This window comes from Sphingomonas sp., from assembly GCF_035317925.1.
Taxonomy (GTDB): Bacteria; Pseudomonadota; Alphaproteobacteria; order Sphingomonadales; family Sphingomonadaceae; genus Sphingomonas_I.
The window spans coordinates 1-44,490 of the sequence record NZ_DATHFV010000194.1 but is presented as its reverse complement, the minus strand read 5'-3'; the positions used below and the strand labels follow the sequence as shown (position 1 = coordinate 44,490).

The window sequence follows — 44,490 nt, the reverse complement described above, 5'->3', positions numbered from 1 at the left end:
CCGAGCGACGCGGCCGAGACCGGCTCGATCCCATAAGGCTCGAGCAGGGCGCGGATCTCGCGTAACTTGCCTTCATTGTGGCTGGCGATGACGAGCTTGCCCGGCTGCAGCTTGCGATGCGGTATCACCGGCGGTTCATCGTCGATCAGCATGATGGTCACCGTCCGGTCGCCTTCAATTGGGCCGCGAAAATGTCGGTGCAGCCGATGCGCGCAAGGCGCAGCAGGCGCAACAACGCCTCCTCGTCATAGGTCGCGCCTTCGGCGGTAGCCTGCGCCTCGGCGATATTGCCGTCGGAGAGGAGGACGAAATTGGCATCGGCATCGGCTGCACTGTCTTCGATATAATCGAGGTCGAGCACAGGCGTTCCCTCATAGATGCCGCACGAGACCGCTGCGACCTGCGACTTGATCGGATCGACCGTAAGCAGGCCCTGCTTCATCAGGCCATCGATCGCGATGCGGAGCGCAACCCACGCGCCGGAGATCGACGCGGTGCGGGTGCCGCCATCGGCCTGGATCACGTCGCAATCGAGCGTGATCTGGCGCTCGCCGAGCGCGGTCAGATCGCAGATCGCGCGCAAGGAACGGCCGATAAGGCGCTGGATTTCCTGGGTGCGGCCCGATTGCTTGCCCTTGGCCGCTTCGCGATTGCCGCGCGTATGCGTGGCGCGCGGCAGCATGCCATATTCGGCGGTGACCCAACCTTGGCCCTTGCCGCGCAGGAACGGCGGCACCTTTTCCTCAACCGACGCGGTGACGAGCACCTTGGTCTCGCCGAAGGCGATCAGGACCGAACCCTCCGCATGCTTGGTGTAACCGGGGGTGATGGTGATGGGGCGCATCTGATCAGGGGCGCGGCCGCTTGGGCGCATCGGGGGATTGTCCTTATGGTTGGGCGGCCGCATGTAACGGCAGTGGCGGCGCCTCGCCAGCCCGAAGGATGGACCATGAAAATAGCCGCACGGATCGTTGGCGTGATCGCGCTCCTGATGGGGCTGTTGTGGATCGGCCAGGGCACCGGCGTGGTCAAATGGCCCGCATCCAGCTTCATGATCGACGTGCGGCCGTGGGCGATACGGGGTGCGGTCCTGGCGGTGGTCGGTCTGGGCCTGCTTTTATGGTCGCGCCGAAAATGACCGTTCCCGTCACCGAAATGTCGGCGCGTGCCCGCGACGTGTTCCGGATGGTGGTCGATTCCTATCTGGAGAGCGGGCTGCCGGTGGGATCGCGCACGATCTCGCGCTTCGGCGGACTCAATTTGTCGCCAGCTTCGATCCGCAACGTGATGCAGGATCTGGAAGAGATGGGACTGCTCGCGGCACCCCATACCTCCGCCGGACGGATGCCGACCGAGGGTGGGCTGCGGCTGTTCGTCGATGCGATGATGCAGACTTCCGAGCCTTCCGATGTCGAGCGTGCGGCAATCGAAGCGCAGGCGCGCGGCCCGGTCGAGGAGGCGCTGGCCGCGACCAGCGCGGTCCTCTCGGGACTGTCGGCCTGCGCCGGGCTGGTGATGGTACCGCGCGGCGAGCCGGTGCTGCGCCAATTCTCCTTCCTGCCGCTTGGTCACGATCAGGCGGTGGCGGTGCTGGTCGGCGCCGACGGATCGGTCGAGAATCGGGTGGTCGATCTGCCGCAGGGCGTCGGCCCGTCCGCGCTGGCGGAAGCCGCCAATTATATCAGCGGGCGTCTATCCGGCTTGACGCTCGGCGAAGCGCAGGTGCGGCTGGCGGACGAGATCGCCAAGGGCCGGTCCGCGCTCGACACGACCGCGCAGAGCCTGGTCGCGCGCGGTCTGGCGATATGGTCCGAGGACGGGTCGCGCCGGCCGGTGATGATCGTGCGGGGTGCGGCCAATCTGATCGATCATGCGGCCGATGCCGATCTGGAGCGGGTGCGCCAATTGCTCGACGAGATCGAGGGCAAGGAGGAGATTGCCCGTCTGCTCGACAGCGCGCGAGGCGCGCGGGCGATGAAGATATTCATCGGATCGGAAAACAAGCTGTTCGCGTTATCCGGTTCGTCGGTTATCGCCGCACCCTATCATGGCGCCGACGGACGCGTGGTCGGCGTGGTGGGGGTTATCGGGCCGACGCGGTTGAACTATGCGCGGGTCGTTCCCATGGTGGATTTCACCGCACAAACACTGACGAGATTGATGGCATGAGTGACGATATGACCACCCCCGACGCCGACGACCTGCGCGAGGAAACCGCCGCGGAATCGCCCGAGGTGGCCGAACATGACGAAGCGGCCGGGCTGCAGGCGGAGATCGAGGATCTGAAGAAGCAGATCCTCTACGCGCAGGCCGAGACGCAGAATGTCCGCCGCCGCATGGAGAAGGACGCGCAGGACGCGCGTGCCTATGCCGCGACCAGCTTCGCGCGCGACATCCTGTCGGTATCCGACAATCTGGCGCGTGCGCTGGCGGCGATCCCGCCGGCGATGCGCGAAAACGAGGGTACCAAGGCGCTCGTGACGGGTCTTGAGATGACCGGCAAGGAGCTGGAGAATATCTTCCAGCGCAACGGCATTACCCGGATCGAGAGCATCGGCGCACAGCTCGACCCCAACCGGCACCAGGCGATGGTCGAACTGCCGAGCGAGCAAGCGCCCGGCACGATCGTGCAGGAAATGCAGGCCGGCTACATGATCAAGGATCGCCTGCTGCGGCCGGCTCTGGTCGGCGTCGCCAAGGCGGCGGAGCAGCATCCCAAGGTCGATCTGGAAGCCTGAAGGCGTTCGGCCCAGCCGACTAAGGGGGTGTCAGTGGGTCGTGAGGCGAAGATAAAGCGTGTCTTCTATGTGTCCGCGGGTGGCGCGGACATCATCCAGTCGCACACATTCTGGCGTCAGGGCGTCCACAATCCGAACGAGGTGTCGATCACCTTTTCGGGGCAGATCGAGGACTTCGTCCAGGAGATCGGGGCGGAGGCCTATATGGTCTCGGCGCGTGCCGAGGCCCAGATCGTGCAGGACGGAGCGTTCACGATCGAACACCGCGTCCGCACCCACGGCAAGGGCTTGGGCTACTACCTGGCCGAGCTCCGTTACTGCCTCGGGCTGGTGCGGACCGCCCGCGCGTTCGGCGCCGATCTCGCGCTGGTGGATTCGGGCGTCGTTCCCTTCTTCATGATGACCGCGTTCCGCATCGTCGGCATTCCGGTGGTGCCGATCCTGCATAATTGCCTCTGGCCGAACGGGTTCAGGCCGAAGGGCAAGCTGCAGAGCATCGTACAATGGCTGGATCGCGCTTTCTGGCGTCGGGTGCCGAAAGCAATCATCGCGGTGTCGCCCGAGGCGGAACGCCAGGTCGACGAGATTGCCGGCGCCGCGCATCCGCCGATCTGGCAGGTACGCGCGCAATTCCTGCCCGACTATTTCGCGCATATTCCGTCGCCGGATGCTGACGCGGTGCCGTTCCGGATCATGTTCATCGGCCGCGTCGTCGAACATAAGGGCGTGCTCGATATTCCGGACATGGCGCGGCGGGTCGAGGCGACGATGCCGGGGCAGGTGCGCTGGACGGTCTGCGGGCGCGGCGCCGCGCTGGAGCCGTTGCGCGACAAGATCGTCGCTCTGGGGCTGCAGGATGTCGTCACCGCGCGTGGCTGGACATCGCTGGAGGACCTCCAACAGGTCTATACGGAAAGCCATGCGTCGATCGTGCCGACGCGCAGCGGTTTTGCGGAAGGCCTCGCGATGACCGCCGCCGAGGCGATCCTCGCGGGCCGGCCGATCGTCAGCAACCCGATCGTGCCCGCGCTCGAACTGCTCGAACCGGCGGCGATGACTGCCCGGTCCAACGACGCGGATAGCCATGCCGATGCGGTCGCGGCGCTGGCCGGCGATCGGACGCTCTATCGCAAGCTGCAGGCGAATTGCGCGCCTCTCCGGGCCCAATTCTACGATCGCGATCAGGGGCTTACCGCCGTGCTGCGGCGGGCGCTTGCCGTCTAGGCGGCGGCGAAGCCCGCCTGCGTGACGATTTGTTCGAGCGGCTGATTGCGTATGCCGCTCAGCCGGCACACGAAAACATGCTCCACGATCATCGCCTGTTGCTCGATCCCATAACCGGCGAGCGGCCGCCCAGGCACGATCTCATAATCGTAGCGGCAAAAAGGATGACGGCGGAGCGGCAGGCACAATCCCCGCTGATGCTGCCAGACATGGGTGCCTTGTTTGCGTGAATGCAACGCAGCGAATTCCGCAGGTTTCAGCGGATCTGTGCGATTAGTGCTTCATGCTGCGCCCGATCGGCAGCCGTGAGCGCGAGATGACCTTCTCGCGCGAGATACGTGTTGGCTGCGATCTCAGCCTGCTGCTCCATCCCGTAAGAGGTAAACGGTTTGCCCAGCCGCAGCGTGTAGGAATAACGTGCGAAGGGAAGGCGTCGCAGCGGAAGGAAAATGCCCCGTTGGGTTTGCCAGACGTGACAAAGCTCATGGATCAAAAGACCACGCAGGGAGACGCTGGCTTCGCTGAAATCCTCGCGCCAGAGCGGACCATCGGGATGAAAATGTAGGTGACCCATCGGAGCCATGGCGACATTGCGGGACTGGAATGGCCACCACTTGTGACGACGTATCTCTACGGCGCTTAGATCAATGGCGTTCCGATAGATCGAGACCGCTAGGGCAATTTCACCGGGGGTCAGGTTCCGTTTCTGGCTCAAGCCTGCGTCCTACGCCTGAATGGCTGGTGTTGGTGGTTTGCGGACAGGCAGCTTGTAAGTTAGATGAGCGAATGTCTTCCGGCATCCTTCGCCTCGATGTGGCAATGCGGGTCTTTCTTGCTTGGGCGGTGGCGCTGGCTCTGCCTGGCCTCATATTCGGGCCACTTCTTGTCCTCCTTGCGGGGTTTTCGGCGCCTTTAATAGTCGTGGCCGCCTTATGCGCCTTGTGGTTTGGCGCATACATTGTTCGCAGACCCATCCTGTGGGCCTTGGGAGCGGCAACGGTCTCGCTGCTGTTTGGCTGCTTTTTGTTCGGGCGAGCGGGTGCTTTGTCGTTAGTGATCAGCCTGCCTGCTTCCTTCTATTTTTGGGCTTCGCTTCGCCTGGCCCCCTTGGCCACCGGACAGGGCTAACGTCCGCAATTGGGTCGCTAAAAGAACGGCCGCTTTATGGGCTATGGCCAGCGGCGGGGTGTCACCGACTAACGAAAGCGGTGTCGCGGAGTGATGCCACCGCAGTTTCGTCAATTCGTGGATGAAGAGCGCGCGTAACGGTTCGGAAGCTATCGCGAAATTGTCTCGCCAGAGGTTGCCCTGAGGGTGGAACCAGATGCCGCCGTCCGGGGCCATGGCCACGTTGCGTGGCTGGAATGGAAACCATTTGGCCCGATGCAGCCGCACCGCGTCGAGGTCGATCGCTGTGCCGAACAGGCTGGCCGCCAACGCCCGTTCGCCGGAGGTGAGCGGCCGGCCCGGATCGCGGCGGACCCAGCTCAATAGGGCGCGTCCCCGCCCGCGCTGACGCTCTTGGCTTCGGCTTCGGTGGTGGTGCCGTCGGCGAAACCGAAACGCAGCGGCACGGCGGTGCCCGGCCTCACCACCGGATCGAGCCCGATCAGCATGGCGTGGTTGCCGCCCGGCTTGAACGTGATTGTGCCGCGCGCGGGCACGTCGACATGATCGAGCGGCGCCATCGTTGTCATGCCCTGCATACCGGCCATGCTCTGATGCATCTCGGTCTTCGTCGCGAGCGCGCTTTCCATCCGCACGAGCTTTTCGGCGCTACGGCCGCCATGGATCGTGAAATAGGCCGCTGCGGGCTGACCGGCCACCGCGGGCAGGCGCACCCATGCCTCGGTCACCTTGGGTTCGGAACTGCGCGTATGGCAGGCCGAAAGCAGCAGGATCGGGGCGAGGAAAAGGATGTTGCGCGTCATGCCGTCCCTCTAGGCGCTAAATCTTGTTGCGAAAACCGTGCGCGTGCCATGTCTTGCGATGGCTTTTCGCCTCCCTATATCCGCTGAAGCAAAGCGTCGTTCGGGGATAGCGTCTGCCTGTTGAGGGGGCGTGCCGGGCGGCAGGACAGGGTACTGACAAGAGGATTACAATGGCCAAAGTTATCGGGATCGACCTGGGTACGACGAACAGCTGCGTCGCCGTCATGGAAGGCGGCAAGCCCAAGGTGATCGAAAATGCCGAAGGCGCGCGTACCACGCCTTCGATCGTCGCCTTCGCCAAGGATGGGGAGCGACTGATCGGTCAGCCGGCCAAGCGCCAGGCGGTGACCAACCCCGACAACACCATCTATGCGGTGAAGCGCCTGATCGGCCGTCGCTTCGACGATCCGATCACCAAGAAGGACACCGAGCTGGTCCCCTATCACATCGTGAAGGGTGCGAACGGCGACGCGTGGGTCCAGGCGGGCGGCGAGGATTATTCGCCCAGCCAGATTTCGGCCTTCATCCTGCAGAAGATGAAGGAAACCGCCGAGTCCTATCTCGGCGAAACGGTAACCCAGGCGGTCATCACGGTTCCGGCTTACTTCAACGACGCGCAGCGCCAGGCGACCAAGGACGCCGGCAAGATCGCGGGTCTTGAGGTGCTGCGCATCATCAACGAGCCGACCGCGGCCGCACTCGCCTACGGGCTCGAGAAAGACACCAACAAGACGATCGCGGTCTATGACTTGGGCGGCGGCACGTTCGACGTGTCGATCCTCGAGATCGGCGACGGCGTGTTCGAGGTGAAGTCGACCAACGGCGACACCTTCCTTGGCGGTGAGGATTTCGACGCCAAGGTCGTCCAGTATCTCGCTGACGACTTCAAGAAGGCGGAAGGCATCGATCTGACCAAGGATCGGCTCGCCCTCCAGCGCCTCAAGGAAGCCGCCGAAAAGGCCAAGATCGAGCTGTCGTCGACCCAGACGACCGAGGTCAATCTGCCCTTCATTACCGCCGACGCCACCGGTCCGAAGCATCTGGTCAAGACGATCACGCGCACCGATCTGGAGCGTCTGGTCGAGGATCTGATCAAGCGCACGATCGAGCCCATGAAGAAGGCGCTCGCCGATGCCGGCGTGAAGGCCGACGCGATCGACGAGGTCGTCCTTGTCGGCGGCATGACCCGCATGCCCAAGGTGCGCGATGCGGTGAAGGCCTTCTTCGGCAAGGAGCCGCACACCGGCGTCAATCCGGACGAAGTCGTCGCCATCGGTGCGGCGGTCCAGGCCGGCGTGCTCCAGGGTGATGTCAAGGACGTGCTGCTGCTTGACGTGACCCCGCTGTCGCTCGGCATCGAGACTTTGGGCGGCATCATGACCAAGATGATCGACCGCAACACGACCATCCCGACCAAGAAGTCGCAGACCTATTCGACGGCCGACGACAATCAGAACGCCGTCACGATCCGCGTCTTCCAGGGCGAGCGTGAAATGGCGGGCGACAACAAGATGCTCGGCCAGTTCGATCTGGTCGGTATCCCGCCCGCGCCGCGCGGCGTGCCGCAGATCGAAGTCACGTTCGACATCGACGCCAACGGCATCGTCAACGTCAGTGCCAAGGACAAGGGCACCGGCAAGGAACAGCAGATCAAGATCCAGGCCTCGGGCGGTCTCTCGGACAATGACATCGATCAGATGGTCAAGGATGCCGAGCAGTTCGCTGAGGAGGACAAGAAGCGTCGTGCCGCAGCGGAAGCCAAGAACAACGCCGAAAGCCTGATCCATTCGACCGAAGGCCAGCTTGCCGAGCATGGCGCGAAGATCGATGCCGAGCTCAAGGCCGAGATCGAAGCGGCTGTCGCTGCCACCAAGACCGCGGTCGAAGGCGGCAATGCCGACGAAATGGCCGAAAAGACCCAGGCGCTCGCGCAGTCCGCGATGAAGATGGGACAGAAGATCTACGAGGCCGAGCAGGCCGCGGGTAGCGCGGCGGGTTCGGGCGAGGCCGAAGCCAAGTCCGACGAGGACGTGGTCGACGCCGAATTCTCGGAAGTCGACGACACGAAGTAAGCGATAGGGATCAGCCCCTCCTCCATCGGGAGGAGGGGCTTTCGCATCTGGGAAGTCGATGGCCGAAGTAGATTTTTACGAGCTGCTCGAAATCGAGCGCACCGCGGACGATAAGACGATCAAGACGTCCTATCGCCGCCTCGCAATGGAATGCCATCCGGATCGCAATCCGGGCTGCGAGAAGTCCGAAGCCAAGTTCAAGGCCATCAGCCAGGCCTATGACGTGCTCAAGGACCCGCAGAAGCGCGCGGCCTATGACCGCTTCGGCCATGCCGCCTTCCAGAATGGGGCGGGCGGCGGTGGCGGCCAGCAGGGCTTCGAGGGCTTTGCCGACATTTTCGAGAATATCTTCGGCGAGTTCATGGGACAGGGCCGGTCCGGCGGCGGGCGCTCGTCCGTCCAGCGCGGCGCCGACCTGCGCTACGATCTCGAGATTAGCCTGGAAGAGGCCTATCACGGCACGAGCGACGAAATCCGCGTCGATGTCGCCGCGCGCTGCGACACGTGCGAGGGCACCGGCGCCAAGCCCGGCACCGGCGCAAAGGGCTGCGCGACGTGCAACGGCCACGGCAAGGTGCGCGCGCAGCAGGGCTTCTTCGTGGTCGAGCGGGTCTGCCCGTCCTGCCATGGCCGTGGCGAAGTGATCAGCGAGCCGTGCCGCGATTGCCGCGGCGAAGGCCGAGTCGAGAAATCGAAGACGCTGGAGGTGAAGATTCCGCCCGGCGTCGACGAAGGCACGCGCATCCGCATGTCGGGCGAGGGCGAGGCCGGTGCGCGCGGCGGCCCGTCGGGCGATCTCTATATCTTCCTGCACATCACGCGGCACGGCCTGTTCCAGCGCGAGGGCACGACTTTGTTCGCGCGCGCGCCGATCAGCTTCAGCACCGCCTCGCTCGGCGGTTCGATCACAGTGCCGGGTCTCGACGGCCAGGCGCATGAATTGCGCATTCCGGCGGGCATCCAGTCGGGCAAGCAGTTGCGCCAGCGCGGTGCGGGCATGCCGGTGCTGAACGGGCGCGGGCATGGCGACATGGTCGTCCAGATCGAAGTCGAGACCCCGACCAAGCTGACCCAGCGCCAGAAAGAACTGCTGGAGGAGTTTCGCGCGACCGAGACGGGCGAGGAATGCCCCGAAACGAGCGGCTTCTTCGCGCGCCTCAAGGGTATGCTCGGCGCGGATTAGGCGTCGGCGGGCATGCCCAGTTTATAAGACTGATAGGCCTGCTTGAATTCGGGCAAGGCATCGCACGCCTTCGAATGTTTCCTGAGCGCCTTGTAGCCGTCCAGGTCGAACGCGCCGGGCAGCGCCTCGCGCAGGAAACAGAACATGGTGCCGATCATGATGTCGGCATGGCTCAGCCTTTCGCCGAACAGCCACGGCGTCTTGCGTAGGACCCGTTCGCGATCGAGCATCGCCAGCGTGTCGGCAACCTGCCTGTGCAGCCGTTCGTGCCAGACCGGCAGAGCCTGGGTGTGGAAGGCGCCTTCGTACAGCAATGCAACGCCCTTGTCGGCGACGCCGGCGGCGAAGCCGGCGAGACGCAGCACGTCGCCTTGCTGGGGCCAATTGCGGCTGAGAAATGCGCCGAAGCCGGCGAGATGGTCGAGCAACTGGATGATCGTGCCGCTGTCGGTGATCGCCTCGCCATCGCTGGTGATCAGGGTCGGCACGCGCATCAGCGGATTGATCTCTGCGATCTTGTCGGCATCGCCGATCGCCGACCAGGGGCGATGCTCGTAGTTCAGCTTGTACAGCCGCAGCGTGACCGCCACCCGCCGTACGAAGGGCGAATCATATTGCCCGATCAGGATCATGCCTGCCCCCGTTTCCCCTCGCCGGGGATTGTAAACCATATCGCGACCCCGCGACCAGACCGCATCTGTGGCGTGCGCGCGAGATGCCACCTATGTGGCGCTAATGCCCCGACCCCCCGTACCCGGCCTGCCGAGTCGCCAACAGATCCTGGATTTCATCGCGTCCAGCGCCACGCCCGCCGGCAAACGCGAAATCGCGCGCGCTTTCGGCCTGCAGGGCAATGAGAAGATCCAGCTCAAGGCCTTGCTCAAGGACATGGCCGACGAGGGGCTGATCGACAGCGCCCCCGGCCGCTCCTTTCACAAGATGGGCGGCGTCCCCAAGGTGACCGTGCTGCGCATCGTCGACGTCGGCGATGACGGCCAGGCGGTGGCGGTGCCCGAAATCTGGCATGCCGAAACACCCCCGCCCAAACTGCGCGTGATCGAACATGGCAAGCGCGGCCGCGCATTAGGCGTGGGCGACCGAATCCTCGCGCGCACCGAAGAGGCCGGAAAGGGCTGGGTCGCGCATCCGATGAAGCGGCTCGAGCGCGGCGAGGAGCAGGTGCTGGGCGTGCTCCACAAGGAAGGCGACAAGCTCTGGCTGAAGCCGGTCGACAAGCGCGAGCGCCACGAATTGATGGTGTCGGACGCGGGCGACGCTCAGGTCGGCGATCTCGTGCTGGCGGAGAAAGCGGGCCGGCCGCCGCGCATCACCGCGCGCGTGACCCAACGGCTGGGTGAGCCGTTCGCGCCGCGCAGCTTCAGCCTGATCGCGATCCACAAGCACGGCATTCCCGATGTCTTTTCGGAAGATACGATCGCCGAAGCGCTCAAGGTCGCGAAATTGCCCTTGGGCGGCGAGCGGGAGGATCTGCGGCATTTGCCGATCGTCGCGATCGACCCGGCCGATGCGCGCGATCATGACGATGCGGTGTGGGCGACGGCGGATGACGATCCCGCCAATCCGGGCGGGTTCCTCGCGATCGTCGCGATCGCGGACGTCAGTTTCTACGTCCGCCCCGGCTCCGATCTCGACCGCGAAGCGCGGCGGCGCGGCAACAGCGTCTATTTCCCTGACCGGGTGGTCCCGATGCTGCCCGAGGAATTGTCGGCCGATATCTGTTCGCTGAAGGAAGGCGCGGATCGCGCGGCCCTGGTCTGCCACCTCGTCATCGCCGCGGACGGTACGCTCAAGAGCTGGAAGTTCACCCGCGCGGTCATCCGGGTCGCGGCGAACATCGCCTATGAGGATGCCCAGGCGGCGATCGATGCTGGCGAGGGGTCGTTGCTCGAGGACGCGCTCAAGCCGCTGTGGGCGTGCTGGGCGGCGCTCGCCAAGGCGCGCGACAAGCGTGCGCCGCTGGAGCTCGATTTGCCCGAGCGGCGCGTCATTCTCGACGAGAAGGGGCGGATCATGTCGGTCGCGCCGCGCGAGCGGCTCGATGCGCACCGGCTGATCGAGGATTATATGATCGCGGCCAACGTCGCCGCCGCCAAGGCGCTCGAGGCGAAGAAGGCGCCGGTCATGTACCGCATCCACGAGCCGCCGAGCCGCGAGAAACTGGTCGCGCTCAAGGATTATCTCGACACGTTCGGGATCAGCTTCGCGCTCGGCCAGGTGATCAAGCCGGGCACGTTCAATCATCTGCTGGAGAAGGTCGGCGAGCGCGACGAGCGCCCGCAGATCATGGAGCAGGTGCTGCGCACGCAGACCCAGGCTTATTACGGCCCGGGCAATGCCGGCCATTTCGGCCTCGCGCTCGGCAGCTACGCCCATTTCACCAGCCCGATCCGCCGTTATGCCGATCTGCTCGTCCACCGTTCGCTGGTCGGTGCCTATAATCTCGCGCCCGCCGCGAGCCAGACGCGGCTGCCGGCGGAGGACGAGACCGCCTTCGTACGGATCGGCGAAGCGATCAGCGGGGCGGAGCGTCGTGCGATGGAGGCGGAGCGCGAGACGCTCGACCGCTATGTCGCGGCCTATCTGTCGACCAAGATCGGCGAACTGGTCGATACGCGCATCACCGGCGTGCAGCCGTTCGGTTTCTTCGCGACGGTGGAAGGGCTGGGCGGCGATGGGCTGGTGCCGGTTTCGACGCTCGGCCGCGAATATTTTCGCTATGATGAGGCATCGCATGCTCTGGTCGGTGACGAGACGGGCACGCGTTATACGTCGGGCTTGAAGCTCAAGCTGCGGCTGGCCGAAGCGAACCCGATTTCGGGCGCGCTTCGGTTCGAGATCGAAGGGTTCGAAGGCTCTGGTCCGCCGCAACACAGGCGCGGCGACCGCATCGCCCCTCGACGCGGGTGGCCCGCCAACATACGACACAATGGTCGACGCAGATAAGGGAGAGACGAGGATGCGGGCGTTCTGGAAGGGAGCATGCGCGCTGGCTTTGGCCGCGATGGGCGTCGGCATGGCGCATGCCGCCAAGCCCGCGCCTTCAGCCTGGGATCAGGATCGCGTGCTCGGCCGCGGCGTCAACATCATCGGCTATGACCCGCTGTGGAAGGATTTCCGCCAGGGCCATTTCAAGACCTATCATTTCTTCAAGATCCGTCAGGCCGGCTTCACCACCGTGCGTATCGTGCTCCAGTCGTTCGAGCATATGGATAAGCATAACCAGCTGCCGCAGAAATGGATCGATACGCTCGACTGGGCGGTCAACGGCGCGACCCATGCCGGGCTCAACGTCATCGTCGATGAGCATGATTATAATCTGTGCAGCGAGAATCCCGACGCCTGCCACGACAAGTTGATCGCCTTCTGGCGACAGGTCGGCCACCATCTGCGCAAGCGCAACAGCAACGTGATGTTCGAGCTGCTCAACGAGCCGCACGGGCCCCTCGACGCGGCCAAATGGAATGCCACGCTGCGCGAGCTGATTCCGATCGTGCGGCGGGACAATCCGACGCGGACCCTGGTGATCGGCCCGACCCAGTGGAACAGCCTCCACCAGATCGACACGCTCGAACTGCCGGAGAATGACCGGCACATCATCGTCACCTTCCATTATTATGACCCGATGCGCTTCACCCACCAGGGCGCGAGCTGGGTGCCGGCATTCGCCAACGTCTCGGGCGTGACCTGCTGCACGGCGGAGGAACGCGCCAAGATCGACAGCGATTTCGACCAGGTTTCCGCCTGGTCGAAGGCGCATGATCGGCCGATCCTGCTCGGCGAATTCGGGGCGCGCGAGGGCGGCGACATGGCGTCGCGCGTCGCCTGGACGAGCGCGGTCGCGCGCTCGGCGGAGCGACACGAATTCGCCTGGACCTATTGGCAGTTCGATGGCGACTTCATCGTGTGGGATATGAAGAAGGACGATTGGGTCCGCCCGATCCTGGGCGCGCTCATTCCCGGCAAAGGCTGATTATTTCAGCCCCGCCAGTATCGATTTCGCGGTAAGCGCCGCTTCAGTCGAGCAGCCCGCGACCGCGGGCGCCAGCGCCGGATTGGCGCGCGCCGCCGCGAGTTCCTGGCGGGCGGCGGCGAGATCGGTCTGGTAGGCGACTGTCGCGCGCACCGTCTGCATCGTCACCGTCGCGCCCAGCCGCCCGGCCTCGACCGCGCTCATATTGTGCGCGCCGCACACGATCCGGCTCTCGCCGTAGGCGCGTGCGCGGGTCAGGATCGGCGTTGCGCGATCCGGCTCGGCGTCGGTCAGCACCAGTCCGAAGGTCCAGCCGCGCGTCGTGTGGCCCGAGGGATAATCGTAGCTCTTGGCGAGCTCTTCCTTCGATTCGCACACTGGCCCCTTGTCGATCAGGAACGGCCGCAGCCGCTGCCAATGATCCTTGGCGGCGTTGTTGGCATGCGCCGTATCGGCATTGGCGTTGGCGAGCAGGCGATAGGTGGCGGGCGCGGTTTCGGGCGACAAGGTAACCCCTGCCGCGCAGCTGAAATCCTTCATTACGTCGATGACGGAGGAGGGGACGTCGCTGGTCGCAAGCTGCCCGCGCGGCGTGTTCAGCATCGCGCGGGTTTGCTTGAATATCTTGCGGTCGGCTTCGTAGCGTATCTCGCCCTTGAGCGGTGCGGGCGGAAGGATCGTGGTCAGATCGACGGTCTGGCTGAGATAGCCGCGATAGTCGGTCGCGGCGATCGCGGCCGCGGCCACACCGATCAGTGCGACTACGCGCAGGCCGCGAAGCGTCATCCGATCATCCTTCACAGGCGCGGCAACGTGACGCCGGTCTGCGCCATATATTTGCCGGCGCGGTCGGCATAGCTGACCTCGCACGGTTCATTGCCCTTCAGGAACAGGAACTGGCACGCGCCCTCATTGGCGTAGATCTTGGCGGGCAAGGGCGTCGTGTTGGAGAATTCAAGCGTAACATGCCCTTCCCAGCCGGGCTCGAGCGGGGTCACGTTCACGATGATGCCGCAGCGCGCATAGGTCGACTTGCCGAGGCAGATGACGAGCACGTCGCGCGGCACGCGGAAATATTCGACCGTGCGGGCGAGCGCGAAGCTGTTGGGCGGGATGATGCAGCAATCGGTCTTGCGATCGACGAAGCTGTTGTGCGCGAAATCCTTGGGATCGACGATCACGCTGTCGATGTTGGTGAAGATCTTGAATTCGTCGGAAACGCGCGCGTCATAGCCGTAGGAGGACAGGCCATAGCTGATGCAGCCGTCGCGGCGTTGTGCCTCGACGAACGGCTCGATCATGGCATGCTGCTGTGCCTGTTCGCGGATCCAACGATCGGATTGGATGGACAAATTGCAGGCTCCCCGAGGTGTGCGTGTGCGCGCTGGATTAGCGCCACTTTACCCGGTTTGGCCAGCCGCGCGGATCAGTGTGTGATCGGGGTCCCGGCAGTGCCAGCCAGAAGAGGCCGCGACGCGCGCACCAGATCGCGCAAGGCGGCCGGCACGAGCGCCAGGCCGACCGGCAGCAAAGGCGCGAACAGGAAACCCCAATAGCTGTTGTCGGGTCTGCCGAAGACCAGGAAGGCGGCCATCCACACGCCCAGCATCGCGGCCGTGCGCAGCGCATAAGCCCCGGGCCAGGCGCACCAGCCGAGTAGCGCCAGCGGCGTCGCCACCGCTGCGACCCATACGGGCAGTCCCATCAGCAGCGACGATTGCCGCGCCAGCGCGAGATCGAAGCGCCAGCCGCCCAGGCCAAGCCAGCCGGGCGATGTCACGTCGCTGGGAAGCGCCACCGCGCCGACCGAAATCATATGCAGCGTGAGCGAGGCGGTCGCGATCGCGGCGGCGCCAATCCAGGCCCGGGCCTCGCCCCGGTTGCCGCTCGCCCGGGCGGTACCCGCCATGACCAGCAGGAACGGGAATGCGAGTTCGCGCAAAAGGGCCGCCGTCAGGCCCAGCGCAACGCTGAACAGCCAATGGCGCTCGGTGCGGCAGGCGAGCGCGAGCGTGATCAGCAAGCCGGCCCAGATTTCGTGCCATACCCACATGCCAGACTGCACGAACGCACCGGCCGAGGTGGCGCTGAGCAGGATCGCGATCTCGCGGAACGGGGTTTTGAGCCGGGGCACAAGCCGGATCACGGTGGCCGCCGTTGCCGCCACCGCAAGCAGGCGGAGCAGCCATTCGGCGCCGACCGGACCGACCGTCGCTGCGATTTCCGCCAGCAAAGGCTGGCGTACGGCGGTGAAAGGCTTGAGCGGATAGCCGCTGGCGCGATGCTCCGCGGCGGCGGCGGGGTAATAAGCCTCGCCGCCGGCCACGCGCGCGGCAATCTGACGGTAGAGCGCGGCGTCGCCGCCGCCCGCGGCCCCGCCCGGCGTACCCGACGGGCGCATCGCCAATCCGGCGCCGATCACCAGAATCAGCGCCAGCAACAGGCCGAGCGCCGTACCGGGCGACAGATGCACCAGACGTGTGTGCGTGAAGGGCGATCGATGGGCGGGCATCGCCCCGGATCATGCCCCGGGAGCGGTTAAGAAGGGGTGTCGTGGGCCAGATCGGCGGGGCCGAATGCGTAGGGCAGCAATTCGGAAAGCGCATGGCGGCGTATCAGCGTGCCGTCGGCCGAACCGCAATAGACGATGATATCGCGGCCGCCGAGGTCGGCCGCCTCGTTCAAGATCTGGCGGCAGCGTCCGCAGGGGTAGATCGGCATGTCGCCCTCGACGCCCTTCGGCGTGATCGCGCCGCCGACGATCCCGATCGCAACCACATCCTTCAGCCGTCCCGCGACGTTGGCCGCCGCCAGCGCGACGGTTTCGGCGCAGAGCGACAGGCCGTAGCTCGCATTCTCGAAATTGGTGCCGGGGACGATCGTGCCGTCCTCCAGCAGCAACGCCGCGCCGACCGCGAATTTCGAATAAGGCGCGTAGGCGTTCTTGAGCGCATCCAGCGCATGGTCGATCAGCACGCGGCCGGCGACATCCTCGATCGGCACCTCAGCCACGGATGTGGAGCGCTGCGATCAGGGTGAAGAGCCGCCGCGCGGTCTCGAAATCGATCGTCACCTTATTCTCCAGACAGTCCATCAGCAGCTCGGCGCCGCCATTGTGGATTCCGCGCCGCGCCATGTCGATCGTCTCGATCTGGGCCGGATTCTGCTGCTCGCCGAGCGCGCGGAAATAGCTCTCGCAGATCGCGAAATAATCCTTGATCGGCCGCCGGAAGCGCGTGAGCCCGAGCTTGATCGTCTCGAGCGGCATCTTGCCGGTATCCGCGATGTCGATCGCCAGCCGGCCTTCCTCGACTCGCAATGTCACGCGGTAGGGGCCGGCATGACCCTTCTCCATCGGCCGGCGCGGCTCGAATCGGTTGCCCGCCAGCAGATCGTGAATCGCCACCTGCCGCTCGCGATCGGCTTCGATCGCGCGGGTCGGAAAGGTGTCGTCATCCAGTTCGATCGCAATGATGCGCGGGTCGGCCATCGATCCCGGTCTATCGCCGCGAGCAGGGCTTGGCAAAAAACATGCCCGCTAAATTTTTTATCCACAGGGCTTCCGACTTGGCCAAGCCGAGGTGCGGGGGCATGGGTTCTCAAATGGCAGAACCGATCCGACTCGTACCGATGCCGCCAGAGGGCGGCCCTCCCGCGCTTCCGCACAATGTGGAAGCCGAGGCGGCTTTGCTCGGCGCGCTGATGATCGACAATAGGCTGGTTGAGGATGTGCAGCTCAAGCTGCGCCCCGACCATTTCTATGAGCAGGTTCACGGCCGCATCTACGAAGCCATTCTTCGTATGACCGACAAGAACATGGTCGCAAATCCGGTCACGTTGCGGCCGATGTTCGAGGCCGACACCGAAATCAAGGAATTGGGTGGGCCCGCCTATCTCGCGCAGCTTACCGGCTCGGGCGCTGCCCTGATCGGCGCGCGGGATTTCGCAACCCAGGTCTATGATCTCGCGCTTCTGCGTGCGCTGATCGGCGTTGGACGCGAGATGGTCGAAAAGGCGGTCGATACGTCTGAATCGGTCGATCCCAAGAGTCAGATCGAAGAGGCGGAGGTCGCGCTTTATCGCGTGGCAGAGGAGGGGGGCGAACAGGGTTCGGTCAAGACCTTTGCCCAAGCGACCAAGCTCGCGGTGGAGCAGGCGGAGCGCGCGCTCAATTCGGGCGGCCACGTTTCGGGCGTCACGACCGGTCTCGACAGTGTCAATTCCAAGATGGGCGGTTTGCATCCCTCCGATCTGATCATCCTCGCCGGGCGTCCCGGCATGGGCAAGACCTCGCTCGCCACCAATATCGCGTTCAACGCGGCGCGCCGCCTGACCCGCGACCGAGAAGACGGCGTTCCGGACGACAAATCGGTCGGTGCTGGGGTCGCCTTCTTCAGTCTGGAAATGTCGGCCGATCAGCTGGCGACGCGCATTCTGGCGGAGAATTCGGGGATCAGCGCCGAAAATCTGCGCATGGGCAAGATCAGCCAGCAGGATTTCCGCAATCTCGCGCGCGCTGCCGCCGAACTCGAAGGCCTGCCGCTCTATATCGACGACACGCCGGGCCTGACGATCGCGGCGCTGCGCACCCGCGCGCGCCGGCTCAAACGTCAGCGCGGCATCGGTATGATTGTGGTCGATTATCTTCAGTTGCTCCAAGGCTCTGGCCGGAATGCCGGCGAAAATCGGGTGCAGGAGATTTCGGAAATCAGCCGTGGCCTCAAGCAACTCGCCAAGGAATTGTCGGTCCCGGTGATGGCCTTGTCCCAGCTCAGCCGCGCGGTCGAAAGCCGCGAGGATAAGCGGCCGCAGCTTTCGGATCTGCGCGAATCCGGCTCGATCGAGCAGGACGCCGACATCGTGCTGTTCGTGTTTCGCGAAGAATATTACGTGAATGCGCGCGAACCCAAGCGGCCGGATTCCACCAGCGGCACGGAGGTCCATGCCGCGCACGAAAACTGGATGAAGGAGGCGCAGGACGTGTTCGGCCTGTGCGAGCTGATCGTCGCCAAGCAGCGCCATGGCGCCACCGGCAAGGTGAAGCTCAAGTTCGAGGCCCGGATCACCAAATTCAGCGATCTCGCGGACGAATATGCCGGCTAAGCTGCCGTTCAAGCCTTAGCCTCTTTTCTTATCCGGCCGTTGGGCGCACCAAGCGCCCCTCATAATCCGGAGCATCCATGCGCCTCGTCTCGCTCGCCGCGCTTGCCAGCGCGCTCGTTTTTGCAACGCCGATCCATGCCGCGCCTGCCGCGATCGCGCCGCTCAGTTTCGTCGAACGGACCTTGCCCAATGGCCTCCGCGTCTTCGCCATGCCCGACAAGGGCACGACCAGCGTCTCGGTTCAGGTCTGGTACGATGTCGGCGGCCGCGACGATCCCAAGGGGAGATCGGGTTTCGCGCACATGTTCGAACATCTCATGTTCAAGTCGACGCGCAACATGGCGTCGGAGGAGATGGACCGGCTGACCGAGGATGTCGGCGGCAACAACAATGCGTCGACCGACGACGATTTCACCGAATATCACGAGGTCGCGCCCGCCAACCATCTCGAGCGGCTGCTATGGGCGGAATCCGAGCGGATGGGCGCGCTGGTGGTGGACGAGCCGACCTTCGTGTCCGAGCGTCAGGTGGTGGAGGAGGAGCTGCGCGGCGATGCGGCGCGGCCTTATGACAATCTGTTCCGGCTCGACGTGCCGGCGGCGAGCTACACGACCAGCTCTTATGCGCGCTCGCCGATCGGCAGTATCGCCGATCTCGACGCCGCCACCCTGGACGATGTGCGTGCCTTCCACGCTCAATATTACCGGCCGGACAATGCCGTGCTGGTTGTGTCGGGCAATTTCGATCCGGCCCAGCTCGACCGCTGGGTCGATCGCTATTTCGGCCCGATCGCGCGGCCGGCCTGGCCGATCCCGCGCACTTTCGTGGCGGAGCCGCCGCGCACGGCGGGCCGACGTTACATCCTGCATGCGCCCAACACGCCTTTGCCGGCGGTGGTGCTGACCTGGCAGTTGCCGCCCATCACCGACCCCGATCACGCGGTGATCAATGTGATCGACGGGATTTTGTCGGGCGGGGAGAGTTCGCGGCTTTATCAGTCGCTGGTCTATCATGACCAGGTCGCGGCGGAGACGGGCGTGCAGGCCGACATGCGCAAGGGCGCGGGCATGTTTTCGGTCTATGGCGTCGTCGCCGGCGGCAAGGATCCGCAGACGGTTGAGGCGGGGCTGCGACGGCAAGTCGGCCTGATGCGCGATCAGGGCGTCACCGCCGAAGAACTGACCCGCGCCAGAAACCAGGTCCTGACCTCCGCGCTCAAGGAGCGCGAGACGGCCGAGGGGCGCGCCAGTACGCTCGCGGCCAACGTGATTCTCGAACAGGATCCGCACGCGGCCGACAAGCGCCTCGCCGCGATCCAGGCAGTCACCGCCGCCGACGTCCAACGCGTCGCGCGGCGTTTGCTCGCGGACGATCGCGCGGTGACGATTACCTATCTCCCCGCTCAGGATGGCGCAGCGATGGAATCGGTGCCGATAGCGGCGACGGTCGCCACGACCGCCCTGGCTGTTCCGCCCAACGTTCCGGTGGTGGTCGCCGCGGCGCCGGCCGAGCGCGTCCAGCCGCCCGCGCCGGGCGCGCCGGTTACGCCGGTGCTGCCGGTGCCGGTCGAGCGCCATCTCGCCAACGGCATGCGCCTGGTCGTGATCGAACGTCACGCGCTGCCGATCGTGACCGCCTATATGGTTGCCGACGGCGGCTCCTCGACCGATCCGGCGGGCCGGGCCGGTCTTGCCGAGCTGACCGCCGATCTGCTCACCAAGGGTACGCCGACCCGCTCGGCCACCGATGTCGTGCGCGAGGTCGAAACGCTCGGCGGCGCGATCGGCGGCGATGCGGTGCGGGACGGCATGTTTCTCAGCCTCACGGTCAAGTCGGACCAACTCGCACCGGCGATGAATGTCTTCGCCGACGTCGCCATGCATCCGACCTTCAAGCCCGAAGAGCTGGAACGCGAGCGCGCCCAGGCGCTCGACGGTCTCAAGGTCGCCTATAGCGAACCCAATCAGCTTGCCTCGATGGTCGCGTCGCGCGCCGTCTATGGCGATGGGCCTTATGGCAAGCCCGCGGACGGCACGCCGACGTCGCTACAGGCGATCCGCCCGGCAGACGTTGCCGCCGGCTACCGCGCTTATTGGCGGCCGGATGCGACCACTTTGGTGATGGCGGGCGATATCACCGTCGATCAGGCCGAGCAGATGGCGAAGGCCTTGTTCGGCGGTTGGGCCAGGCCGGCCACGCCGCCGCGACCGTTGCCGTCGGCAGGCGTTCCAGCCCTGCCGCACATGGTCGTGGTCGACATGCCGCAGACGCCGCAGGCGTCGGTGGTGGTCGCGCGCGTTGCGATCGCCCGCAGCGATCCGCGTTATTATCCGATGCTCGTTGCCGATGCCGCATTGGGTGGCGGCTTCAGCGGGCGGCTCAATCAGGAAATTCGGGTCAAGCGCGGGCTCGCTTATGGCGCCGGCTCGTCCTTCCAGGCACGCCGTTCGCCCGGGCCGCTCGCGGCTTCGACCAGCACCAAGAACCCGACCGTCCCCGACGTGATCGATCTCATTCGCGGCGAGATGACGCGGATGGGGACCGATCTGGTGCCTGTGGCCGAACTGGATGCGCGCAAGGCGACGCTGGTGGGATCGTTTGGCCGCGAGGTCGAGACCACCGACGGACTTGCCGGCTTCCTCGCCGGGCTGGTGCTGGAAGATGTCTCGCCGGGCGAAATCGGGCGCTATTCGACCGGGGTCAACTCGGTCACGCCGGAACAGGTGCGCAGCGTTTCGAAGGAGCTGATCGATCCGGCGCCGGCAAGCGTGATCGTGGTCGGCGACGCGGCGCAGTTCCAGGCGAAATTGCAGGCCAAGGGGGCGAAGGCGCAGATCATTCCTGTCGCCAAGCTCAACCTGGACAGCGCCGGTCTGCAATAGCAGGCCCCAGCACGATCCCGACAACGCCGGTCTGCATTAGCAGTCCGGCGCGCCAGGGAGACGTTAATTCACGCGATCAGCTTGGTGGCTTCGGCGCCCATCATCAGGATCGCCATCCACAAGGCGGCGGAGGCCGAGACGATCAGCGCCAGGCTGCGGCGCGGCGACCATTTGTCGACATCGGTTGCGGTGGCAGCGACGGTGCGCTGGGCCAGATGCTGCTGAAGCGCGAGCACGGGTGAAGGCGTGGACGCGAAATCGCCCAGATCGCTGCCCAGCTGCGGCGCCGGCGCGGCCGAAGCCTGCGTCGACAGATACTCTTCACGAAGCTTAGCGACCGCCATAAATCACCTCTGCACCTAAATATGCCCCCGAACTATGCCTCCAAGAGCCTTTCCAAATCGTTACTATTCTAGGTTAGATTTCCGTTAACGCCGGGGCCGATCGCCTCCCACGCGCTGGACACGGTGGCGAGCATATCGCGCACCTGGGTTATCGCGGTCTGGCGGTCGATGCCGGGCGTCGGTCCGAGCAAGCGGCGCGCCTCGCGGTAGATGCGGCCAAGATTGTCCGCGATCTCGCCCCCCTTGGTATAATCGAGCGAGGATTCGAGCCCGTGCAGCAGCGAAATGACCCGCGCCTGCGTGGCGTTGCGGCGTGCCAGATCGCGCGCGGCCTCGGCCGCCTGCAGCACGCCCAGCCCCTTCAGAAGCTCCTCGAACATGATGAGGACAAGGCCATGCGGCGTCGCGCCCTGGACGCGGGACGCAACGTCGATGTCGCGATAGCGCGCGTCGGGCGCGGCGTAGCGGGATGGGGCTCCGAACATTAGTCTGATTTGCTCCACGCTGCGATTTGCTGGGTCATGTAGGATTGGATCGATTTGTACGACGCGACGCGCGTGTTCATCGTCGAGAACTGGTCGGTGAGCTGATCCTTGTAGGCGCTCTCCTGCGTCTGCAGCTTGGTTTGTGCGTCCGCGAGCGACTTGGTCTGGTTGGTCAGCGAGGCGCTGAGCGAATCCAGGACGCCACCGGTCGCACGCAGGCTGTCGCGGATGCCCTGAAGAATGCCTGACAGGCCAGCATCGATCGTGATCGTGGCGGTGCCGACATTGCCGAGCACCTGGATAGCGAGGCCCGGAGCCACCGACGTTATCGAGGCGACCAGGCCACTGGGATCGGTAGAGCTGGGCAGGAAGCTGGTCTGGTCCACACCAACGCCGAGTTTTCCCCCGACCGGCGGACCTAGAACGATGCTGCTGACCGTATAGGTGCCAGGCTTGGTATTGCCGATCGCGCTCGTCACCTTGATCAGCGGATTGTCGCTGCGTTGGGTCGGATTGAACATCGCCTCGACCGCATCCGGATAGGTCGCAAGCGCGGTGGCGAGCTTGGTGCTGTCGACCGTGAGCGTGCCGTCCTGCCCGGTCGAGACGCCGATCTCAGCCAGCGTCTGCGGCCCGTTGGGATAGGAGCTGAGCGCGGTCGAGGTGATCTTCGACAGCTGGGTCTGCATCTGGCGGATCGCGGCGTTGCCGTAGAGCGGGCCCTGGCCGGTGCCGCCGCTGCCGACCGCGGTCGCGGCCGAAAGTTCGGCTTTCAGCGAATTATAGGCCGAGACATAATCCCCCACCGCCTGCGTGATCGCGTCGGTCGGACGCGTCAGGCCCAGGTTGACCGTGGTGCCGACCTTGGCCGAAACCAGGTTGAGCGTCACGCCCGGGATCAGATCGCCGATCGAATTGCTGCTGTGGCTGCTGTCGACGCCGTCCATGCGGACGATCGCATCCTGCGCAGGCTGCGCCTGCGTCATCTGCTCGCCGGCGCCGGTCGAGGCGAACCGCGTCAGATCGGTGCTCGCGTCGTCATTGGCGGCTAGCGAGAAGCTGTTGGCCGCGCCGGTCTGCCCCTTGATGACAAGCCGCGCACCGCTCGAATCCGTCACGACGGTCGCGGTCACACCGCTTGGCGTTGCGCCCGTGTTGGTTGCGTTGATCGCGGCGGCGAGCCCGCTCATCGTGTTGTTGGCTGCAGTGATCGCTATGTTGAAGGTAGGCGCCGAAGTGCCCGTTCCGACTTTCAGCGTGAGGCTGCCCTCGCCGACGGGAGTCGCGGCCGTCAGAAGCGTTGTCGAAACGAGCGATTGTGCAGTCGCAAGCTGACGGACCTCGATCTGCGCCGAGAGCGCGCTGAGGTTGGTGCCGGCCTGCGTGGTCGCCGTCAGGATCGAACTGTCCGAGGTGGACGGCTGCGACTTGAGCGTCCCGCCCGCAACCAGCGACTGCAGCGCGCTGGCGAAAGCATCGATGCCGCTGGTCAGCGTGCCGAGCGTGCTGATCTTGGCGGTATTCGCGGTCTGCTGATCGGTGATCGCGCTGACCTTGGGATCGTAGCTCGCCGAGACGAGCTGCGAGACGAGCGTCGTCGTGTCGATGCCCGAACCCGCGCCGAGCGCGGTCAGGATCGCCGAACCGTTCGGCGCCGACGACGAGGTCGTCGACGTCGTCGCGGGCGTCGCGGTCGACGAGGTGGCTGAGGTTGTGGTCATTGCAGCATCGGCTCCGGTTTGGAGTAACGGCTAAAACGGAGGTGGATTAAGGCCGCCGGGTCGCGGCTCGCATGGTTAATTGGCGACATTGCCGTCCTCGTCGAAACGGACGTCGGCCGGCACCTCGACCGTCGGCTGGCCGACGCCTTCGGCCATGGCGCGGTCGAGGTTGAAGACGAAGGCAAGCACCGTCGCGACGGCGATATAGAGGTCCTCGCGGATGATCTCGCCCGGCCGCGACGTGTAATAGATGGCGCGGGTCAGCTGTGGGTAGGACAGCATCGGCACCGCATTGTCGTTGGCGAGTTCGCGGATCGCCTGCGCGGTCTCGTCGGCGCCCTTGGCGAGAACGATCGGCGCGGCGTCGAAGCCCGGGCGGTAACGCAGCGCGACCGCGAAGTGGGTCGGGTTGGTCAGGATGAGGGTCGCTTCCTTGACCGCCTTGCGCGCCGACGCATTCAGGATCGCGCGCTGCTTGCTGCGGATATGGCCCTTCATCTCGGGCGAGCCATCCGATTCCTTATGCTCGTCCTTAACTTCCTGCTTGGTCATCCGCATGCGGGCGTTGCGGCGGATGATCTGGATCGGCACGTCGATCCCCGCAATGCCACCGAGCGCCAGCGCCATCACCAGCACGATGAAGCGGAAGATCCGGCCGATATCGGTAAGCCCGCTCACGATGTCCTGGCGGCCGAGACCCATGATCTGGCCCCAGCGTCCATGCAGCGTAAAATAAGCGATGCTGCCGAGCAGGATGACCTTGGCGAAGGCCTTGCCGAATTCGACGATGCCCTGCACACCGAACAGGCGCTGGATGCCGGTCAGCGGGTTGAGCTTGGCGGGCTTGAAACCGAGCGCGCTCGGGCGGAAGCCAAGTGAGCCGGTCATCGCCGGCGTGCCGACCGCGGCGGCGGCGGTAAAGGCGAACAAGGTCACGAGCGGCATCACCACGATGGCCAGCAGGCTCAATATGGCGCGCGAGGGATTGAAATTGGCGATGTCGCCGGCGTTGAAGGTCAGGCCTTGCCCGAGCATCCTTTCGCACGCGCCGACCATCCACGGGCCCGCGAGCGCGATCCAGGCGGCGCCGGCGAGGACGGTGACGGCCGTGCTGAGCTCTTTCGACTGAAGGACGTCACCGCGCTCCGCCGCCTCACGCTCGCGCTTGGGCGTCGGCGATTCTGTCTTCTGATCGCGATCGGGCGTGTCGGCCATGATCGCTTTCTGACCGAGCGAGGTTAATAGCCGGTTAGGACAGGTTGCGATTTTGTGTGGGCACGCGGCGCGCTAGAGGATGACGATGCTCGATAACATTCGTTCGGCCCTGTTTCTGCCCGCCTCCAATCCGCGCGCGATCGAAAAGGCGCGCGGGCTGGCGTGCGACCTGGTCATTCTCGATCTGGAGGATGCCGTCGCCGATGCCGACAAGGACAGCGCGCGTACGGCGGCGGTAACCGCCGCAGACGGCACGTGGGGCGAACGGCTGCTGGCCGTCCGGCTCAACGGACGAGGACCGTGGCACGACGCCGATCTTGCGGCTTTGGCCGGACTTTCGGCGATTGACCTGATCGTCGTGCCGAAGGTCGAGACGCCCGAATATGCCGAGGCGCTGGCGGGCCGGCTCGCGCGGCCGCTACTGGCGATGATCGAAACGCCGTCCGGTATCTATGCCGCGCGCGACATTGCCGGCGTGGCGGGCGTCGTCGGCCTGCTCGCGGGCTCGAACGATCTCACCTCCGCGCTGCGCCTGCCGGGCGGGCGGGCCGGGCTGACGCTGGCGCTGCAATCGATCGTGCTGGCGGCCCGCGCGGCGGGGATCGCCGCGTTCGACGGCGTGTTCAATCGGCTCGACGACCCGCAGGCCCTCGAAGTGGATTGTATCGCCGGGCGGGCGATGGGGTTCGATGGCAAGAGTCTGATCCACCCCAATCAGATCGATGTGGCCAATGCGGTCTTCGGTCCATCGGCCGAGGAACTGGAGGAAGCGCGTGCGCTGATCGCGGCCGCGACCGGCGGTGCCGAGCGTTTCCGCGGTCGCATGATCGAGGCGATGGACGTGGATGCGGCGCGACATGCGCTGAGGCGAGCAGGGCTGGCCTAGCGCACCGGGCATCCCCCGCCTATATGGCCCCGAATCCTTCTTACATCCGCGGGGATTCATGACCATCGAACTCGGCCTTACCTTTGACGACGTACTGCTCCGGCCTGGTGCGTCCGAGGTGTTGCCGACTGCCGCCGACACCAGCACCCGCGTGACGCGCGAAATCGGCCTGATGATCCCGTTCATGTCCTCGGCGATGGACACCGTCACCGAGGCCGACATGGCGATCGTGATGGCGCAACTGGGCGGCATCGGCGTGCTCCACCGCAATCTCGACATCGATGAGCAGGCGGCTGCGGTGCGTGCGGTCAAGCGGTTCGAAAGCGGCATGGTCGTCAATCCGATTACGCTGACGCCGACCCAGACACTGGCCGAAGCGCGCGCGCTGATGGAGCGTCATCACATTTCCGGTTTTCCGGTGGTCGAGAAAAGCGGCAAGCTGGTCGGCATTCTGACGCATCGCGACATGCGCTTTGCCGAGCGGCCCGATCAGCCGGTCGCGGAACTGATGACGAGCCAGAATCTCGCCACGGTCAGCACCGGTGTAAGCTCGGCCGATGCCCAGCGCCTGCTCCACCAACGCCGGATCGAGAAATTGCTGGTGGTCGACGAAGCCTATCATTGCGTCGGCCTGATCACGGTCAAGGATATCGAGAAAGCGGTGACTTATCCCACCGCAACCAAGGACGGTACCGGCCGGTTGCGCGTGGCCGCGGCCACCACCGTCGGCGACAAGGGCTTTGCCCGCACCGAGGCGCTGATCGACGCCGAGTGCGACCTGATCGTGATCGACACCGCGCACGGCCATAACAGGGAAGTGGCGCGCGCGGTCGAGCGGGTGAAGCGCCTGTCCAATTCGATCCAGATCATCGCCGGCAACGTCGCCACCGCCGAAGGAACGCGCGCGCTGATCGACGCGGGCGCGGACGGGATCAAGGTTGGGATCGGCCCGGGATCGATCTGCACCACCCGCGTCGTCGCGGGCGTCGGCGTGCCCCAGCTCACCGCGGTGATGGAAGCTGCCGAAGAAGCCTGGAAATCGAACGTGCCGGTGATCGCTGATGGTGGGCTGCGCACCTCGGGCGATGTCGCCAAGGCTCTGGCGGCGGGCGCATCGAGCGTGATGGTCGGATCCTTGCTCGCGGGAACCGACGAAGCGCCGGGCGAAACCTTTCTGTATCAAGGGCGTGCGTTCAAATCCTATCGCGGGATGGGATCGGTCGGCGCGATGGCGCGCGGCTCGGCCGACCGCTATTTCCAGCAGGAAGTGCGCGATCAATTGAAGCTGGTGCCCGAAGGAATCGAAGGCCAGGTGCCCTATAAGGGTCCGGCCAAGGACGTGATCCATCAGCTCGTCGGCGGCGTGAAGGCGGCGATGGGCTATACCGGCGCCGCGACGTTGGAGGAGCTGCGCCAGCGCGCGCGCTTCATCCGCATCACCAATGCGGGCCTGCGTGAAAGCCACGTCCATGACGTGACGATCACGCGCGAGGCCCCCAATTACCCCTCGTTGGGGTGATTTTCGCCGCGGGCATGGCTGAATGACTCCGGCCGCTCGCCTCCAGGCCGCGATCGAGATCGTCGATGAGGTAGTCGCCGCCGCGCGTGGTGGCGGGGCCGCCGCCGATACGCTGATCGCGCGCTATTTCAAGACGCGCCGCTATGCCGGTTCGAAGGATCGCCGCGCGGTCCGCGAGCTGGCTTACGCCGCGATCCGCCGCGCGGGCGAGCTGCCGGCGAGCGGACGCGCGGCTTTGATCGGGCTGACGCAGGATCGGCCCGAATTGATCGACCTGTTCGATGGTTCGCATAATTGCCCGGTGCCGATTGGCGATGAACCCGCGGCGCCCGCCGGGATTGCGCCCGCCTGGCTTGAGAAGAAGCTCGCGGCCACGCTCGGACCGGGGGAACTGCCGGCATTGCTCGATCGCGCGCCGCTCGATTTGCGGGTCAACCGTCTCAAGGCGACGCGGGACGAGATAATGCGTGAATTGCCGGACGCAGTGCCGGGCGCGCTTTCACCCGATGCGCTGCGCCTGCCCGAAGGCTCCAGGGTCGAGGATCTGCCTGCTTTCAATCAGGGGCGGGTCGAGGTGCAGGACGAGGGCAGCCAGCTGATCGTCGCTGCCTGCGCCGCCGCGTCCGGCATGATCGTGGTGGATCTGTGCGCGGGAGCGGGCGGCAAGACGCTCGCGCTCGCGGCGGCGATGGCGGGGCAGGGGCGGCTGATCGCCTGCGATGTCGATCGTTCGCGCCTGTCGCGGCTCGCGCCGCGCGCCCAGCGCGCCGGCGCGACGTTCATCGAGGCGCGACTGCTCGACGGCAATCGCGAGGCGCAGGCGCTCGCCGATCTCGCGGGCCAGGCGGACGTGGTGCTGATCGACGCGCCTTGTTCGGGCACGGGCACGTGGCGCCGCAATCCCGAGGCGCGCTGGCGCCTGACCCCCGACCGGCTCGACCGGTTGCGCGCGATGCAGGCGACCGTCCTCAGGACCGGCGCGCCGCTGGTCAAACCGGGCGGACGGCTGGTTTACGCGGTCTGCTCGCTGCTGGACGAGGAGGGCAAGGCCCAGATCGACGCCTTCCGCGCCGCCAACCCGGAGTGGACGCTTGTCGATCCGCTCGAAGCAGGGCTCCCGCACGGCCCCGGTCGCCGGCTCACGCCCGCCCATGACGGCACGGACGGCTTTTTCATCGCCGCGCTGGCCCGCACGTGCTAGATCGCCAATCTCATATACTGGAGTTGTTGATGCGTTTCTCGCCTGTCGCGCTCGTTCTCGCGCTTGGTCTCGCCACCCTTTCCTCAAGCAGCTTCGGCCAGCGCCGGGACGATCAGATCGATCCGCGCAGCCTTGCTTTGCTGCATCAGGGCGAGGCGCTGCGCGCCGCCGGCAACTTCACCGGCGCGGAAGACATGCTTGAAAGCGCGCTCGCGATCGATCCGCGTAACCGCAGCGCTTATGTCGCGCTTGGTCGGGTCGCGCAGGGGCAGGGGCTGCCGGGCAAGGCGGTGCGCTTCTATCGCGACGCGCTCGCGCTGGATCCCAACGATCTGACCGCGCTCGCCGGCCAGGGCGAGGCGATGGTCCAGAAGGGCGCGGTCGAACGCGCCCGCGTCAACCTCGCGCGCATCAACCAGCTCTGCAAGGGCAGTTGCCCGCAGGCGGTGGCGCTCAACGCCGCTATCGCCAAGGGTCCGCCGGTCGAAGTCGCGGTCGCGCAGGCGACGACCAAGGTTCCGCCCAAGGGCCAGGAAGCCGAGACCCAGAAGCAGCAATAATCAGGAAAGCGAGCGCGCAACCGCCACGAAATCCTCGATCGTCAGCGTTTCGGCGCGACGGGTCGGATCGATCCCGACCTTTTCCAGCGCGGCCAGTCCGCCGGGCAAGCCCTTGAGGCTCTGGCGCAGCATCTTGCGCCGCTGACCGAAGGCCGCGGCGGTAAGGCGTTCGAGCATGGCAAAGCGAACGCCCTCGGGCTGCGCTGCGGGTACGATATGCACGACCGCCGACATCACTTTTGGCGGGGGCACGAAGGCCGATCGGTGGACGGGCAGCGCGATCCTGGGCGTCGCGCGCCACTGGGCGAGCACCGCCAGCCGGCCGTAATGATCGCTATCCGGCTTCGCGACGATCCGCTCCGCCACTTCCTTCTGGAACATCAAGGTCAGCGATTGCCACCAGGGCGGCCAACGCTCCCCGCTGAGCCAGCGTACCAGCAAGGCGGTCCCGACATTGTAGGGCAGGTTGGCGACGATATGCGCGCCTTCGCCGACGGTCACGGCTTCGTCGATGTCGAGCGCATCGCCCTGGATCACGTGCAGTCTGCCCGGAGCGGCGTCGCTCAATTCGGCCAAAGCGGGCAGGCAGCGGCGATCGCGCTCGACCGCGGTGACGTGCGCGCCCGCGCCGATCAGCGCGCGGGTAAGCCCGCCCGGTCCCGGGCCGACCTCATAGACGCGTGCTTCGTCCAGCGGGCCCGGTATGCGCGCGATCCGGTCGAGCAACTGGCCGTCGAGCAGGAAGTTCTGGCCGAGCGATTTCTCGGCGGACAGGCCATGCCGCGCGATCACGTCGCGCAGCGGCGGCAGATCCAGCTTCACTGGACGCGCGCGCGATTCTCCGCGCATTCATGAGCGAGCCGGATCGCGGCGATGGTTGCACCCGGATCCGCCTGATTCTTGCCGGCGATGTTGAACGCGGTGCCGTGGTCGGGCGAAGTGCGGATGATCGGCAGACCGAGCGTGATGTTGACGCCTTCGTCGAAGTGCAGGGTCTTGAGCGGGATCAGCGCCTGATCGTGATAGAGGCACAGCGCGGCGTCGTATCGCGCCCGCGCGCGAGGATGGAACATCGTATCCGCCGCGAGCGGACCGTCGATATAGATGCCTTCCTCGCGCAGCCGTTCGAGCGCGGGGATGACGATATCGATCTCCTCGCGGCCGAGCGCACCGCTTTCGCCGGCATGGGGGTTCAGCCCCGCGATAGCGAGGCGCGGCCGCTCGATCCCGAAATCGCGCGCCAGACCGCGTTCGGTGGTGCGCGCGCGCGACACGATCAGGTCGATCGAAATGACGTCCGACACGTCCTTGAGCGGAATGTGCGTGGTGATCGGCACGGTGCGCAAGGTTGGCCCCGCCAGCATCATCACGACATTTTCGCGTGCGATACCACAGCGTTCGGCGACGAATTCGGTCTGACCGGGATGGACGAAGCCGATGCCGTAGAGCTGCGCCTTGGAGACCGGTCCGGTCACCAGGCCGCAGGCCGCGCCCGATCGCGCCAGGCCGACCGCAAGTTCGAGCGAATCCAGCGAGCAGCGCGCGCCGGGAATATTGGGCTCGCCCGGTATGATCTCGCCCGCATCTTCAAGCTGGATCAGCGGCAACGCCTCGCCGAACACGGCCAACGCGTCCGCTGGTTCGGAGATGCGCGCGATCGGGCCGGACCAGACCGCCTCGATCGAGCGCACGTCGCCGACCACGAAGAAGGGGTGCAATCCCTGCTCGACCCGGCGCTCCCAGGCCTTGGTGGCGACTTCGGGGCCGACGCCGGCGGGATCGCCGAGCGCCACCGCGAGCGGGGGCAGCCCGTCAGCGATATTCGATGACGGCATCGCGCCGTATGTCGCGCAGATAACGGCGTGCGCGCATGTTCACGCGTTCGTCCGACATTTGCGTGGAGACCTCGTCGAACGACGGCACGGTCTTGTCGATCGGATCGTCGCGTCCGCACACGACCAGGCTATGGACGCCGCCCTCCGAACCGCCAAACGGTGGGGTCGCCTCGCCGACGCGCAGGTCGATCAGGATCGGCTGGAGCTGCGGGGGCAGATCGCGGATCTTGATCTGGTCGCTGTCGACTATCTCCGCATTCCACTTCTTTGCGAAGTCGGCCACGTTGCCGCACCCCTTGAGGGTCTTCAGATCTTCGGTGAAGGCGGTGACCTTGGGCTGCGCCGTCGCCTTGTCGACGTTGGCCGGAAAGCTGATCGTGATCTGCTTGAGCGTCACCAGCGCGTCGCGCGGATCGGTGGTCAGCACCTGGCGCTTGTCGACCAATGCAATGATCGAAAAGCCGCCACCGACCGGGATCGGTCCGCCGACCTGGCCGGGGGTCATGTCCTTCACCGCATTGGCGAGCTGATCGGGCAGCCGTTCGGCGCGCACCCAACCCAAGTCGCCGCCGACCGGCGCGGTCGAGGCTTCCGAATATTGGCGTGCATAAGCCGGGAAGGACGCGCCCTGGCGGATCTGTTCGAGGATACGCTGGGCGTTCGCCGCCACCTGCTGTTCGTTCGCCGGCGTCGCCGACAGATAGATTTCGGAGACGTGATATTCCGGCGCGCCCTTGTCGGCCTGCATCCGCTTGATGACCTGGTTGACCTCTTCGTCGCTCACGCTGACGAACGGTTCGACCTCGCGCCCGAGCAGGCGGCGCCACGCCATTTCGCCTTCGATCTGGCGCTTCAGCGAAACGTCGCTCGATCCCATGCCTTTGATCATCGCGCTGAATTCGGCAGGCGTCTTCTTGAACTGGTTGGCGGCGCGCGCGTAGGAGGCGGCAACCTCGGACTTCTCGATCGTGATCTTGTTGGCGGCAGCCTCCTGGATCTCGAGCGTCTCGTCGATCAGGTTGGACAGGACCTGCGCGCGCAACCGTTCCCTTTCGTCATCCGGAATCTTGCCGTTGCTCGACGCGAGCACCAGCGCCAGACGCTGATCGACGTCGGTATCGGTGATGATCGCACCGTTGATGATCGCGGTCGCCTTGCGCACCGACGGGTCGCGCGGCGCCAGCAGCTTCACATCGTCGGAAAGGCCCAGAGCACTCGCCGCCGACTGATCGTCATCGGACTGCGCCCGCGTCATCATGGGTGTCGCCGTCAGTATCATGGCGGCGAGAAAACTCCCCGCACGCATCATCCTACGTCCCTTCACGCCCACTCCGTCGCTTATCGGTAAGGGCCCGCCATGGCCCAATATGGCTGAACGCACGCTTAGCGGCCTAAATTCTTCAAGGCCAGCCGCAAGCTGAACGTGCTGCCGCGTCGCGCGTCGCCCGTTTGGTCATAATCCTTGCGCCAGGTCACCCCCAGCGAGATGCACTCATTCTCGTAGAGCAGTCCCAGCCGATCGCGCACCGGCTGATAGCCGTCGGCCATGGAGGTCGGGTCGTCCTTGTGCGTGGTCAGATCGATCACGGTCGACCCGAATACCGACCAGTAGCGCGCCAGCTGGACGCGCGCGCCCAGCCGGACCTCGGACAGATCGCGCAGATCCTCGATCGACGTATCGATGTTGCGATTGAACTTGAGATAGCCGACTTCGACATAGGTGTTGTGGCTGCCGACGGTGGCGTCGATTTCGTTGCGCCGCACCGCCAGATTGTCCTTGTCGAGGCGGAAGCGCTCGGTCACCTCGATCAGGCTGCCGTACTTCACGGTCACCCGGCCGACATAGTCGGAGAAGCGATCGGACAGGCCGGTGCCGGGCGGCAGGATGGTCGGTTCGCTGCTCAGCCGATAGCTTTGCCCCACGATCGCGCGGATATCGAGTTTGGGGCGCGTGTAATTCCACTCGCCACCATAGGTAACGCGGCTCGAATCTTCCCACCGGTCATAGCCGGAGAAGCGGTTGAGCGCGAAAAGGTTGGAATCCTCTAGGTCGACCGAACGTGAATCTTCGTCCGGAATGTCCAGATTCTTGACGTGGGGTTCCGCCACGATCTGGACGCGCGGTACGATCTGCTGGGTGCCGCCGAACAATTCGCCGACGAACGGCCAGCGCATGTCGGCCGCGAGCGCGCCGATGCCACGCGCGTGCCAGCCGTCCACGCCGCGATAGAGCGGGGTCGTCGTCGCGGCGCTGTCGTCGGTGTGGTAGATGTCCGCGCGCGAATAAGCGGTGAAGGTCACTTCCTGACCGATCGGCGTCAGCGTGCGCAGGTCCCAGCGCAGCCCGGCGAAGGCACGTTGCGTGTCCTGCCCGTCGGTCCGGGTCAGCGCGAGGCTGTTAAGCTGCGCGGTGAAAATACCGCCGAGCACGGGATCGGCGAAGCGCCGGCGATAGTCGATCGCGGGCAAGGCGATCGGCTGCTGGCCTTCGCGATAATTGTTGGTGGGCCCGCCGACGGTGGTCGTGGGTGCCCGCAAATCCTGCACGAACCAGCCCGCGATCGAAAGATAGCTATCCTCGTCGATCCGCTCCGCCTTCAGCGTCGAACGCAACCGATCGTCGTTCGAGATATAATAGCGCTTCATGAAGGTGCGATCGGAAGCCAGCCGCAGCGCGCCATGGATCGTCCAATTAGGGTCGAGCTGCCAGGTGCCGTTGGCGTCGATATAGCCGCGGAAATCCTTGTCCGTCTCCGCCACCGGTGTGGCGATGCCGGTACCGGCGGTTGCCGGGAGGCGCGAACCGTAGGTGACCATGCCGCTTACCTGATAGGCGCCACGCTCGGTCAGCGCGCGATATTGCGCCTCCAGTGCGGGCAGCACCGCGGTGTAGAGATGCGGTGTGATCGTCAGATCGCGATTGGTGCCGAGCTGAAGATAATAAGGCAGGTCGATCTCGACGCCGTTGCTCTTGTTGACCTGGAAATTGGGCAGGAGCAGGCCCGAGCTGCCCTGGCCCGTGTCCGATCCGTCGGGATGCGAGAATGCCGGCAGCGCCAGGATCGTCTGGCCGAATACGGTGAAGCGCGCATCGCGGTAGCTGATGCGGTGCTTGCCTTCGTCCACGATCACACGGACGGCGGTGATCTGCCACGACGGACGCTTGGGGCAGCCGCTATCGTCCTCGACCTTGCAGGGCGAATAAGCGGCATGGTTGAGCGTCGTGATCTCGCCTTTGCGCTCGCCATGCTTGGCCGCGAGCCGCCCGCCATTGGCTAGCACCAGCAGCATATTGTCGGCGACCCCGTCATGCAGCTCGTCGGTCAGCGTGACATTGTCGCCATAGGCCGTGTCGCCGTTGGCATTGACCACTGCGACATTGCCGATCGCGCGCACTTCGCCGCTCTGGCGGTTCCAGACGACCTTGTCCGCGCGCAGCCGCGCGCCGTTGCGGAACATGCGGACATCGCCGGTCGCGGTGACGATATCGGCATCATTGTCATAATCGAGCTGGGCCGAGGAGAAGGTGACCTCATCCTCAGGCGCGGCCTGCGATTCCTTGGTGGGAGACGGCGGCTGGACGCTGGGGGTCTTGGTCAGATCCTGCGCGTGCGCGGATATGCTCCAGGCAGCGATGACCGCCGCCAGCGGTGCTGTCGCGACGCGTGTCCGTCCCCAGCTTGTACGCCGCTGCATGGGCCGCGGCCCTATCGTGGCTTTGCACGCGCGGCAATCGCTCAAAACTGCGCTTCGTCGCCTTTGACAGCGTAGGAGGGGAGCCTAATAGGCATGGCAATCCAGCTCGAAAGGCCTGTTTCTTGCTCACCATCTCCTTCCGCACCGACCGTCCTTCCGATGCGCGCTCGCTCGCTCTGCCCATCGCCAAGGACGAACCGGTCGACGGCCATGTGCCCGCCGAACTGGTCGATATCGCTCGCGCCGCGTCCGCCAGTTTCTCGGGCGAGCCGGGCAGCATCGTCGACCTGCACGGCCGCGTCGACGGCGCGGTCCGCCGCATCCTGCTGGTCGGCACGGGTGCCGATCTCGCCGCCGAAAAGGCGGGCGGGGCGCTCGTCGCCAAGCTGCTCACCTCGGGCGAGACCGGTCTGGTGATCGATGTCACCGGCATCGATTCGGCCCATCGCGCTAACTTTGCCGCGCGCATCGCGCAGGCGGCGATGCTGCGCAGCTGGCGCTTCGATCTCTATCGCACCAAGCTGCCCGAAAAGCAGAAGCCGACGCTGACCGCAATCGAGATCGTGGTCGGCGATGCCCTCGCCGCCGCCGAAGCCGCCTGGGCGCCGCTCAGGGCGGTGGCCGAGGGCGTCGATCTCACCCGTACCCTCGTCACCCTGCCCGCCAATATCCTCTATCCCGAGACCTTCGTGGAGCATTGTCAGGAGCTCAGGGGGCTCGGCATCGAGATCGAGGTGCTCGACGAAGCCGCGATGCGCAAGCTCGGCATGGGCGCGCTGCTCGGCGTCTCGCAAGGCTCGATCCGCGAGGCGCGCCTGCTCTGCCTGAAGTGGGACGGCACCGGTGGCAAGGCCGATCCGGTCGCCTTCGTCGGCAAAGGCGTGACCTTCGATACCGGCGGCATCAGTCTCAAGCCCGGTCCCGGCATGGAAGACATGAAATGGGACATGGGCGGCGCCGGCGCGGTCGCGGGGGCGATGAAGGCGCTCGCGCTGCGCAAGGCCAAGGCGCACGTCATTGGCGTGTGCGGGCTCGTCGAGAACATGCCCGACGGCAATGCGCAGCGTCCGGGCGACGTGGTAACCACCGCATCGGGCCAGACGGTCGAAGTGCTCAACACCGATGCCGAGGGGCGGCTGGTGCTGTGCGATGCGATCTGGTGGGTACAGCAGGCCTACCATCCCAAGACGATCATCGATCTCGCGACCCTGACCGGCGCGATGATCGTCAGCCTCGGCCACGAACATGGCGGCATCTTCGCCAATGACGACGCGCTGGCCGATCAGATATTGTCCGCTGGCAAGGCGGTCGAGGAGAAGCTCTGGCGGATGCCGATGGGCAAGGCCTACGACAAGATGATCGACTCGCCGATCGCCGACATGAAGAATATCGGCCCGCGCGAAGCCGGATCGATCACCGCCGCCCAGTTCATCGCCCGCTTCGTCGACGAAGGCGTCAAATGGGCGCATCTCGACATTGCCGGCATGGTGTGGGCCTCCAAGCCCGGCACTTTGTGGGACAAGGGTGCGACGGGTTACGGGGTGCGCCTGCTGGATCAATATGTGAAGGACGTGCTGGAGAAGTGAGCGTGCGTCGATCGTTAGGTCGGATCCAATCTGCTGCTGTTTGGGCGGCAGTCTGCAGCATCTGATCAACGCAAGCCCTCATCGACGCAATCCAGTCCTACACGGATAACTTTATCCGTTACGGTAGCGTCTTCTTGTAGCGTCTTGTTCGGCCAGATAAGCGGATACCCAGATCATTCGCTGGGGGCGCATGGGCGGAATAGTCGACATACTGACTTCAGCGGCGCGAGGGCTTGCCGGCGAGTGGCCGTGGTTTGCACGCCAGGTAAATCGCATCCTAGTTAACCGGATCGTGGAGCGGACCCGCAACCGGCCGCATCCATGGAGCACAAAGTTTGACTATGTTACCTGGGCCGGCCTTTCGGATCGGACCTATAGCGCCCGCCATTTGCCCGCGATCGACATCCCGAACCAACCGTCCGACACGATTGCTGCTGATCTGTTCCGACGAATCGACCCGCAACAGACGCTGTGCGTCAAATCCACGATGCTTTTTCCGGCGTTCGCCCAATATCTGACAGATAGTTTCATCCGAACCATGGTGTCGAATATCGATGCTGATACGGATCGGCGTCGCACTACTTCCAACCACGACCTCGACATGTGCGCGCTCTACGGTCGAAATGACGGGCAGACGCGCGCTCTGCGCCGATTGAACACCGTTGCCGGCGAGCGCGGGCGGCTCAAGTCACAGCTTATCGGTGGCGAGGAATGGCCGCCCTTCATGTTCGACGCGGCCGGCCAGCTCAAACCCGAATTCCACGCGCTTGATGAGCCATTGGGTCTGGACAAAGTTCCCGTAGCGGGACGCCCGACCCTGTTCGCCGTTGGAGGCGATCGCGCCAATGCAAATGTCCAGGTGTCGATGCTCAACACGCTGTTTCTGCGCGAGCATAACCGGCTCGCCCATGTGATTGAAACAAAGAATCCCGCTTGGGACGATGATCATGTGTTCGAGATTACGCGGAACGTCATAATTGTGATGTTCATAAAGCTAGTGGTCGAAGAATATATTAATCACATTTCTCCAGCCGGTGGTCTGTTCAGGGCGGATCCTGAGGTTGCTTGGGATGCGAGCTGGAATCGGCCCAATTGGATCACGGCCGAATTCAGTCTGCTCTATCGTTGGCATTCGCTGGTTCCCGATACGATGAGCTGGAACGGACAGCGGATCGGAACCGACACACTCCGGTTCAACAATCCGCTGCTGATTTCCGCTGGGCTACGTAATGCCGTTACATGGTTGAGCTCGGAACCAGCCGCAGCGCTAGGGATGGGGAACACCGCCTCGTACTTGATTGATGTTGAGTTGAAAGCAATCCAGCAAGGGCGCACCAACCGCATTGCCAGCTACAATGCCTATCGCGTGGCGATGTCGCTCAAGCCGCGCAAATCAGTTGACGAGATTAGCTCCAATCCCGAAATTCGGCGGCGACTTGCAGCTGCTTATCCGGGCGGCGTTGATACAGTCGATTTCTATGTTGGGCTGTTCGCCGAGGATAGGGTCAAGAATTCGCCGCTGCCCGAACTAATCCTAACGATGGTCGCGGTTGATGCCTTCTCGCAGGCTTTGACCAATCCCTTGCTCTCGCGCCATATTTGGGGCGACGAAAAGACCCAGCTGAATGCCTTCACGGCAGAAGGGCTCGATGCGATCACTAAGACGCCGACATTGGCGGCGCTGATAGGCCGCAATGTTCCCAGTGGCGCCAGCGATGCGTTCATTGCCATGACCCGCAAGGACTGGAAGCGGCGCTAAGCTGCGATCGGCTGGTTGCGCGGCGGCTGCGGTACGGCTAGAGGCGCGCCGACTTCCACACATTTCAACATGGAGCAATGGCATCGCCATGGCGACGACCCGCACCTTTTCGATCATCAAGCCCGACGCCACCCGCCGTAACATCACCGGCGCGGTCACCAAGATGCTGGAGGAAGCCGGCCTGCGCGTCGTTGCCTCCAAGCGCATCCAGATGACCACCGAGCAGGCCGAGGGCTTCTATGCCGTCCACCGCGAGCGCCCCTTCTTCGGCGATCTCGTCAGCTTCATGATCTCGGGCCCGGTCGTGGTCCAGGTCCTCGAAGGCGACGATGCCGTGAAGCGCAACCGCGACATCATGGGCGCGACCAACCCGGCCAATGCCGACGCCGGCACGATCCGCAAGGAACTGGCCGAGTCGATCGAGGCCAACACCGTCCACGGTTCGGACAGCGAAGAGAATGCGGCGATCGAAATCGCTTACTTCTTCAAGCCGGAAGAGATTGTCGGCTGATCCAGTAAGCCCAGCGCTTTTCGAAGGGGCTCGCCGCAAGGCGGGCCCCTTTTCTTTTATCGTCTGCTGAACTTGTTTCAGCATCCACCCATCCTCACGCTCGGCGCTTGTTGGGCGTTGGACCCTGAAACAAGTTCAGGGTGACGATAATTATTTCTTCGGCGCCATCCTCGTCGCCCACGAGGCATCGATCCTTTTCTGGCCGACATCGTCGCTCGATACCGGCCCGGTGCGTGACAATCCCCGCAGATGCACATCGGTCCCGCCGATCAGGCTGTGGCTGGTGACGTAGCCGATCTCGTAGAGCGCGCGATCGATGTGCGCGTCGCCGTCGGTCAGATAATGCGTCTCGATCAGCACCGGCACGCGCGCGTCGCCTGGTGCCGTTTCCACGCCGGCCGCCTTGCGCGCGCTGACGAGAGCGCTTTCGAACCAGCTTTTCTCGATCCGCGCATCGCTGCTTGTTTCGGCGGGCGAGACGCCGAGCTTGGCGGGGAAATAGATGGTCTGGCTCTGGATCGCCTGTTCGTCGGCATGCGGCGCAAGCGCGAGCGTGCGGCCGTCCTTGTCCGCCGTCGCCTTCAGGATAAGGATTGTCGCTTTCTTGGCCGATTGCGCGCTTTCCTGTGCATGTTCGGCTTCGTTGGTCGTGCGTTCGCGATAGCTGTTCCACAGCGTCAGCGCGGAGATCACCAGCGCGAGCACCGCGACGAGCTCGCCCAGGTTGATCCAGCGACGGCGGACGCGTGCGGCCTCGGCGCGTTCCTGCGGCGTTTCGGCCATTAAATTCTCTCCTTCAGCTTCGGCGGCACGATCAGATCCCAGCTGATAGCGATCCGGTCGGCAATATGCTCCCAGTCGGTATCGGGCTGGTCGGCACGGATCGCGATCCAGCCGAACGGGCCAAGATAAGGCGGCCGGTAATAGAGATCGGGATCGGCCTCGATCAGCATCTCCTGCTCTTCGATGCCGCTCAATTTGACCATAACCGCCGTGCGCCCGTCGCGATGATGGTTGTGCCAGAACCAGGCGAAGATCTTGCCCTTCTCGATGAAGAAAGCGGGCATGCCGTGCGACAATTTCTCGGCGGCATGCGGCAAGGCGAGGCAGATCGTCCGCAGCCGTTCCAGATCGGCTTCGGGATCGGGGCTCATTTGCCCCGCACCAACTGGGCGAGCGCGGCCGGGTAGAGCTTATGCTCCTCGATCAGCACGCGCCCTGCGAGCGCGTCCGCATCGTCGCCCTCCAGGATCGGCACCTCGGCCTGCGCGAGGATCGGCCCGTCATCCAGCTCGGCGGTGACGATATGGACCGAGCAGCCGTGCTTGGCCTCACCCGCGTCGATCGCGCGCTGGTGCGTGTCGAGCCCCTTGTAGGCGGGCAGCAGGGAAGGGTGGATATTGACCATCCGCCCCGCCCATTTCTCGACGAAGCCGGGCGAGAGGAGGCGCATGTAACCGGCCAGCGCCACATATTCGACGCCGGCATCGCGCAGGGCGCCGTCGACCAGCGCGTCGAACTCGGCGCGCTTCAGGCCGATATGGCTCATCGCGAAGGTCGGGATATTGTTGGCGGCGGCGAAGGCCAGACCCGCCGCGTCGGGCACGTTGGAAACGACCAGGACCACCTCATAAGGGCAATCCGGCCGGCGTGCGGCCTCGATCAGCGAGGCCATGTTGGAGCCGCGCCCCGAGATCAGGATACCGACTTTGGCGCGGCGTTCAGCCATTGTGCGTGGCGGACCAGGCGGCACGCGCGCTCCAGGTTTCGGTCGAGCCGCGCACCGTGCAGCCGCGCACGCCGTCCGCGATCGCCCCGATCCCGAACACCGTCTCGCCCGCGGCCTGCAGTGCCGTGCTGACCTCGGCGACGTCGGCCGCGCGCACCGTAGCGACCATGCCGATGCCGCAATTGAAGGTTCGCGCCATTTCCTCGGGCTCGATCGCGCCCTGCGCCTGGAGGAACGCCATCAGCCGCGGCTGCGGCCACAGATCGGCATCGACCGTCGCGTGCAGCCCTTCGGGCAGGACGCGCGGGATATTTTCGAGCAGGCCGCCGCCGGTGATGTGCGCCAGCGCGCTGATCTTGCCCGCACGCACCAAAGGCAGCAGCGACCGCACATAGATGCGCGTCGGCTCCATCAACACATCGATCAGCAGCCGGTCCTGGTCGAACAAAGCGGGGCGATCGAGCTTCCAGCCCTTGTCCGCCGCCAGCCGCCGCACGAGCGAATAACCGTTCGAATGGACGCCCGACGAGGCAAGGCCGAGCAGAACGTCGCCCGATTCGACCTTCGTGCCGGTCAGCGCCTGCGCGCGCTCGACCGCGCCGACCGAGAAGCCGGCAAGGTCATAATCGCCTTCGGCATACATGCCCGGCATTTCCGCCGTCTCGCCGCCGATCAGCGCGCAGCCGGCGATCTGGCAGCCCTTGGCGATGCCCGCGATCACCTGCTCGGCGATACCGGTGTCGAGCTTGCCAGTCGCGAAATAGTCGAGGAAGAACAAGGGTTCGGCGCCCTGGACGATCAGATCGTTGACGCACATCGCGACCAGATCGATCCCGACCGTGTCGTGCCGCCCGCTGTCGATCGCGAGCTTGAGCTTGGTGCCGACCCCGTCATTGGCCGCGACCAGCAGCGGATCCTCATAGCCCGCCGCCTTGAGATCGAAGAAGCCGCCGAAGCCGCCAATCTCCGCATCCGCACCCGGACGCCGTGTCGCGCGCACCAGCGGCTTGATCGCATTCACCAGCGCGTTGCCCGCTGCGATCGAGACGCCGGCCTTGGCGTAGCTATAGGATTCCCCGGTCATGCGCCGCGACTATCCATATCCTGCTTGGAAATCCACGGGGCTTTCGCCACAAGGCGCAACCGTGACGCCCGCTCGCCGCATTTCCCTCATCGCCGGTTCGGTGGCCCTGCTGGGGCTGGCCGGGCTCGCTATCGCCCAGATTGCGGGCAACGATCGCGGCGTGCCGCCGATCGACAGCTCGGCCAATTACGAGGTCGGCAACGTCGCGGTCGACGTTTCCGCCAAGACCGCCGATCAGGCGCGCACCTTCGGCTGGCGGCTCGCGCAGCGCCGCGCGTGGAAGACTTTGTGGGCCAAGGTGAACAATCAGCCCGAGGCGAATGCGCCCAATCTAGGCGACGGTGCGCTCGATTCGATGGTTGCCGGGATTGAGGTCGAGGACGAGCAGATCGGCGCGCACCGCTATATCGCGCATCTCGGCGTTTTGTTCGATCGTAGCCGCGCCGCGCAGGCGCTTGGTCAGGCCCAGGCGGGCGTGCGCTCGGTGCCGATGCTGGTGATTCCGGTGATGTGGTCGGGCGGCGCGCCGCAAAGCTTCGAGCATCGCACCGAATGGCAGAAGGCTTGGGCGCGCTTCCGTTCGGGCGGCAGCCCGATCGATTATGTGCGGCCGGTCGGCACCGGGCTCGATCCGTTGGTGCTAAACGCGGCGCAGGCAGGGCGGCCCGGCCGTGGCCTGTGGCGCAATCTGCTCGACCAATATGGCGCATCCGATGTGGTGATGCCGACCGTCCAGCTCGTCCGCCAATATCCCGGCGGGCCGGTGGTGGCGCATTTCTCGGCGCTGCATGGGCCCGACGGCGACGTGATTGCGCGCTTCGATCTGAGCGCGTCCGACAGCGATCACCTGCCGCGCATGCTCGACGAAGGCGTACGGCGGATCGACGAGGCTTATGGTCAGGCGCTGCGTGACGGGCGGTTGCGAACCGATAGCTCGCTCATCGTGGAGCCTGCGGCGGTGCCGGCTCTTCCCGAGGAGCCGACGGTCGAGGCCGATTCGGCGATCGCGCTGGCGGGCGCGCCGTCCACCTTCCTGGTGCAGGTCGACACGCCCGACGATCCCGCTCTGGTCCAGATCCAGGCCAGCCTGCGCGCGCTGCCTGGGGTCAAGGCGGTCGCGACCGACAGCGTCGCGCTCGGCGGCATTTCGGTCCTGCGCGTTGCCTATGACGGCGATCCGCAGGTGTTCCGCACCGCGCTCGCCTCGGCCGGCTACACTGTCCAGGATACCGGCGGAGGCCTCCGCCTGACGCGGCCAAAATGAGCCAGATCGCGCTGCCGCTCGACTGGCCGGCGGGGGACAAGGAACAGGATTATCTGATTTCGGAGGCGAACCAGCCCCTGATCCGCCATTTCGAACATTGGTCTTTGTGGCCGGTGATGGCGACGATCCTGACCGGCCCGCGCAAATCGGGCCGCTCGCTTTTGGGGCGGATCGTCACGGGCAAGGCTGGCGGCGAGCTGATCGACAATGCCGAAGAGGCGGACGAGGAAGCGATCTTCCATGCCTGGAACCGCGCGCAGGAGCGCCGCCGCCCCCTGATCCTGATCGCCGACGCGCCGCCGCCGGCCTGGGAGGTGCGGCTGCCCGACCTCCGCTCGCGTCTCGCGGCGACGCCAGTGGTGCGGATCGAGGAGCCCGACGACGATCTGGCCGGGCAATTGATCGAGAAATTATGTCATGTGCGCGGGCTGGCGGCGCCGCCCGAGCTGGTCCGTTATCTCGTGCCGCGCATCGAACGCTCTTATTTCGGCGTGCATCGTGCGATCGATGCGCTCGACGAACTGGCCTACGAGCAGCGTCAGCGGCTGACCGTGCCCTTGGCCCGAAGGGCATTGGCGGCGGTCGGAGTCATCGACGAGTCACAAATCGAGGCGTAAGCTTTCCCGATGGACCAGCCGAACTCTGCACCGACCAACGACGACGAGCTTGTCGAGGGCTCGGACGAGCGGATCGCGCCAGCGGAGCGCTATTTCAATCGCGAATTGAGCTGGATCACGTTCAACCAGCGCGTGCTCGATGAGGCCTGCAATCCCGCGCACCCCTTGCTGGAACGGCTGCGCTTCCTGTCCATCTCGGGCAACAATCTCGACGAATTCTTCATGGTCCGTGTCGCGGGTCTCAAGGGCCAGCAATTGCAGGCGATCGAGGATCGTTCGCCCGATGGCATGACCACCGGGCAGCAGCTGACCGCGATCGCCCAGCGCGCCGATGAGCTGACCGACGTCCAGCAGAAGGTCTGGCTCACCTTGCGCGCCGATCTCGCCAAGGCCGGGATCGAGGTGCTCGAAAAGGAAGACCTCACCGGTGACATCGCCCAATGGTGCGAAGAGCATTTCCGCAACCAGATATTCCCGGTCCTGACGCCGCAGGCGCTCGACCCGGCGCATCCCTTTCCGTTCATTCCGAACAAGGGCTTCACGCTATTGTTCGATCTGAAGCGTCTGTCCGACGGCGAGCCGACGCAGGAACTGGTGATGCTGCCGGTGACGCTCAAGCGCTTCATCCGCCTGCCGGGCAGCCGGGCGCGCTACGTCACGATCGAGACGTTGATCCGCCGCTTCACCGACGTTCTGTTTCCCGGCTACCAGATGCTCGGCGACACCGCGTTCCGCGTCATCCGCGACAGCGATATCGAGATCGAGGAAGAAGCCGAGGATCTCGTCCGTTACTTCCAATCCGCGATCAAGCGCCGCCGCAAGGGCCGGATCATCCGGCTCGAACCGACCCCCAACATGCCGAAGTCGCTCGCGCGCCTGGTCAAGGAGGAGATTGGCGGCACCGAGGACGTGATCGTCGATACCTCGGAATTCCTCGCGGTCGGCGATCTGGCGGAGCTGGTCGACGAGGATCGGCCCGATCTCAAATTCCCGCCGTTCACCGCGCGTTTCCCCGAACGCATCCGCGAACATGGCGGCGATTGTTTCGCGGCGATCCGCTCCAAGGACATCGTCGTCCATCATCCGTACGAGACGTTCGACGTCGTGCTGGCCTTCCTCAAGCAGGCGGCGGGCGATCCGGACGTGGTCGCGATCAAGCAGACGCTCTATCGCGCGGGCAAGCAATCGGCGGTGATCCGTGCGCTGATCGACGCGGCCGATGCCGGCAAATCGGTCACCGCCGTGATCGAGCTTAAGGCGCGCTTCGACGAAGAGCAGAATATCAACTGGGCGGCCGAGCTCGAACGCGCAGTTGATATTCTGCTCTTCGTCGAAGCGCGCCTTAAGCTCGATC

43 protein-coding genes are annotated in these 44,490 nt (G+C 65.1%); 20 read left to right on the top strand and 23 right to left on the bottom strand.

Annotated features, from left to right (window positions below; translation table 11 throughout):
- Positions 1-157: 157 nt before the first annotated feature.
- The gene (gene rph, locus VK533_RS14575) at positions 158-874 is read right to left on the bottom strand and encodes a ribonuclease PH (RefSeq protein WP_324378911.1); all 717 of its coding nucleotides are present in this window, start codon (positions 872-874) and stop codon (positions 158-160) included.
- Between the two features lie 75 nt (positions 875-949).
- Here rph and VK533_RS14570 point away from each other — a divergent pair, with 75 nt between their 5' ends.
- The 4 genes from VK533_RS14570 to VK533_RS14555 are packed head-to-tail and all read left to right on the top strand — an operon-like array spanning position 950 to position 3,962.
- Complete coding sequence (locus VK533_RS14570) at positions 950-1,138, top strand: hypothetical protein (RefSeq protein ID WP_324378909.1); 189 nt, start codon at positions 950-952, stop codon at positions 1,136-1,138.
- Positions 1,135-2,169 (top strand): heat-inducible transcriptional repressor HrcA, encoded by a 1,035-nt coding sequence (hrcA, locus tag VK533_RS14565; RefSeq protein WP_324378908.1) that lies wholly within the window; start codon positions 1,135-1,137, stop codon positions 2,167-2,169. Before VK533_RS14570 ends, hrcA begins: the two co-directional genes overlap by 4 nt.
- Complete coding sequence (grpE, locus tag VK533_RS14560) at positions 2,166-2,738, top strand: nucleotide exchange factor GrpE (RefSeq protein WP_324378906.1); 573 nt, start codon at positions 2,166-2,168, stop codon at positions 2,736-2,738. The genes hrcA and grpE overlap by 4 nt, the downstream gene beginning before the upstream one ends.
- Positions 2,739-2,771: 33 nt before the next feature.
- The gene (locus tag VK533_RS14555) at positions 2,772-3,962 is read left to right on the top strand and encodes a glycosyltransferase family 4 protein (RefSeq protein WP_324378904.1); all 1,191 of its coding nucleotides are present in this window, start codon (positions 2,772-2,774) and stop codon (positions 3,960-3,962) included.
- On the opposite strand, the gene VK533_RS14550 is transcribed toward VK533_RS14555, so the two are convergent.
- From VK533_RS14550 to VK533_RS14535, 4 genes are all read right to left on the bottom strand, one after another.
- Entirely contained in the window at positions 3,959-4,198 is a 240-nt protein-coding gene (locus VK533_RS14550; RefSeq protein WP_414712316.1) for a hypothetical protein, read from the bottom strand. The two genes, VK533_RS14555 and VK533_RS14550, sit on opposite strands and share 4 nt — an antisense overlap.
- A gap of 20 nt (positions 4,199-4,218) precedes the next feature.
- Positions 4,219-4,677: a vgr related protein gene (locus tag VK533_RS14545; protein WP_324378902.1), complete on the bottom strand. Its 459-nt coding sequence runs from the start codon at positions 4,675-4,677 to the stop codon at positions 4,219-4,221.
- A 335-nt stretch (positions 4,678-5,012) separates the two neighbouring features.
- Positions 5,013-5,453, bottom strand: coding sequence for a hypothetical protein (locus VK533_RS14540; protein ID WP_324378900.1), 441 nt, complete (start codon positions 5,451-5,453; stop codon positions 5,013-5,015).
- On the bottom strand, positions 5,450-5,893 hold the full coding sequence (locus tag VK533_RS14535) for a copper chaperone PCu(A)C (RefSeq protein ID WP_324378898.1): 444 nt from the start codon (positions 5,891-5,893) through the stop codon (positions 5,450-5,452). Before VK533_RS14535 ends, VK533_RS14540 begins: the two co-directional genes overlap by 4 nt.
- Positions 5,894-6,063: 170 nt before the next feature.
- On the opposite strand from VK533_RS14535, the gene dnaK reads away from it, so the two are divergent.
- Positions 6,064-7,965, top strand: coding sequence for a molecular chaperone DnaK (gene dnaK / locus VK533_RS14530; protein ID WP_324378896.1), 1,902 nt, complete (start codon positions 6,064-6,066; stop codon positions 7,963-7,965).
- Between the two features lie 58 nt (positions 7,966-8,023).
- Entirely contained in the window at positions 8,024-9,148 is a 1,125-nt protein-coding gene (gene dnaJ / locus VK533_RS14525) for a molecular chaperone DnaJ (RefSeq protein WP_324378894.1), read from the top strand.
- Here dnaJ and VK533_RS14520 read toward each other — a convergent pair.
- A complete protein-coding gene (locus VK533_RS14520; protein WP_324378892.1) occupies positions 9,145-9,780 on the bottom strand; it encodes a glutathione S-transferase family protein in 636 nt (211 codons plus the stop codon). The two genes, dnaJ and VK533_RS14520, sit on opposite strands and share 4 nt — an antisense overlap.
- 103 nt (positions 9,781-9,883) lie before the next feature.
- On the opposite strand from VK533_RS14520, the gene rnr reads away from it, so the two are divergent.
- Entirely contained in the window at positions 9,884-12,112 is a 2,229-nt protein-coding gene (rnr, locus tag VK533_RS14515; protein WP_324378890.1) for a ribonuclease R, read from the top strand.
- Positions 12,113-12,125: 13 nt separating this feature from the next.
- The gene (locus VK533_RS14510) at positions 12,126-13,139 is read left to right on the top strand and encodes a glycoside hydrolase family 5 protein (RefSeq protein ID WP_324378888.1); all 1,014 of its coding nucleotides are present in this window, start codon (positions 12,126-12,128) and stop codon (positions 13,137-13,139) included.
- Here VK533_RS14510 and VK533_RS14505 read toward each other — a convergent pair whose 3' ends face one another.
- The 5 genes from VK533_RS14505 to VK533_RS14485 all read right to left on the bottom strand — a co-directional run bounded on the left by VK533_RS14505 (position 13,140) and on the right by VK533_RS14485 (position 16,629).
- The gene (locus tag VK533_RS14505) at positions 13,140-13,925 is read right to left on the bottom strand and encodes a phosphatase PAP2 family protein (protein WP_324378886.1); all 786 of its coding nucleotides are present in this window, start codon (positions 13,923-13,925) and stop codon (positions 13,140-13,142) included.
- Between the two features lie 11 nt (positions 13,926-13,936).
- Positions 13,937-14,491 (bottom strand): dCTP deaminase, encoded by a 555-nt coding sequence (gene dcd, locus VK533_RS14500; RefSeq protein WP_324378884.1) that lies wholly within the window; start codon positions 14,489-14,491, stop codon positions 13,937-13,939.
- 74 nt (positions 14,492-14,565) lie between these two features.
- Positions 14,566-15,651, bottom strand: coding sequence for a hypothetical protein (locus VK533_RS14495; RefSeq protein ID WP_324378882.1), 1,086 nt, complete (start codon positions 15,649-15,651; stop codon positions 14,566-14,568).
- Positions 15,652-15,677: 26 nt separating this feature from the next.
- Complete coding sequence (locus VK533_RS14490; RefSeq protein WP_324378880.1) at positions 15,678-16,151, bottom strand: cytidine deaminase; 474 nt, start codon at positions 16,149-16,151, stop codon at positions 15,678-15,680.
- A complete protein-coding gene (locus VK533_RS14485) occupies positions 16,144-16,629 on the bottom strand; it encodes a UPF0262 family protein (RefSeq protein ID WP_324378878.1) in 486 nt (161 codons plus the stop codon). The genes VK533_RS14490 and VK533_RS14485 overlap by 8 nt, the downstream gene beginning before the upstream one ends.
- Before the next feature lie 113 nt (positions 16,630-16,742).
- On the opposite strand from VK533_RS14485, the gene VK533_RS14480 reads away from it, so the two are divergent.
- A complete protein-coding gene (locus tag VK533_RS14480; protein ID WP_324378877.1) occupies positions 16,743-18,242 on the top strand; it encodes a replicative DNA helicase in 1,500 nt (499 codons plus the stop codon).
- A gap of 77 nt (positions 18,243-18,319) precedes the next feature.
- Positions 18,320-21,124: a pitrilysin family protein gene (locus tag VK533_RS14475; RefSeq protein ID WP_324378875.1), complete on the top strand. Its 2,805-nt coding sequence runs from the start codon at positions 18,320-18,322 to the stop codon at positions 21,122-21,124.
- Positions 21,125-21,192: 68 nt separating this feature from the next.
- Here the strand turns inward: VK533_RS14475 and VK533_RS14470 are convergent, their stop codons facing one another.
- The 4 genes from VK533_RS14470 to VK533_RS14455 all read right to left on the bottom strand — a co-directional run bounded on the left by VK533_RS14470 (position 21,193) and on the right by VK533_RS14455 (position 24,889).
- Entirely contained in the window at positions 21,193-21,468 is a 276-nt protein-coding gene (locus tag VK533_RS14470; protein WP_324378873.1) for a hypothetical protein, read from the bottom strand.
- A gap of 68 nt (positions 21,469-21,536) precedes the next feature.
- Positions 21,537-21,953 (bottom strand): flagellar export chaperone FliS, encoded by a 417-nt coding sequence (locus VK533_RS14465; RefSeq protein ID WP_324378870.1) that lies wholly within the window; start codon positions 21,951-21,953, stop codon positions 21,537-21,539.
- Complete coding sequence (gene fliD / locus VK533_RS14460; RefSeq protein ID WP_324378868.1) at positions 21,953-23,674, bottom strand: flagellar filament capping protein FliD; 1,722 nt, start codon at positions 23,672-23,674, stop codon at positions 21,953-21,955. The genes VK533_RS14465 and fliD overlap by 1 nt, the downstream gene beginning before the upstream one ends.
- A 75-nt stretch (positions 23,675-23,749) precedes the next feature.
- Positions 23,750-24,889 (bottom strand): flagellar type III secretion system protein FlhB, encoded by a 1,140-nt coding sequence (locus VK533_RS14455; RefSeq protein ID WP_324378866.1) that lies wholly within the window; start codon positions 24,887-24,889, stop codon positions 23,750-23,752.
- An 85-nt stretch (positions 24,890-24,974) separates the two neighbouring features.
- Between VK533_RS14455 and VK533_RS14450 the strand changes: the two genes are divergently transcribed.
- The 4 genes from VK533_RS14450 to VK533_RS14435 are packed head-to-tail and all read left to right on the top strand — an operon-like array spanning position 24,975 to position 29,055.
- Positions 24,975-25,775 carry a CoA ester lyase gene (locus VK533_RS14450; protein WP_324378864.1) on the top strand — a complete coding sequence of 267 codons (801 nt, stop codon included), beginning with the start codon at positions 24,975-24,977 and terminating at the stop codon, positions 25,773-25,775.
- 58 nt (positions 25,776-25,833) lie between these two features.
- A complete protein-coding gene (guaB, locus tag VK533_RS14445) occupies positions 25,834-27,294 on the top strand; it encodes an IMP dehydrogenase (RefSeq protein ID WP_324378862.1) in 1,461 nt (486 codons plus the stop codon).
- Between the two features lie 22 nt (positions 27,295-27,316).
- Positions 27,317-28,495 carry an RsmB/NOP family class I SAM-dependent RNA methyltransferase gene (locus tag VK533_RS14440; RefSeq protein WP_324378860.1) on the top strand — a complete coding sequence of 393 codons (1,179 nt, stop codon included), beginning with the start codon at positions 27,317-27,319 and terminating at the stop codon, positions 28,493-28,495.
- Positions 28,496-28,524: 29 nt separating this feature from the next.
- Positions 28,525-29,055, top strand: coding sequence for a tetratricopeptide repeat protein (locus VK533_RS14435; protein WP_324378858.1), 531 nt, complete (start codon positions 28,525-28,527; stop codon positions 29,053-29,055).
- On the opposite strand, the gene rsmA is transcribed toward VK533_RS14435, so the two are convergent.
- The 4 genes from rsmA to VK533_RS14415 form a co-directional block, all read right to left on the bottom strand.
- Positions 29,056-29,904, bottom strand: coding sequence for a 16S rRNA (adenine(1518)-N(6)/adenine(1519)-N(6))-dimethyltransferase RsmA (gene rsmA, locus VK533_RS14430; protein WP_324378855.1), 849 nt, complete (start codon positions 29,902-29,904; stop codon positions 29,056-29,058).
- Positions 29,874-30,890: a 4-hydroxythreonine-4-phosphate dehydrogenase PdxA gene (gene pdxA / locus VK533_RS14425; protein ID WP_324378853.1), complete on the bottom strand. Its 1,017-nt coding sequence runs from the start codon at positions 30,888-30,890 to the stop codon at positions 29,874-29,876. Before pdxA ends, rsmA begins: the two co-directional genes overlap by 31 nt.
- Complete coding sequence (locus tag VK533_RS14420) at positions 30,868-32,148, bottom strand: peptidylprolyl isomerase (protein WP_324378851.1); 1,281 nt, start codon at positions 32,146-32,148, stop codon at positions 30,868-30,870. The genes pdxA and VK533_RS14420 overlap by 23 nt, the downstream gene beginning before the upstream one ends.
- A 125-nt stretch (positions 32,149-32,273) precedes the next feature.
- On the bottom strand, positions 32,274-34,586 hold the full coding sequence (locus VK533_RS14415) for an LPS-assembly protein LptD (protein ID WP_324378849.1): 2,313 nt from the start codon (positions 34,584-34,586) through the stop codon (positions 32,274-32,276).
- A gap of 122 nt (positions 34,587-34,708) precedes the next feature.
- On the opposite strand from VK533_RS14415, the gene VK533_RS14410 reads away from it, so the two are divergent.
- From VK533_RS14410 to ndk, 3 genes are all read left to right on the top strand, one after another.
- Positions 34,709-36,172 (top strand): leucyl aminopeptidase, encoded by a 1,464-nt coding sequence (locus tag VK533_RS14410; RefSeq protein ID WP_324378847.1) that lies wholly within the window; start codon positions 34,709-34,711, stop codon positions 36,170-36,172.
- A gap of 388 nt (positions 36,173-36,560) precedes the next feature.
- Positions 36,561-37,931, top strand: coding sequence for a peroxidase family protein (locus VK533_RS14405; RefSeq protein ID WP_324378845.1), 1,371 nt, complete (start codon positions 36,561-36,563; stop codon positions 37,929-37,931).
- Positions 37,932-38,019: 88 nt separating this feature from the next.
- Positions 38,020-38,442, top strand: a complete 423-nt coding sequence (gene ndk, locus VK533_RS14400) for a nucleoside-diphosphate kinase (protein ID WP_324378843.1) — start codon at positions 38,020-38,022, stop codon at positions 38,440-38,442.
- A gap of 150 nt (positions 38,443-38,592) precedes the next feature.
- Here ndk and VK533_RS14395 read toward each other — a convergent pair whose 3' ends face one another.
- From VK533_RS14395 to purM, 4 genes are read right to left on the bottom strand one after another with little or no spacing between them, the layout of a single operon-like run.
- A complete protein-coding gene (locus VK533_RS14395) occupies positions 38,593-39,225 on the bottom strand; it encodes a hypothetical protein (RefSeq protein WP_324378842.1) in 633 nt (210 codons plus the stop codon).
- On the bottom strand, positions 39,225-39,596 hold the full coding sequence (locus tag VK533_RS14390; protein ID WP_324378840.1) for an MmcQ/YjbR family DNA-binding protein: 372 nt from the start codon (positions 39,594-39,596) through the stop codon (positions 39,225-39,227). Before VK533_RS14390 ends, VK533_RS14395 begins: the two co-directional genes overlap by 1 nt.
- The gene (gene purN, locus VK533_RS14385; RefSeq protein ID WP_324378838.1) at positions 39,593-40,171 is read right to left on the bottom strand and encodes a phosphoribosylglycinamide formyltransferase; all 579 of its coding nucleotides are present in this window, start codon (positions 40,169-40,171) and stop codon (positions 39,593-39,595) included. Before purN ends, VK533_RS14390 begins: the two co-directional genes overlap by 4 nt.
- Positions 40,164-41,255 (bottom strand): phosphoribosylformylglycinamidine cyclo-ligase, encoded by a 1,092-nt coding sequence (gene purM, locus VK533_RS14380; protein ID WP_324378836.1) that lies wholly within the window; start codon positions 41,253-41,255, stop codon positions 40,164-40,166. Before purM ends, purN begins: the two co-directional genes overlap by 8 nt.
- 61 nt (positions 41,256-41,316) lie before the next feature.
- On the opposite strand from purM, the gene VK533_RS14375 reads away from it, so the two are divergent.
- The 3 genes from VK533_RS14375 to ppk1 form a co-directional block, all read left to right on the top strand.
- Positions 41,317-42,519: a heavy-metal-associated domain-containing protein gene (locus VK533_RS14375; RefSeq protein ID WP_324378834.1), complete on the top strand. Its 1,203-nt coding sequence runs from the start codon at positions 41,317-41,319 to the stop codon at positions 42,517-42,519.
- Positions 42,516-43,136: an HdaA/DnaA family protein gene (locus VK533_RS14370; protein ID WP_324378832.1), complete on the top strand. Its 621-nt coding sequence runs from the start codon at positions 42,516-42,518 to the stop codon at positions 43,134-43,136. The genes VK533_RS14375 and VK533_RS14370 overlap by 4 nt, the downstream gene beginning before the upstream one ends.
- 9 nt (positions 43,137-43,145) lie before the next feature.
- Positions 43,146-44,490 (top strand): polyphosphate kinase 1 (ppk1, locus tag VK533_RS14365; RefSeq protein ID WP_324378830.1); only part of this gene is annotated, 1,345 nt, incomplete at its 3' end.

Excerpts from the sequence above, each read along its gene's own strand:
- VK533_RS14505 (WP_324378886.1), bottom strand. The coding sequence starts at position 13,925 with ATGACGCTTCGCGGCCTGCGCGTAGTCGCACTGATCGGTGTGGCCGCG.
- VK533_RS14395 (WP_324378842.1), bottom strand. The coding sequence starts at position 39,225 with ATGGCCGAAACGCCGCAGGAACGCGCCGAGGCCGCACGCGTCCGCCGT.
- VK533_RS14470 (WP_324378873.1), bottom strand. The coding sequence starts at position 21,468 with ATGGCGGTCGCTAAGCTTCGTGAAGAGTATCTGTCGACGCAGGCTTCG.
- VK533_RS14420 (WP_324378851.1), bottom strand. The coding sequence starts at position 32,148 with ATGATGACGCGGGCGCAGTCCGATGACGATCAGTCGGCGGCGAGTGCT.
- VK533_RS14450 (WP_324378864.1), top strand. The coding sequence starts at position 24,975 with ATGCTCGATAACATTCGTTCGGCCCTGTTTCTGCCCGCCTCCAATCCG.
- dnaK (WP_324378896.1), top strand. The coding sequence starts at position 6,064 with ATGGCCAAAGTTATCGGGATCGACCTGGGTACGACGAACAGCTGCGTC.
- rsmA (WP_324378855.1), bottom strand. The coding sequence starts at position 29,904 with ATGCGCGGAGAATCGCGCGCGCGTCCAGTGAAGCTGGATCTGCCGCCG.
- pdxA (WP_324378853.1), bottom strand. The coding sequence starts at position 30,890 with ATGCCGTCATCGAATATCGCTGACGGGCTGCCCCCGCTCGCGGTGGCG.
- VK533_RS14370 (WP_324378832.1), top strand. The coding sequence starts at position 42,516 with ATGAGCCAGATCGCGCTGCCGCTCGACTGGCCGGCGGGGGACAAGGAA.
- purM (WP_324378836.1), bottom strand. The coding sequence starts at position 41,255 with ATGACCGGGGAATCCTATAGCTACGCCAAGGCCGGCGTCTCGATCGCA.
- rph (WP_324378911.1), bottom strand. The coding sequence starts at position 874 with ATGCGCCCAAGCGGCCGCGCCCCTGATCAGATGCGCCCCATCACCATC.
- VK533_RS14535 (WP_324378898.1), bottom strand. The coding sequence starts at position 5,893 with ATGACGCGCAACATCCTTTTCCTCGCCCCGATCCTGCTGCTTTCGGCC.
- VK533_RS14520 (WP_324378892.1), bottom strand. The coding sequence starts at position 9,780 with ATGATCCTGATCGGGCAATATGATTCGCCCTTCGTACGGCGGGTGGCG.
- grpE (WP_324378906.1), top strand. The coding sequence starts at position 2,166 with ATGAGTGACGATATGACCACCCCCGACGCCGACGACCTGCGCGAGGAA.
- VK533_RS14455 (WP_324378866.1), bottom strand. The coding sequence starts at position 24,889 with ATGGCCGACACGCCCGATCGCGATCAGAAGACAGAATCGCCGACGCCC.
- guaB (WP_324378862.1), top strand. The coding sequence starts at position 25,834 with ATGACCATCGAACTCGGCCTTACCTTTGACGACGTACTGCTCCGGCCT.
- VK533_RS14495 (WP_324378882.1), bottom strand. The coding sequence starts at position 15,651 with ATGCCCGCCCATCGATCGCCCTTCACGCACACACGTCTGGTGCATCTG.
- purN (WP_324378838.1), bottom strand. The coding sequence starts at position 40,171 with ATGGCTGAACGCCGCGCCAAAGTCGGTATCCTGATCTCGGGGCGCGGC.
- dnaJ (WP_324378894.1), top strand. The coding sequence starts at position 8,024 with ATGGCCGAAGTAGATTTTTACGAGCTGCTCGAAATCGAGCGCACCGCG.
- VK533_RS14415 (WP_324378849.1), bottom strand. The coding sequence starts at position 34,586 with ATGCAGCGGCGTACAAGCTGGGGACGGACACGCGTCGCGACAGCACCG.
- VK533_RS14570 (WP_324378909.1), top strand. The coding sequence starts at position 950 with ATGAAAATAGCCGCACGGATCGTTGGCGTGATCGCGCTCCTGATGGGG.
- fliD (WP_324378868.1), bottom strand. The coding sequence starts at position 23,674 with ATGACCACAACCTCAGCCACCTCGTCGACCGCGACGCCCGCGACGACG.
- VK533_RS14480 (WP_324378877.1), top strand. The coding sequence starts at position 16,743 with ATGGCAGAACCGATCCGACTCGTACCGATGCCGCCAGAGGGCGGCCCT.
- VK533_RS14465 (WP_324378870.1), bottom strand. The coding sequence starts at position 21,953 with ATGTTCGGAGCCCCATCCCGCTACGCCGCGCCCGACGCGCGCTATCGC.
- VK533_RS14475 (WP_324378875.1), top strand. The coding sequence starts at position 18,320 with ATGCGCCTCGTCTCGCTCGCCGCGCTTGCCAGCGCGCTCGTTTTTGCA.
- ndk (WP_324378843.1), top strand. The coding sequence starts at position 38,020 with ATGGCGACGACCCGCACCTTTTCGATCATCAAGCCCGACGCCACCCGC.
- VK533_RS14485 (WP_324378878.1), bottom strand. The coding sequence starts at position 16,629 with ATGGCCGACCCGCGCATCATTGCGATCGAACTGGATGACGACACCTTT.
- VK533_RS14510 (WP_324378888.1), top strand. The coding sequence starts at position 12,126 with ATGCGGGCGTTCTGGAAGGGAGCATGCGCGCTGGCTTTGGCCGCGATG.
- VK533_RS14435 (WP_324378858.1), top strand. The coding sequence starts at position 28,525 with ATGCGTTTCTCGCCTGTCGCGCTCGTTCTCGCGCTTGGTCTCGCCACC.
- rnr (WP_324378890.1), top strand. The coding sequence starts at position 9,884 with ATGCCCCGACCCCCCGTACCCGGCCTGCCGAGTCGCCAACAGATCCTG.
- VK533_RS14390 (WP_324378840.1), bottom strand. The coding sequence starts at position 39,596 with ATGAGCCCCGATCCCGAAGCCGATCTGGAACGGCTGCGGACGATCTGC.
- hrcA (WP_324378908.1), top strand. The coding sequence starts at position 1,135 with ATGACCGTTCCCGTCACCGAAATGTCGGCGCGTGCCCGCGACGTGTTC.
- VK533_RS14440 (WP_324378860.1), top strand. The coding sequence starts at position 27,317 with ATGACTCCGGCCGCTCGCCTCCAGGCCGCGATCGAGATCGTCGATGAG.